At 44.1% G+C, this 57671-nt stretch carries 60 protein-coding genes and 5 tRNA genes (2 of these 65 running past the window's edge); 21 read left to right on the forward strand and 44 right to left on the reverse strand.

Annotation, left to right across the window (positions count from 1 at the left end; translation table 11 throughout):
* Positions 1–108, reverse strand: the start of a protein-coding gene (locus tag ACFP56_RS19170) for a hypothetical protein (RefSeq protein ID WP_379237605.1). The gene continues 420 nt to the left of window position 1, outside the view; the window shows 108 of its 528 coding nt (coding positions 1–108); its start codon is at positions 106–108; the stop codon falls past the left edge of the window.
* A 170-nt stretch (positions 109–278) separates the two neighbouring features.
* Positions 279–638, reverse strand: coding sequence for an iron-sulfur cluster insertion protein ErpA (gene erpA / locus ACFP56_RS19175; RefSeq protein ID WP_379237607.1), 360 nt, complete (start codon positions 636–638; stop codon positions 279–281).
* 265 nt (positions 639–903) lie between these two features.
* On the opposite strand from erpA, the gene ACFP56_RS19180 reads away from it, so the two are divergent.
* Positions 904–1968: an NAD(P)/FAD-dependent oxidoreductase gene (locus tag ACFP56_RS19180; protein ID WP_379237609.1), complete on the forward strand. Its 1065-nt coding sequence runs from the start codon at positions 904–906 to the stop codon at positions 1966–1968.
* 109 nt (positions 1969–2077) lie between these two features.
* Here ACFP56_RS19180 and ACFP56_RS19185 read toward each other — a convergent pair whose 3' ends face one another.
* Positions 2078–2350: a YuzB family protein gene (locus tag ACFP56_RS19185; protein ID WP_379237611.1), complete on the reverse strand. Its 273-nt coding sequence runs from the start codon at positions 2348–2350 to the stop codon at positions 2078–2080.
* Positions 2351–2440: 90 nt separating this feature from the next.
* Here ACFP56_RS19185 and ACFP56_RS19190 point away from each other — a divergent pair, with 90 nt between their 5' ends.
* Positions 2441–2686: a NifU family protein gene (locus tag ACFP56_RS19190; RefSeq protein WP_379237613.1), complete on the forward strand. Its 246-nt coding sequence runs from the start codon at positions 2441–2443 to the stop codon at positions 2684–2686.
* 52 nt (positions 2687–2738) lie between these two features.
* On the opposite strand, the gene ACFP56_RS19195 is transcribed toward ACFP56_RS19190, so the two are convergent.
* The 10 genes from ACFP56_RS19195 to ACFP56_RS19240 all read right to left on the reverse strand — a co-directional run bounded on the left by ACFP56_RS19195 (position 2739) and on the right by ACFP56_RS19240 (position 12609).
* Positions 2739–3515 (reverse strand): SDR family oxidoreductase, encoded by a 777-nt coding sequence (locus ACFP56_RS19195; protein WP_379237615.1) that lies wholly within the window; start codon positions 3513–3515, stop codon positions 2739–2741.
* A gap of 28 nt (positions 3516–3543) precedes the next feature.
* Positions 3544–4254, reverse strand: coding sequence for a Cthe_2314 family HEPN domain-containing protein (locus tag ACFP56_RS19200; protein ID WP_379237617.1), 711 nt, complete (start codon positions 4252–4254; stop codon positions 3544–3546).
* Between the two features lie 128 nt (positions 4255–4382).
* Entirely contained in the window at positions 4383–5303 is a 921-nt protein-coding gene (locus ACFP56_RS19205) for a COX15/CtaA family protein (protein ID WP_379237619.1), read from the reverse strand.
* Positions 5304–5408: 105 nt separating this feature from the next.
* Positions 5409–5747 carry a thioredoxin family protein gene (locus ACFP56_RS19210; protein WP_379237621.1) on the reverse strand — a complete coding sequence of 113 codons (339 nt, stop codon included), beginning with the start codon at positions 5745–5747 and terminating at the stop codon, positions 5409–5411.
* Positions 5748–5765: 18 nt separating this feature from the next.
* On the reverse strand, positions 5766–7442 hold the full coding sequence (locus tag ACFP56_RS19215; RefSeq protein ID WP_379237623.1) for a putative polysaccharide biosynthesis protein: 1677 nt from the start codon (positions 7440–7442) through the stop codon (positions 5766–5768).
* A gap of 24 nt (positions 7443–7466) precedes the next feature.
* Positions 7467–8180: a ThuA domain-containing protein gene (locus ACFP56_RS19220; protein ID WP_379237625.1), complete on the reverse strand. Its 714-nt coding sequence runs from the start codon at positions 8178–8180 to the stop codon at positions 7467–7469.
* Positions 8181–8197: 17 nt separating this feature from the next.
* Positions 8198–8677, reverse strand: coding sequence for a DUF456 domain-containing protein (locus ACFP56_RS19225; protein ID WP_379237627.1), 480 nt, complete (start codon positions 8675–8677; stop codon positions 8198–8200).
* A gap of 64 nt (positions 8678–8741) precedes the next feature.
* Positions 8742–9509, reverse strand: a complete 768-nt coding sequence (locus tag ACFP56_RS19230; protein ID WP_379237629.1) for a Cof-type HAD-IIB family hydrolase — start codon at positions 9507–9509, stop codon at positions 8742–8744.
* 462 nt (positions 9510–9971) lie between these two features.
* Positions 9972–12083 (reverse strand): peptidoglycan D,D-transpeptidase FtsI family protein, encoded by a 2112-nt coding sequence (locus tag ACFP56_RS19235; RefSeq protein WP_379237631.1) that lies wholly within the window; start codon positions 12081–12083, stop codon positions 9972–9974.
* Between the two features lie 31 nt (positions 12084–12114).
* Positions 12115–12609, reverse strand: a complete 495-nt coding sequence (locus ACFP56_RS19240) for a hypothetical protein (protein ID WP_379237633.1) — start codon at positions 12607–12609, stop codon at positions 12115–12117.
* 141 nt (positions 12610–12750) lie between these two features.
* On the opposite strand from ACFP56_RS19240, the gene ACFP56_RS19245 reads away from it, so the two are divergent.
* Together ACFP56_RS19245 and ACFP56_RS19250 are read left to right on the forward strand one after the other, a co-directional pair.
* On the forward strand, positions 12751–13938 hold the full coding sequence (locus ACFP56_RS19245; RefSeq protein WP_379237635.1) for an MFS transporter: 1188 nt from the start codon (positions 12751–12753) through the stop codon (positions 13936–13938).
* Positions 13939–14059: 121 nt separating this feature from the next.
* Complete coding sequence (locus ACFP56_RS19250; protein WP_379237637.1) at positions 14060–14428, forward strand: toprim domain-containing protein; 369 nt, start codon at positions 14060–14062, stop codon at positions 14426–14428.
* Here ACFP56_RS19250 and ACFP56_RS19255 read toward each other — a convergent pair.
* Together ACFP56_RS19255 and cyoE are read right to left on the reverse strand one after the other, a co-directional pair.
* Positions 14425–15054 (reverse strand): SCO family protein, encoded by a 630-nt coding sequence (locus ACFP56_RS19255; protein WP_379237639.1) that lies wholly within the window; start codon positions 15052–15054, stop codon positions 14425–14427. The genes ACFP56_RS19250 and ACFP56_RS19255 overlap by 4 nt on opposite strands.
* A gap of 22 nt (positions 15055–15076) precedes the next feature.
* Positions 15077–15934, reverse strand: coding sequence for a heme o synthase (gene cyoE, locus ACFP56_RS19260; RefSeq protein ID WP_379237641.1), 858 nt, complete (start codon positions 15932–15934; stop codon positions 15077–15079).
* Between the two features lie 230 nt (positions 15935–16164).
* Between cyoE and ACFP56_RS19265 the strand changes: the two genes are divergently transcribed.
* The 3 genes from ACFP56_RS19265 to ACFP56_RS19275 all read left to right on the forward strand — a co-directional run bounded on the left by ACFP56_RS19265 (position 16165) and on the right by ACFP56_RS19275 (position 18163).
* Positions 16165–16587, forward strand: coding sequence for a cell wall hydrolase (locus tag ACFP56_RS19265; protein WP_379237643.1), 423 nt, complete (start codon positions 16165–16167; stop codon positions 16585–16587).
* 23 nt (positions 16588–16610) lie between these two features.
* A complete protein-coding gene (gene gerQ, locus ACFP56_RS19270; RefSeq protein WP_379237645.1) occupies positions 16611–17027 on the forward strand; it encodes a spore coat protein GerQ in 417 nt (138 codons plus the stop codon).
* A 140-nt stretch (positions 17028–17167) separates the two neighbouring features.
* Positions 17168–18163, forward strand: a complete 996-nt coding sequence (locus ACFP56_RS19275) for a metal-dependent hydrolase (protein WP_379237647.1) — start codon at positions 17168–17170, stop codon at positions 18161–18163.
* 95 nt (positions 18164–18258) lie between these two features.
* Here the strand turns inward: ACFP56_RS19275 and ACFP56_RS19280 are convergent, their stop codons facing one another.
* On the reverse strand, positions 18259–18471 hold the full coding sequence (locus tag ACFP56_RS19280) for a small, acid-soluble spore protein, alpha/beta type (protein ID WP_379237649.1): 213 nt from the start codon (positions 18469–18471) through the stop codon (positions 18259–18261).
* Between the two features lie 120 nt (positions 18472–18591).
* Here ACFP56_RS19280 and ACFP56_RS19285 point away from each other — a divergent pair, with 120 nt between their 5' ends.
* A complete protein-coding gene (locus ACFP56_RS19285) occupies positions 18592–18801 on the forward strand; it encodes a hypothetical protein (protein ID WP_379237651.1) in 210 nt (69 codons plus the stop codon).
* Here ACFP56_RS19285 and ACFP56_RS19290 read toward each other — a convergent pair.
* Positions 18789–19196: an O-methyltransferase gene (locus tag ACFP56_RS19290; protein WP_379237653.1), complete on the reverse strand. Its 408-nt coding sequence runs from the start codon at positions 19194–19196 to the stop codon at positions 18789–18791. The genes ACFP56_RS19285 and ACFP56_RS19290 overlap by 13 nt on opposite strands.
* A gap of 241 nt (positions 19197–19437) precedes the next feature.
* Here ACFP56_RS19290 and ACFP56_RS19295 point away from each other — a divergent pair, with 241 nt between their 5' ends.
* A complete protein-coding gene (locus ACFP56_RS19295) occupies positions 19438–20709 on the forward strand; it encodes a methyl-accepting chemotaxis protein (RefSeq protein WP_379237655.1) in 1272 nt (423 codons plus the stop codon).
* Between the two features lie 82 nt (positions 20710–20791).
* On the opposite strand, the gene ACFP56_RS19300 is transcribed toward ACFP56_RS19295, so the two are convergent.
* The 5 genes from ACFP56_RS19300 to yicI all read right to left on the reverse strand — a co-directional run bounded on the left by ACFP56_RS19300 (position 20792) and on the right by yicI (position 27410).
* On the reverse strand, positions 20792–21628 hold the full coding sequence (locus tag ACFP56_RS19300; protein WP_379237657.1) for a CAP domain-containing protein: 837 nt from the start codon (positions 21626–21628) through the stop codon (positions 20792–20794).
* Positions 21629–21957: 329 nt separating this feature from the next.
* The gene (locus ACFP56_RS19305; RefSeq protein WP_379237659.1) at positions 21958–22983 is read right to left on the reverse strand and encodes a Gfo/Idh/MocA family protein; all 1026 of its coding nucleotides are present in this window, start codon (positions 22981–22983) and stop codon (positions 21958–21960) included.
* A gap of 22 nt (positions 22984–23005) precedes the next feature.
* Positions 23006–23785, reverse strand: coding sequence for a sugar phosphate isomerase/epimerase family protein (locus ACFP56_RS19310; protein ID WP_379237661.1), 780 nt, complete (start codon positions 23783–23785; stop codon positions 23006–23008).
* Between the two features lie 119 nt (positions 23786–23904).
* Positions 23905–24972 (reverse strand): AbrB family transcriptional regulator, encoded by a 1068-nt coding sequence (locus ACFP56_RS19315; protein ID WP_379237663.1) that lies wholly within the window; start codon positions 24970–24972, stop codon positions 23905–23907.
* A 116-nt stretch (positions 24973–25088) separates the two neighbouring features.
* Positions 25089–27410, reverse strand: a complete 2322-nt coding sequence (gene yicI, locus ACFP56_RS19320) for an alpha-xylosidase (protein WP_379237665.1) — start codon at positions 27408–27410, stop codon at positions 25089–25091.
* A 153-nt stretch (positions 27411–27563) separates the two neighbouring features.
* On the opposite strand from yicI, the gene ACFP56_RS19325 reads away from it, so the two are divergent.
* Positions 27564–28478, forward strand: a complete 915-nt coding sequence (locus tag ACFP56_RS19325) for a helix-turn-helix transcriptional regulator (RefSeq protein ID WP_379237667.1) — start codon at positions 27564–27566, stop codon at positions 28476–28478.
* A 150-nt stretch (positions 28479–28628) separates the two neighbouring features.
* Positions 28629–28856, forward strand: a complete 228-nt coding sequence (locus tag ACFP56_RS19330; RefSeq protein ID WP_379237669.1) for a 3-dehydroquinate dehydratase — start codon at positions 28629–28631, stop codon at positions 28854–28856.
* A 132-nt stretch (positions 28857–28988) separates the two neighbouring features.
* Here ACFP56_RS19330 and ACFP56_RS19335 read toward each other — a convergent pair whose 3' ends face one another.
* From ACFP56_RS19335 to ACFP56_RS19355, 5 genes are all read right to left on the reverse strand, one after another.
* Entirely contained in the window at positions 28989–30242 is a 1254-nt protein-coding gene (locus ACFP56_RS19335) for an MFS transporter (protein WP_379237671.1), read from the reverse strand.
* Positions 30243–30533: 291 nt separating this feature from the next.
* Positions 30534–31397: a protease modulator HflC gene (hflC, locus tag ACFP56_RS19340; protein WP_379237673.1), complete on the reverse strand. Its 864-nt coding sequence runs from the start codon at positions 31395–31397 to the stop codon at positions 30534–30536.
* Between the two features lie 14 nt (positions 31398–31411).
* Positions 31412–32470: an FtsH protease activity modulator HflK gene (gene hflK, locus ACFP56_RS19345; RefSeq protein WP_379237675.1), complete on the reverse strand. Its 1059-nt coding sequence runs from the start codon at positions 32468–32470 to the stop codon at positions 31412–31414.
* A gap of 141 nt (positions 32471–32611) precedes the next feature.
* Positions 32612–33094 carry a hypothetical protein gene (locus tag ACFP56_RS19350; RefSeq protein WP_379237677.1) on the reverse strand — a complete coding sequence of 161 codons (483 nt, stop codon included), beginning with the start codon at positions 33092–33094 and terminating at the stop codon, positions 32612–32614.
* A 76-nt stretch (positions 33095–33170) separates the two neighbouring features.
* Complete coding sequence (locus ACFP56_RS19355; protein ID WP_379237679.1) at positions 33171–34079, reverse strand: copper amine oxidase N-terminal domain-containing protein; 909 nt, start codon at positions 34077–34079, stop codon at positions 33171–33173.
* 126 nt (positions 34080–34205) lie between these two features.
* Here ACFP56_RS19355 and ACFP56_RS19360 point away from each other — a divergent pair, with 126 nt between their 5' ends.
* Together ACFP56_RS19360 and ACFP56_RS19365 are read left to right on the forward strand one after the other, a co-directional pair.
* Positions 34206–36227, forward strand: coding sequence for a DUF2339 domain-containing protein (locus tag ACFP56_RS19360; protein ID WP_379237681.1), 2022 nt, complete (start codon positions 34206–34208; stop codon positions 36225–36227).
* A 199-nt stretch (positions 36228–36426) separates the two neighbouring features.
* On the forward strand, positions 36427–37917 hold the full coding sequence (locus ACFP56_RS19365; RefSeq protein ID WP_379237683.1) for a GGDEF domain-containing protein: 1491 nt from the start codon (positions 36427–36429) through the stop codon (positions 37915–37917).
* A gap of 38 nt (positions 37918–37955) precedes the next feature.
* Here the strand turns inward: ACFP56_RS19365 and ACFP56_RS19370 are convergent, their stop codons facing one another.
* Positions 37956–38561, reverse strand: coding sequence for a TetR/AcrR family transcriptional regulator (locus tag ACFP56_RS19370; RefSeq protein WP_379237684.1), 606 nt, complete (start codon positions 38559–38561; stop codon positions 37956–37958).
* A gap of 193 nt (positions 38562–38754) precedes the next feature.
* Here ACFP56_RS19370 and ACFP56_RS19375 point away from each other — a divergent pair, with 193 nt between their 5' ends.
* Positions 38755–39315, forward strand: a complete 561-nt coding sequence (locus ACFP56_RS19375; RefSeq protein WP_379237686.1) for a hypothetical protein — start codon at positions 38755–38757, stop codon at positions 39313–39315.
* A 100-nt stretch (positions 39316–39415) separates the two neighbouring features.
* Here ACFP56_RS19375 and ACFP56_RS19380 read toward each other — a convergent pair whose 3' ends face one another.
* The 4 genes from ACFP56_RS19380 to ACFP56_RS19395 form a co-directional block, all read right to left on the reverse strand.
* Complete coding sequence (locus ACFP56_RS19380; protein WP_379237688.1) at positions 39416–40297, reverse strand: AraC family transcriptional regulator; 882 nt, start codon at positions 40295–40297, stop codon at positions 39416–39418.
* A 98-nt stretch (positions 40298–40395) separates the two neighbouring features.
* Complete coding sequence (locus ACFP56_RS19385) at positions 40396–40989, reverse strand: TetR/AcrR family transcriptional regulator (RefSeq protein ID WP_379237690.1); 594 nt, start codon at positions 40987–40989, stop codon at positions 40396–40398.
* Between the two features lie 28 nt (positions 40990–41017).
* Positions 41018–41803, reverse strand: coding sequence for a DNA alkylation repair protein (locus tag ACFP56_RS19390; RefSeq protein ID WP_379237692.1), 786 nt, complete (start codon positions 41801–41803; stop codon positions 41018–41020).
* 2 nt (positions 41804–41805) lie between these two features.
* Positions 41806–42243: a VOC family protein gene (locus ACFP56_RS19395; RefSeq protein ID WP_379237694.1), complete on the reverse strand. Its 438-nt coding sequence runs from the start codon at positions 42241–42243 to the stop codon at positions 41806–41808.
* A 218-nt stretch (positions 42244–42461) separates the two neighbouring features.
* Between ACFP56_RS19395 and ACFP56_RS19400 the strand changes: the two genes are divergently transcribed.
* Positions 42462–43211 (forward strand): stalk domain-containing protein, encoded by a 750-nt coding sequence (locus ACFP56_RS19400; protein WP_379237696.1) that lies wholly within the window; start codon positions 42462–42464, stop codon positions 43209–43211.
* 229 nt (positions 43212–43440) lie between these two features.
* Here ACFP56_RS19400 and ACFP56_RS19405 read toward each other — a convergent pair.
* The 6 genes from ACFP56_RS19405 to ACFP56_RS19430 form a co-directional block, all read right to left on the reverse strand.
* Positions 43441–43526, reverse strand: a tRNA-Leu gene (locus tag ACFP56_RS19405).
* A 44-nt stretch (positions 43527–43570) separates the two neighbouring features.
* Positions 43571–43646, reverse strand: a tRNA-Lys gene (locus ACFP56_RS19410).
* 43 nt (positions 43647–43689) lie between these two features.
* A tRNA-Glu gene (locus tag ACFP56_RS19415) sits at positions 43690–43764 on the reverse strand.
* 152 nt (positions 43765–43916) lie between these two features.
* A tRNA-Ser gene (locus ACFP56_RS19420) sits at positions 43917–44007 on the reverse strand.
* A gap of 4 nt (positions 44008–44011) precedes the next feature.
* A tRNA-Asn gene (locus ACFP56_RS19425) sits at positions 44012–44087 on the reverse strand.
* A gap of 43 nt (positions 44088–44130) precedes the next feature.
* A complete protein-coding gene (locus ACFP56_RS19430) occupies positions 44131–44601 on the reverse strand; it encodes a SprT family protein (protein ID WP_379237698.1) in 471 nt (156 codons plus the stop codon).
* Positions 44602–44697: 96 nt separating this feature from the next.
* Here ACFP56_RS19430 and ACFP56_RS19435 point away from each other — a divergent pair, with 96 nt between their 5' ends.
* Both ACFP56_RS19435 and cmpA read left to right on the forward strand, forming a co-directional pair.
* Positions 44698–45057 (forward strand): hydrolase/acyltransferase, encoded by a 360-nt coding sequence (locus ACFP56_RS19435; RefSeq protein WP_379237700.1) that lies wholly within the window; start codon positions 44698–44700, stop codon positions 45055–45057.
* 172 nt (positions 45058–45229) lie between these two features.
* Complete coding sequence (cmpA, locus tag ACFP56_RS19440) at positions 45230–45385, forward strand: cortex morphogenetic protein CmpA (protein WP_379237702.1); 156 nt, start codon at positions 45230–45232, stop codon at positions 45383–45385.
* A 65-nt stretch (positions 45386–45450) separates the two neighbouring features.
* Here cmpA and ACFP56_RS19445 read toward each other — a convergent pair whose 3' ends face one another.
* From ACFP56_RS19445 to ACFP56_RS19460, 4 genes are all read right to left on the reverse strand, one after another.
* Complete coding sequence (locus ACFP56_RS19445) at positions 45451–47607, reverse strand: Tex family protein (protein WP_379237792.1); 2157 nt, start codon at positions 47605–47607, stop codon at positions 45451–45453.
* 85 nt (positions 47608–47692) lie between these two features.
* A complete protein-coding gene (locus ACFP56_RS19450) occupies positions 47693–48343 on the reverse strand; it encodes an MBL fold metallo-hydrolase (protein ID WP_379237704.1) in 651 nt (216 codons plus the stop codon).
* Between the two features lies 1 nt (position 48344).
* Positions 48345–48911: a thioredoxin family protein gene (locus tag ACFP56_RS19455; protein WP_379237706.1), complete on the reverse strand. Its 567-nt coding sequence runs from the start codon at positions 48909–48911 to the stop codon at positions 48345–48347.
* A 46-nt stretch (positions 48912–48957) separates the two neighbouring features.
* Positions 48958–49569, reverse strand: a complete 612-nt coding sequence (locus tag ACFP56_RS19460) for a DedA family protein (RefSeq protein ID WP_379237708.1) — start codon at positions 49567–49569, stop codon at positions 48958–48960.
* 162 nt (positions 49570–49731) lie between these two features.
* On the opposite strand from ACFP56_RS19460, the gene ACFP56_RS19465 reads away from it, so the two are divergent.
* Complete coding sequence (locus ACFP56_RS19465) at positions 49732–50043, forward strand: dehydrogenase (RefSeq protein ID WP_379237710.1); 312 nt, start codon at positions 49732–49734, stop codon at positions 50041–50043.
* Between the two features lie 102 nt (positions 50044–50145).
* Here ACFP56_RS19465 and ACFP56_RS19470 read toward each other — a convergent pair whose 3' ends face one another.
* Positions 50146–50334, reverse strand: a complete 189-nt coding sequence (locus ACFP56_RS19470; protein WP_379237712.1) for a hypothetical protein — start codon at positions 50332–50334, stop codon at positions 50146–50148.
* Between the two features lie 248 nt (positions 50335–50582).
* Between ACFP56_RS19470 and ACFP56_RS19475 the strand changes: the two genes are divergently transcribed.
* Positions 50583–51620, forward strand: coding sequence for a peptidoglycan DD-metalloendopeptidase family protein (locus tag ACFP56_RS19475; protein WP_379237714.1), 1038 nt, complete (start codon positions 50583–50585; stop codon positions 51618–51620).
* On the forward strand, positions 51613–52041 hold the full coding sequence (locus ACFP56_RS19480) for a bactofilin family protein (protein WP_379237716.1): 429 nt from the start codon (positions 51613–51615) through the stop codon (positions 52039–52041). The genes ACFP56_RS19475 and ACFP56_RS19480 overlap by 8 nt, the downstream gene beginning before the upstream one ends.
* 76 nt (positions 52042–52117) lie before the next feature.
* On the opposite strand, the gene gltB is transcribed toward ACFP56_RS19480, so the two are convergent.
* Positions 52118–56719, reverse strand: a complete 4602-nt coding sequence (gene gltB / locus ACFP56_RS19485; RefSeq protein WP_379237718.1) for a glutamate synthase large subunit — start codon at positions 56717–56719, stop codon at positions 52118–52120.
* Between the two features lie 288 nt (positions 56720–57007).
* Here gltB and ACFP56_RS19490 point away from each other — a divergent pair, with 288 nt between their 5' ends.
* Positions 57008–57671: the beginning of a stalk domain-containing protein gene (locus tag ACFP56_RS19490; RefSeq protein WP_379237720.1), read on the forward strand. Its footprint extends 692 nt past the window's final position; 664 of the gene's 1356 nt are visible here — the first part of the coding sequence; its start codon is at positions 57008–57010; its stop codon lies beyond the right edge, outside the window.

A 57671-nucleotide genomic window follows, 5' to 3' on the forward strand; every position in this document is an offset into this window, starting at 1 on the left:
GACTGAAAACGGGTAAGGCATTTCAAGCTGCATATATCGATCAAGCACATATTCCATGTAGCGCTGCTCATACATAAAAGCAGATACTCTCATAATTTCTACCTGCATAGGACCTCCCGAAAGCAAATAAGTGTATGATTTTATCATACATGAGCCATAACATTTAGAATAGCTATTTTATGTAAATAACTTTTGTCATACAACAAAAAAAGCACACCACTATTATAAGTGATGTGCTTAATATGGAATGTTTCATACTTGGCCTGTTGTTGTATGCCTTAGCAAGGATCAGCAGCAGGGTTGCCCGCTTCAGTAGCAGTTCGGAAGCTGGAGCCGCAGCCACATGTAGCCGTTGCATTTGGATTTTCGATCGTGAAGCCGCCAGACATTGCGGATTCCTTGTAATCAATAATAAGACCACGAAGGTATTTAGCGCTGTCTTCATCAACTGCTACCTTTAATCCATGAACCTCAAGAATCGTGTCATTCTCGTACTGCTCATCATCGAAGCCCATTCCATATGAGAATCCACTGCAGCCGCCTTCTTTTACACCTACACGCAAAAACAGGTCCGGATTATTTTCTTCCGTAAGCATTTCGTTGATTTTCTCTACAGCCAGTTCAGTAATCGTAATCATTGTTTTCCCTCCAGTCTATTACAATCTCATTTGTCATGAGACTCAACTTACTTTTATATAGTTATAGTATACTCCACTGTCATAAGAAGCTCAATAGTGCAATATTCAGTTCCTGTCAGGCTGTTCTTGATTTTTGGCGTTCTAAGGAAATATGGAGCAATTTGGCAGCCTATCGCACGCCATTAATTATTTTACTTAGGCTTAGTCACTTATGGTACTATAGTAATGGAGTTTACAGCATGTGTTAACAAATGGAGATGACATTATGAAAAAAAAGCTGGTCGTTCTAGGCGGAGGCTATGGCGGATTAGCCATTATTCACGAGCTCTTGCATAAAGGGTTGCCTCATCATATTGAAATTACGCTTGTGGATCGCCAACCCTTTCAAGGCTTGAAAACTGAGTACTATGCATTAGCTGCTGGTACCTCAGCCGACACAGAACTAAGAGTAGCTTTTCCCCAAGCAGCAGAAGTTACACTTGCTTTAGGGGAGATTACTGCGCTTGATCGCACAAAAAAACTTGTGCATGTATCAGGGCATGATCCGATTCAATATGATTACCTGGTTATTGGTCTCGGCTGCACCGATCACTATCATGGCGTTGAAGGAGCTTCGCAATACAGCTACGGCATCCAGACGTTTCAAGCGGCGCGCAAGGCATATACCGCACTTAACAACATTTCTCCTTACGGAAAGGTTGCGATCGTGGGCGGTGGCTTAAGCGGCGTTGAAATGGCTTCTGAGCTTCGTGAAAGCAGACCCGATCTCAATATTTCCTTAATAAATCGCGGCCCCAAATTACTTGGAGGTTTTCCAGAAGGCATCCAAACGTATGTAGCAGAATGGCTGGAGGAGCACGATGTAAATTTGCTGCTTAATACCCAGCTTCAACGCATGGAGCAAAACATCCTGTATGTGGAAGGCTCTAATGCAATACTGGAAACCGATATTACGCTTTGGACAGCAGGAATTCAGCCTGTAGAACTTGTCCAGCAGCTTCATGCTGAAAAAGATAAAAGCGGCAGACTTAAGCTGAACAAGCATTATCAGCTGCTTGATGACCCTTCGATCTTTGTAGTCGGGGATTGCGCGGCATTGCCATTTGCGCCTAGCGCTCAGGTAGCCGGCATTCAAGGCGAGCAAATCGCGCATATTTTACTTGCAATCTGGAAAGATAAAACCATTCCTATCGAGCCAATTAAGCTTAGAGGTACATTAGGCGCACTGGGCAAGCATAATGGTTTTGGCGTTATGGGCTCAAGATCTATAAAGGGACGTGTGCCTCGCTTAATTAAAAGCGGCATACTATGGCGTTCCAAGCATTTTTGATGCTTATGGCATGCAGATTGTCTGTTCTGCAGCAACCAACATAGACAAAGAAAAAGCATACCATGTAGTATGCTTTTCTTTATCTATGGCCTGTAGCGGTCTGCATGCTTTACAGGTCATCGAGCAGACGATCAAGCGCTGCTTGGTTTTCTTGTTCCTCGATTAGGAATTTTTGGATTTTCTCGTCCAGCTCAGCAACAGAATCAGCTGCTACGATTGTACCGTTGACTAAGGCGAACGGTTTAAGGTAACATTCACCGCAATTACCAAGGCATCCATACTCGGTTGCTTCATAATCGTCATCAAGTTCGTATTTATCTAACAGCTCTTCTGTACCATGATGCATGTTGCTGGTACAAAATTCTATGGTTGGTTTTAGCATAATTGCACCTTAACTTTCAAGAAACTCACTGAGAGTTGTATTCATTTAGTTATCTTTGTACTATAATAGGATAGAAAGGAGATGAATGCAATGAGTGAACAAGTACAAGATACACAGTATGATGAAGTATTGGACGTCCTTGACAAGCTGCGTCCGTTTCTACAACGCGACGGCGGTGACGTGGAGCTAGTTGACGTTGAGGATGGCATTGTTAAGCTTCGTCTAATGGGTGCATGCGGAAGCTGCCCATCTTCTACCATTACGCTTAAAGCAGGTATTGAGCGTGCTCTTCTTGAGGAAGTTGACGGCATCGTAGAGGTTGTACAAGTATTCTAAGATAAACCATATCTGATGTGGTCAAAAGGCGATCTCGCATGGTGAGATCGCCTTATTTTTGCTTAATATTGGCACGGATCGGATCGAAGCCTCCCGTTACATCAATGATATTTCCCGTCAAGAAGCTTGATTTCTCTTCGCATAGAAAAGCAATAACACGGGCTACATCCTCGCCCGTACCTGGTCTTCCAGGCTGCTCCTCGTCTGCCTCATGCAATACATCCTCGATAGACTTCTCCTTATAGGAACCTTTAATATCTCCGGGGCCAATCATGTTAACGGTAATGCCATAAGGCGCTTCCTCGACTGCTAGAGACTTGGTAAAAGATACAAGCGCCGTTTTCGCAGCTGCATAGACGGCACGCTGTGGCCATGCTCTCGCTTCATTGGCATGCCCAAAACCAAAATGTACAATTCTTCCCCAGCCACGTTCCCGCATATATGGAAGCACATGATGATCGAGCAGCATAGCAGAAATAAGATTCCCTTGTATAAGCGAAGTGATCATCTCAGGCTCATACTGCTGAAACAGCTTTCGCTCCCGAATAAACGGCCCTGCATTATTAATCAGTATGTCAACGCCGCCATCCCAAGCTTGCACCTCTGCAGCCAGTTCGCTTATCCCTTCCGAAGACGACAAGTCTCCGTGAGCTAGCCTAACCTCTATGCCGTATTGCAACAGCTGCCTTTTCAATGCTTCCGCTTCCTGCTTGCTTGTATGATAATGCAGCATCAAATGACAGCCCTGCTCTGCTAATTCAATCGCTGTACGTTTTCCTAAACCTTTGGCGCTGCCTGTAATAAGCGCCTTCTTCCCCGTAAGCTTCACATCCATTCCCCTTCTCTATGAATGCTAATTAATTACGTTGCATGAGCCGCTCTGCATAACGAAATGTAAGAGTTATCGATTGCGTGGCCATATGTAATCCTGCAGTCAAGTCATTCATTTGTTGTTCTAAATTCTCCAGTCTGATTTCTTGACCATACATTCGAGTTTGCTGAACTAAATCATCATGCATCTCCGAATTCATATAGTGGATCTCAGTATTGCGGCGTTTGCGCAGACGATGAGTTGAGTCCTTGCAGCTTTCCTTCAACTCATTCAGCGGCGTTGTTAACTCGGTATGAACGGCTCTCTCCCGCATCGTTCTTAAAACCGTAAAGTAAGAAAAATGTGGTTTAATCTGCTCTGTATGCAGTTCTAGCAGCTCATTTAGAAAGGTTCCCAGCTTATCCAACAAGGAAAAAACTCGAATAAACCCATTTTTATCAAAATAAACGTATCTTGCATAATTCAGTCGTTGCAGGTCATCCATATCAGCGACTGCTGTCACACTACCAATTGTCTCCTTGAACCTTTTTGCCGCGTAGTGGCTGGTGTACAGCTCATAAAGCGACGCACGCAAGCCAAGGCTCCATATTTCGAATTTAGACCACCGTATATTCGCTTCCTCACTGTCATTTCTCCTCGAAGAAGCAGCGGCTGCATAACGCTGCAATAACTGGTCTACTTCTAGAAAACTGGAATCAGGTTTGTGTGAGTCGTCAGAAAACAAAAATTGCAGCAAAAGCTCACCTCATTTCAATAACGATGTTGTAGCTACCATCATACCATATTCTTTCCCTGCTTCGCATCTACCTGCCTTACACATTAAAAAAGCTGCGGCTCCTCTGGAAAGGAACAGCAGCTAAGTACTTATCGCTCGCGATAAATCCATGATCGAATGACGAGGTCAACAAGATAACCGAACAGCGCTACTATAATTAAATTGTGCAGCAAGCTGGTGAATAAGAACCAATTGTCGTTGCCAATTGTATTTACAAGCCAAGCCCCGCTAAATACTTGAGCAATGACAAGAATCATGATCCATAACGCTGTTGCCGTTAATGAGCTGTTGCCCGTTAGACGTTTAATATATAAATAAAGTGCGATTAATACAATACCTAATATAGCTGCAGCCACGCGGTGGATAAAAGCAATTCCTGTTGCTCCAGACATTTCTGGTATTACCTCACCATTGCACAGCGGCCAACCTAAGCAGCCTCCCGCGCTTTCAGTATGTCGAATAAAGGCTCCCAGGTATACGACGACATAGCAGTAGATCGAAGCAGCCAAAGCCCAAGGCATAATGGCTCTAGGATAGGCCTTTGTTTCCACAACTCCCCGCTTATCTCGATAACACCATATAACAAGGAGAAATGTAGCTGCAAAAGCAACGAGTGATATTCCAAAATGAATCGCCATAATAGGTGGTGATTGCGGCCACATTACGGCTGCGGCTCCCATTAATGCTTGAACAATTGTAAACAAGAGCGCGTACCATGCGTATTGCATTGGCTCGCGATAAGCATTGCCTTCGCGCTTAAATTTGCGAAAAATCGAAAAAAACACGATTGCGACGAGTATTCCCTCTATACCACTAACTAAACGATGGGAGTATTCGATCATCGATTCCACCGTATAGGCAGGAACGAATTTACCGTTACATAGCGGCCAATCATCTCCACATCCGCGACCTGAATCTGTATTCGTAACAAGTGCCCCAGCTAACAGAACGAGCAGCATGCCTATACAAGACAAATTCGCCAATATTCGAAAGCGTTTCGTAACCTTCATGTACTCACCTAATTCTTATTAATCTGTCTCATTCATTATATCGATGAGATTAGGTAAAAGCCATGTTCAAAATGTGAATATTGTAACAATATTATTACAGCTCATTTATAAATGCTCCGAAACGTCTACAGCACGGTTCACAAACTGTTCAATTTCTTCGCGCGATTTTCGAAGCTTGTTGACAAAACGAATCAGTTCCTTGCCGTTTTTGTACGCTATAAAGCTCGGTATACCTAGAATGTTCAGCTCAAGACAAAGATCTGGCAGCTCATCACGATCAATTTCGTAAAAGGTTACCTTGTCTTTATACTGTTCTTCTACCTCAGGCATAAACGGATTGATGTAGTGACAATCACCACACCATGTTGTTTTAAATACAACAATCGCCAGCTTTTCCTGATTGATTAGATCACGAAACTGTTGCTCTTCTGTAATTTTATTCATTTGCTGTTCCTCCTCTATTTATCCTGATTGACCGGCACGCAGTACGCGCATCACCTTTCTCATTGGACCGCGTAATTTCCCGGGCAATGCTTCGACATCCTGAGCCGTAATAATATTGAGCTTCAGCAATAATATGCCATAGATTGCACAGAGTATACTGCCAGATACAAGCACAGTGAGCAAATAAGACAGTTTTTCAGCGATGCCCTCGGTAATGTTTAGCATTACATACTCCGCCCCCCAACAAGCGGCGGCTGATACCACTACAGCACCGAGATAAGGAATCCATTTTTTGCCCATAACGTGAAGTGTGACATCACGTTTTATTAGGCGTAAATTAAGCAGCGTTACAATCAGGAAGCATATAGTCGAACCAATAATAAAGCCCGCTACGCCAAAATAGTAACCGCATAGCGTACTGAATACGATTTTTCCGATCAAACCAATAATCGTATTGACCATCGTTTGCTTTTGCTTGCCCATTCCATACAGAATCGAATTTGAAGTCATCATCGTAATTTGCAAAATTGTTCCCGCACAGAGCATCGCCACCGTCTCATAACCAGTTGGGCTTGCAAACAGCATTCCTGTTACGGAATAGGCTGAAGCCGTCAGAAACAAAGCAACCGGCACGCCAGTCAAACATACGATTTTCAGTACCATCGACGTTTGCTTGTTGACCTCTGCCTGATCCTTGCGTGCGAACGCTGCAGCTACAATTGGGATAATCGAGGAGCCCAGTGCAATTGCAAGAATCGGCGGTATGCCTGCCAACGATTGTGCCTTCGTGCCAAGTGCAGCGAAAGCTTCTGTTGCACGTTCATCGGTATATACTTGCTCAGTAATGCTAATAAAAAACGAGGTATCAAACATATAAACTAGATTGATAGTCATGGATGTTATTAATGCAGGAATCGACATTTTCAAAATTTCTGAATAGATCGCTCGAAACTTGAGCTTCATTGATGAATTCGTTGCATATGGCAAATTGGGTTGCAAAGCTGCACGTGCTTCTGCAGAGCTATGCACTGCAAGTCTTGCATCTTGCTTCTTCAGCTTGCGTGCATAATAAACCATTACTGCAAATGCTGCTATACTTCCAAACACACTGCCAAAGGTTACAGCTGCCGCGGAGACAGTATCGCTATAGCCTAGACTTAAGAAAAGAATACCTAGACCTAGGCCAATAATTACGCGAGCAAATTGCTCAACAATCTGTGATATTCCTCCTGCAGACATCATCTGCCGCCCTTGAAAGTATCCTCGCATCATAGCGATTATTGGGAAAAGGATCAATGCAGGAGCAATAGCTTGTACGGCTAACGTAATCGATTCCTTTTTCACAACATCCGTAGCATACATTGGGGCTAAGAAATACAATAAGCTCGAGAGTAATAGACCAGAAACAGCACCGAACACAAGCGAGGCTTTATAAATCCGTTTTGCCTCCTCATATCTGCCTGTTTCCATACGTTCTGACACCATTTTACTTATTGCGCTTGGAAAACCAGCAGTGGCGATAACGAGCAGCAGCAAATAAATGTTATTAGCTGCCAAAAAAGCATATTGCCCTTCCGCATCCAATATGTAATCAAGCGGAATTTTTTGAAACATGCCTAGCATTCTGGCTACAAGCGCAGCCAGTGCTAGGATTAATGTCCCTTTAAGCAGGGAGTCTTTTTTTAAAGTTGTCATTGTTCTAATCTACTTCCTTTACCTCTACAACTGCTCTAATGGTTGGTGGTTGCCACGTACCGGAGTAGCTGTTTTCGTTGGCTTCGCCCAGAAAATACTGTTGGAAATAACCTTTAGAATATGCTCATTATAGTAGGTCGGGAATGTTTCATGTCCAGGTCGGAAGTAGAAGATTTTGCCTTGACCGCGCGTAAAGGTACAGCCACTGCGGAATACTTCTCCTCCTGGGAACCAGCTGACGAAAATAAGCTCGTCTGGTGCTGGAATATCAAAGTGCTCGCCATACATCTCCTCATGATCGAGCGTAATATATTCTGGAAGTCCCTCTGCAATCTGATGTGCAGGATTAACAACCCAAATGCGCTCCTTCTCATTCGCTTCACGCCATTTCAAATCACAGCCAGTCCCCATCAACTTTTTGAAAATTTTCGAAAAATGAGCGGAATGCAATACAATTAAACCCATGCCCGCCATTACGCGTGCATGAACTCGCTCTACAATTTCATCCTCAACTTGATCATGGCCCATATGGCCCCACCAAATCAATACATCAGTATTATTCAGCACTTCCTCTGTAAGCCCGTGCTCGGGCTCGTCCAATGTAGCAGTGCGAATGTTGAACTGTTCATTCGCCAAGCCTTGTTTCAATGCGTTGTGAATCCCGTCTGGGTATACGCGCGTTACTTCCTCATGCTGTTTTTCATGCAAAAATTCATTCCAAATGGTTACGTTAATCATGTCTGTATCCTCCTAAGTTACCAAATCCAAATTATAAAAATCACAATCATAATAAGCTGTAATATGATTTTGACTACTACACTGCTAAGCAGCCCAATAAGCGATCCCCAGCCCACGAGCAACGATTGCTTCAGCTTTGTACCAACTAGAAGCTCCCCGATAACCGCACCGAGAAATGGTCCCAGCACTAGCCCGAATGCAGGGATTGCAAAGGGCCCGATGATAATGCCTATTGTTGATCCGATTACGGAGGCTTTAGAGCCTCCGTATTTTTTTACGCCCCAGGCGCCAACCACATAATCGGCAACGACAAGAACGATCAGAATAAACGTCTGGATGATCCAAAACAAGGCATTGAAGTCACTAAAGCTAAAAAACCAGCCATAGACAAAAAATGCTGCATATATGGCAAATACACCTGGCAGCACAGGATAGATCGTTCCAATCATTCCAATTACAAATAGAAGGATTATGATCACAATACCTACTACATCCATGAGCTTCCCCCTCGCACCTTGTGCTAAGACTCAATACTTGCACACTTCTACTGATCAGTCTTGACTAAAGATTCGTTTCAACACCATTAAAGATATAGCGGCGTATTACCTCAGCGACACCATGCTCATTGTTCGAGTACGTTACAGCGTCAGCAGCAGCCTTCACTTCATCCTGGGCGTTGTGCATAGCAACACCAAGTCCCGCTGCCTGAATCGCTTTAATATCGTTCAAGCTGTCGCCTACGGCTATCACTTCCTTCATGCTTATTTCAAGATAACTGCATAGCTTTTCCAGTGCAGTTGCTTTGGATACGCCTAAAGGATTGATCTCCAAATTATATATCGAAGAATTTGAAATTTCCAGCGCATTCCACGAATCAATTTGCCTGCGAATATCTTGAATGATGTCAATATCTTCATCATAGTATCCGAATTTCAGCCATTCGTGTTCCGCATATTGGCCTTTCAGCTCGTTCCAGCTATCCTTGTTATAGATACGTTCCGTTGTGTATGCCCAAAACCATGTTTCTGGATATTGACTTACGAGCAGATGCAGTTTTTCTACCCATTTGGCATCCAACGTTTTTCTTTCAAGAAGCTGATAAGGCTTAGTCCAAACCTCTCCTCCATTCACTGTGATCATGGGAGAGTGCAGCCCTATTTCGTTAGCGTAGTCTACAGCATTCATAAAGCCTCTACCAGTCGAAAAAATGACCGTTACGCCATGCTCAATTGCTTTCCGTATCCAGCGCAAGTTAACATCGCTAATATGTAGTTCATCATTCAACAACGTACCATCCATATCCAAGGCAAGAAGCTTAAAGTTTGTCATTATATCCCCTCCATGCTATATATCCATCTTACCATACCTATACAACAAAAAGCTTCATCTTGGATAAGAAGATGAAGCCTTCTAATCTAATGCATTAGCATGCACCTTCGATGGTATCACTATTCCCGCCGTAATACAGATCATCCTTTCAGCTGTCCTCCTATGGCTATCATGCTGAGGAATGCCAATATTTTTATAACAAGCATGAATCGCCGAACGGCACCATTCATAGGAATCGATTGCAATTCTACTTTTTTCATACAGTCACCTCCTGCAATGATGTACTATATCCTATGCAGCCGCTTAAAGTTGCGTTACTGCAACTTTTTTGCCTATGAGGTTGCCTATAATCTTTAGCTACGCGTATACATTTTGCTTCTTCTGCAGCGTTATTGCATAAAAAGGACTGATTGCTGCAAACCGCTAGCAATCAGTCCTAAATGAGCGCGCAATGAATGAAAACTACTCATTAGCTTCCGCGTCTTCGATTGTATCCGTTCCTTCTTGTTGACCGTCCATCGTTGCAGCATCAGAACCGGCTCTGCTTTTACCAAAGAGCTGCTGATACAGCGCATCATTAGGCTTCTCACCCAAGCCAAATACCGCATCATACGCATCAAAAATTTGGCGTGCAATCGGTGCCGCTCCATAGCCCCCAAAGCCTCCGTCAGGAACAACGACTGCTACTGCAAGCTTAGGATTATCAGCAGGAGCATAAGCGATAAATACCGCATTTTCTGCTCTGCGACCTGCAACATCCTGCTCGGATGTACCTGTTTTACGGTTAAAGCTGTGCTGGAAGCCCTCAAAGCCCTGCACGCCTACTTTAGACATACCTGTTTCAATTTCTTTCCAGTACTCGTCTGGAATATCCACCTCATTCAACACAACTGGTTCATACGATTGAAGCAGCTCGCCAGTTGAAGAACGGATTTCGTTTACAAACTGCGGCTTCATTCGCTTTCCACGGTTAGCCAGCATCGCTGTGTACTGTGCAAGCTGTAGCGTTGTATAACGTCCCTGCTGACCGAACGAAGCATAGACTAACGCAGACTGTGGACTGCCGCTTTCCGCCTCTGCAAAATAATCGATAACGCCATTGCTCTCGCCTATCAATCCACTTTCTGTTGAGGCGCCAAGTCCAAATTGCTTCATGTAATCATCCCATATCTGGATGCTTGACTTCCCGTTTACAGCTCCTCTTTTGTAGAGACGGTCACCAATCATTGCAGACATAAATGGATTCGATGACTTTTGTATTGCAAGCGCACCGTCTATATTGCCATACGATTTATTACCTGAGTTACGAATATACGTTTCATGTCCAGCCTTACCGAAGCCAAAGCGTCCAGTATCATTATAGTAGGTATTAGTACCGAATAGTCCTTCATTAAGTCCAATCAGCACTGTTAATGGCTTAATCGTAGATCCAAGCGGCAAGATCGATGAAGGATGCTTTCTTCTTTCTTCATCTGAATATGGTCCATAGACTGGTCGAATGGTACCGTTATTCAGCACATGCTCAAAGTTATCATAGTCGGCTGTACTAATGCTGCCTCCAGCCCAAATGTTGGGGTCATAGTCAGGCATGCTGGCCATCGCCATTACCTTGCCTGTATCTACCTCCATCGCAACGGCAAATCCCGTCACCGCATAAGGTGCACGTTCATAATGGTAGTTCGAATTACGAATTTTTTCCAAATGCTTCATAATGGATTCCTCGGTATGGAGCTGCACATCTTTATCAATCGTAAGATAGAGATCCGCACCCTTTTCAGGATTCGTAATTGTAATTTCGCCCGTAATCGCACCCGAACTATTGACTGGATAAGATTTGATCCCATTCGTTCCGCGCAGGATGTCCTGATACATGAACTCAATGCCATCAAAGCCAACCTCTTCCTCCTCCAAATACTTATAGAGTGAATTGGTCTCTTCCATCTTTTGCGCGTAAAATTCATACGAATTGCGCGCGCCGCGGTATTTTTTCAAGTATCCAACAAGCTGTACTGCAACGGTGTCTTCGGAATAATGACGAACGCTCTCTTCCAAAATATTAACACCTGCAAATTCCGACTGATTCTCCATAATGTAAGCCAGCTCTTCGTTGGTTAGGCCAGTTTTGATACGACGTGGAGTAGAAATATAATTCCGTCTAAACTCAAGATCCATTTGACGAATAATATCTTCTTTCGTCATGGCATTATTTTCATCGCCGTACGTCTCAAACACTTCTGCAAGCTTTTCAGCCATCTCATGAGCCTGATCAGTCGAGCTTTTACCGCCGCGAACCGTTGGTTGAATGCTGTAATACAACGATTGGGTGGATGTAGAATAGGCAATTGGATTGCCATTCACATCATAGATATTTCCGCGAATCGGAGCAATGGGGTCTTCACGCTCCGATTTTTTACTGCCCGCGGCACTAAGCTGGGGTCCTTCAACAAATTGCAGTACCGCCAGGCGTACAATGAGCACACTAAATACAGCAAATAATATAAAGAAAAAAATATTTAAGCGAAATGAAAACTGCTTTCTGCGAACAATTTCCCTTTGCTTAGGATCATCCTGCATCTTTGCTCCCCCTTTCAACTATCCGATCCGACTACTTATTGTTTTGTGCCTGTGCAATAAAGGAGTCAATCACATCATTGCTCTTCACTTTAAATGCTGGGGCGCCTTTAACCGAAATCGAAACCTCGTCACTGCCTTGCTGCCCTGTTACCGTAAGCGTCTCTGTCTTAATCGTAAAGCTTCCACCCTCGCCAGCTGTATACGAAGCACTGCCTGCTTCCGCTACCATGGCGTTAATCGCATCCTGCTTCACATTGTCTGCTACTTTAGTTCCAATTTCCTTAAGCTCTTCAATGCCCGATGTCACCAGACCTGCGCTAATGTTTTTTACATCCTCAAGGCTATAGCCGCTGTACATAATAAGCGCCAGCACGACAAGTAAAATAATCCCCCATTTGGCTACCGTCTTCACGACATTCACTACGATCAGCACAATAATCAAGCCAATTACTAGCACATACCATCTTTCCTGAATAAATGTTAGCCACGTTTCCCATTCGTAATTTGAAAAGTCTAAAAAATCCATTCTTTTTCCCCCTGTCCTGTTCAATCGCTTGAAATATTATAGCTTACCTGTCGCGGTGAAACAATTAAGAAGAATAATAGACATAAGTTGTCCTTCAGATGCGTACAAGTAGTAGTACCATGCTTGAAGGAGGCACAGCCTGTGAAAACCGCATTATGGCTTTATCTATTTCTATTCATCGCCTTTTTTGACTTGCATGCCCAATATCCGATTTTAACTCCCTTTGCCATATCACTAGGCGCTGCGCCATCGTTTATCGGATTAATGATGGGCTTGTATTCCGTCACCCATTTACCTGGCAATCTAATGGCTAGCGTATATGTCGATCGTTTCGGAAGTCGACCGTTTATTGTCATCAGTCTATTACTCGCAGGTACAATTCTATTATTTCAAGCTTACGTGACAAATCCTTGGCAGTTGCTCCTATTGCGCTCTATTGCCGGATTTGTACTGGCCTTTCTATCACCTGCATGTCTATCATTATTAGCGAGATTAAGCACAGATATAAGTCAGCAAGGCAAATTAATGGCTGGCAATGGACTTGTGCATACGCTAGCTTCAGTCGTTTCACCTGCAGCTGGAGCATTTCTAGTTGCTAAGCTTGGATTTACAGCCGCGTTTTACATATTAGGCTGGATTTTAATCGCTACTGCGGTACTTGCTTTGTTTTTTATTAAGGAGAAAAAAATCGCAGCGAATAACGAAGGTGAAAGCCTGGCCCAGCAAGAAACTCAGGCACCTTTACATTCTAACATAGAACAAGGCAGCAATACCTTAAAAACAAACCGGCTTCCGTGGAATATTTTCTTTATTCCAGTAGGTCTTAGCTGTGCTCAAGGTATTATTACGTTTGAACTGCCGCTTATGGTTCAAAATAATGGATCAATCATGACAACTGGACTGCTGTTTACAATTATCAGCATTGGCTCGCTCATTACACTCTGCATGCTGTTTATCAATCGCTACAATCCGAGCTATCGTACGATATTTGGAACATTGGCACTGGCGCTCTTGTACTTTTTGCTGGCAACGGATGCACCTTTGCCGTTCATGCTGCTGCTTCTGCTTATCGGAATGTGCAAAGGTCTAGTGTTCCCGGCATTATCGCATTGGCTCATTCAAATTAGCGAGGGCAAGCGCTATGGTCGAACCTTCTCGATTCTGGCTATCGCTTCTTCAATCGGAGCGTTTCTTGGACCGTTCCTGGCTGGACACCTGCGGGATTATATATCCCCATACTTTATCGCGTTTGTCATATTAGCTTTAGCTCTGGCCTTCAACACATTGCCTGAAAAACGAGCACCTAAGCTGTCATCGCGTTTTTTCTAAGTAAAAAGCAAAACGCAAAAAGAAGCATTCTCATTTAGAACTGCGCGAGCTGCAGTTCTATTTTTATTTGTAGGGGAACCGTGATACACTATCAGTGAATATTTCTTTGGAGGATTCGGACATGAGGGTATCCATCATCGTAGAAGGAAAGCATGATCGCAGCAAACTGCAGCAGGTATTAACGGATGACGTTCATATCGTCTGTACCTTCGGCACACCAGGAACAAAGCAGCTTCAGTCTATCGCACATGAGCTTCGTCATGATGAGGTGTTTGTTTTCACAGACAATGACTCGTCTGGCCGAAGAATTCGAGGTATGCTCAGGGAGCTGTTTCCTGACGCGGTTCATATTTATACAAAGCGAGGCTATAACGGCGTAGAGGGGACACCACTTGACTACTTGGCTCTGCAATTAGAAAAGGCAGGGCTAGAGGAATTTGTTATCTTTCCTGTAGACCCTGCCTCAACCTGGCAAAAGGATGAATTTTAATATAGCTTACTTATACGATTATAGATGTCCTCTTTTGTAATGTCGGGGTCACCCGCTTCAATGTTCGGAGAGCCGTTGATCCATTCACGGATATTGCCATCTGCATCTACAATAGAAATGACATTGTTATGATAGAAGGTTTCGTTCTTTTCATCATAAATGACTGCAACACCGAAGTTGCGCGCCAGCTCAATCATTTCTTCTTTGTTTTCACCGCGCAAGAAGCTCCAACCTTCCATCTCTGCGCCAGTTCTTTCAGCGAAATCCTTAATCACTTCAGGGGTATCGGTTTCTGGATCAAATGTAATCGAGATCAGCTCAACCTCTGTACCCAGCTCACCCTTTTCACGAAGCATATCCTGTACTTGTGCAAGTAAAAACGTCGTTGGTGGGCATACATCAGGGCAGCTCGCGAAATAGAAATAAACTATTCTTGCCTTGCCATTCGTAGATTCCAAGCTAACAGCATTGCCGTCAACATCTGTTAAAGCAAAGCTTGGCGCAGGTTGACTCATCGTAAATGGAGCATCATCTTTAAGCACATACATATAAAGCAAATAACAGCCCATTAATAAAATCAAGCATACTAACGCAATCTGAAAAGCATATTTCTTTAGAAACGCCACTTCTCTTATTCCCCTTTCAGAGCTACAGCTTCGTAGTATTAATTATCATTACTATAAAAACAATCATCAAATAATTTACAGAGATGAGGAAGTTTGTTTTCGCCCATTTCTCATCATCCTTCGTCATTAAGCCTGAAATCGTATGGATAAGCCATGCCACAGTAAGTACAGTCGAAATGATTAAGTAAACAATCCCTGCATAATCATACACATACAGCAAAATAACTGTTGCAAGAAGAAGGACAAGGTACGGAATCATTTGTATTTTAGTACGCTTGATTCCCTTAACAACTGGAAGCAATGGAAATCCAGCTGTACGATATTCCTCCACTCTTCGAATCGCAAGCGACCAGAAGTGTGCAGGCTGCCATAAAAATAAAAAAGCGAACAACAAAAACGCACCCATATCGAATTCGCCAGTTACTGCGCAATAGCCTATTACAGGAGGCATTGCTCCAGATATACCGCCTACCGAGGTGCTCCAAGTCGAAGTGCGTTTTAACCACATGGTATAAATGACAATGTACGCAAACCATCCGATAACGCCCAGCACGCCGCATAATACGTTCACAAGCGTAAATAAAACCGTTAATCCTACAATCCCTAAAATGATACCGTACAGCAGCACATGCTTCGGCTTCATTCTGCCTGATGGCAGCGTCCGATTGCGCGTACGCTCCATTTTTTCGTCAAGCTCTCGATCATAGAAATTGTTGATGACCGTTGCAGAGGCCATCGTTAATGTACAGCCGATAAGCATCCACAGCAATGTTATCCAGTCAAATGACCACTTAGAAGCGATCCAATAACCGCCAAATGCGGCAAATACGTTCAGTCGTAACAAGTTTGGCTTCGTTAAGCTTATTAAATCTTTAAACACTTGCTGATCCTCCCGCTATACGCAAAACGCTTTTTTTTGCGTTTATCCATCTTGATGAATCGTAACTAATCATACCGAAAAATAAAGCTTGTGACAATGTTCACTTTTTCATGTTCATGAATTCGTCATTCAAATGTGACAAAATCGTTGTCACATTTATCCTTTTCGTACCATACTATACCGTATAGTTTCATGCCCATATTATGGCAAAGGAGCTGAACATCAAGCTTATGGCAGTAATAAAAACGAATTCTGAACATACCAGGATGCTTGCCAGGCTAATGAGAGCTGAAGCTGAAGGGGAAGGCGAACTCGGCATGCTAATGGTTGGCAATGTAGGTGTCAATCGAGTCAGAGGAGACTGCCTTGATTTCAGAAATATCCGCTCCATTCCTGACATGGTATACCAAAGCCCAGGTGGATTCGAAGCAACACAAAAGAGCTACTTTTATCAGAGGGCTCGTGAAAGCGAAATTCGCCTGGCAGAGCGTTCGATACGAGGTGAGCGAACTCATCCTGCATCGTATGCGTTATGGTTTTTCAGACCAAGCGGCAGCTGCCCTGCTACCTGGTATAACCAGGCCAACAGTGGCAGATTCAAAGCTCATTGCTTCTTCCAGCCAACCTGGGAAGACTGCAGATCCATTTTTTAATGAAGAAAGGAAGTTAAGCTGAAATGAGTTACTATGATCAATCTTATTATTACCCTCAGACTTATGCGCCATTCTATCGTGATGTTATGATGATGCCTCCTCAAGTACCAAGCGGTGCGGTCGTTACGCCACAAGGAGGTACAGTCGTAACGCAACAGCAACCGATGGAGGAATCCTACATCGAAAATATTTTGCGTCTGAATCGAGGAAAAGTTGGAACGTTTTACATGACATACGAAAACAACTCACAATGGAATGCTAAAGTATTCAAAGGGGTTATTGAAGCCGCAGGTCGTGATCACATCATTATTAGCGACCCGATGACAAACCAGCGTGTACTACTGCTTATGCTTAATCTTGACTACGTAACCTTCGATGAGCCAATCAGCTATGAATATCCATTCCACGGTCAAATTGTAACGCCTGCATCTCCTGCCTAAACCACTGCCGCTATGATTTCTTTTCATGAACATGAAGAGAAATCATAGCTTTTTTATGAGCGCAGTTCTTTCGTATAATGATTACAGGACTAGGTGCTTGGTCAATAATGTAAGTGTCATCATGTATTAGGAGGTATATTATGGATTCAGCTTCACATTTTGTTGTTGGAGTGGGATTGGCGGGGCTAGCTCAGTTAGATCCTGTTGTACACTCTAATCCTGCATTATCTACAGTTGTTATAATCGGTACGATCATTGGCTCGCAAGCGCCAGACTTCGATACAATTACAAGACTTAAAAACAATGAAACGTATATTCGCCAGCATCGCGGCATCTCGCACTCACTACCTGCGATAGGAATGTGGACGATTATACTTTCAACAATACTGTACGTATTTGTTGCTGAGCCTTCTCACTATATGCATTTGCTAGGCTGGATTTTCCTCGCTGTCAGTCTTCATGTGTTTATGGATTTGTTCAATACATATGGTACGCAGGCATTGCGACCATTTTCGAAAAAATGGATCTCATGGAACATCATTCACATTTTCGATCCATTTATTTTCACAACGCATGTTGTTGCAGGATTGTTGTGGATTACGGGACTGGTGGAGCCAATCGTTATCTTTCCGACGCTCTACATCTGTTTGCTGATCTATTATGTTATCCGTATCGTCTATCATCGCTGGATTGATCGACGAATTTCTCGGCAAATGTCCATTCCGGATGAGGATACATTGACGGTGATGCCAACAGTTCGCTTCTCAAACTGGCACTTAATGCTGAAGCGAGCGGATGGTAGTTATGAGCTTGGAAGCTATAATGGAGGAAACGTATCGTGGCATGAAACGGTCTCATCAGACCAGCATCCTTTAATCGAAACCTCGCGCGCTCATCCTTCTGTTGCGGCATTGCTTGATTTATCAAGACATACTGTAGTTAATGTAACGGAGCATTATTGGGGAACGGAAGTACGCTGGTTCGATGTGCGTTACCGCTATCGCAAGCAGTATCCATTTGTCGCCATCGTATTTTACGATCATGATCATAAGCCTATTGCTTCCTATGTTGGTTGGCTGAATGATCAAAAGCTTTATAAACGGCTATATCAACAAGCAAAGCTGTCTCCTTCATAAAGCGGAGGCAGCATTGATTATAGCTGAAATATCGTTATAATGAATAAGAGCTCAAGGTTTCCCTTGAGCTCTCATTTAATAATGTGGAATAATTATTAACGCTGACCGCCAGAAAGTTGTTGCTCAGCGATTTGCACAAGCTTCTTAGTGATATATCCACCAATTGAACCTGCTTCACGAGTAGTTAGGTTACCGTTGTAGCCTTCTGGAGCTAGTTGAACACCCAACTGTTGAGCAGCTTCCATTTTCATTTGGTTCAAAGCTTGAGTCGCTTGTGGTACGATTAATTGATTGCTTCTGTTTGCCATGATGTAAGTCTCCTTTCGACCTCTTCACATAATTTCATTTGCAAGCTTGCAAACATATTATGTGCACGAAAACAATTACTATTCGTTTTCTAACAAATTTTTTTTGAGGAGTATTTTTGAATGCCGAAATATTTATCATTGTTTTTTGCAACGATTGGGATTTTCTTTTTAAGTGCAATGGCGATTTCGATATCACATAGCTTAACTTGGGTTGTAATTTGGGGGACATTATCACTAGTCTCGATAGGTGTGGGGTTTATTGTTCGTAAACGATACAATAGAGGCAGCAATAGAGAGGAAACGTTGGAGTCCAAGACTCAGGAGGAGTAATCCATAACATTTTTTCGATTGTTAAACGTGGACATGCTGCTGTTCCAATTCGACATATTGTAGTTGGATTCATACAGCACACTTGCGGACCAGCCCTTGCGGTTAGGCTTTACGGAGAAGTCATACAAAATTTCGCCGTGCGTCCAACTACGCTTCAGTTTCAGAGCCTCGATTGCCAAGCCGCGAAAGCTCACTACCTGATCCCTAGTCAAACCAACCTGCTCTGCCTGAACTTCATTATCCTTCAACGTTATGGGATGGTGCTTTACGCCAAATTTGCCTATTACATTGTTTCGCACTTGGAGCAGGACTGTTCCCGCACATGCGCCAGTAAGTTCATTTTCCAGTTGTCTGAATACAAATTCTACCTGCCTTGCTAATGACATTTCTTTCATCATAAAACTCCTTTCTTCGCGTGATTTACTCTTTATGTTCCAAATATAACGATTATCCCACATTTTTTCACCGCATTTTACACGGTATTATACGAAAAGATTACTGGGTATCACGCAAAACTGCCGTATCCTCCGCATCATATCTAAAATTTTCAATATGAACAATTACCTATTTCTATCATAGACCGAACTATAAAGTGGTGTTATAATATGGTTATATTTGAAAAAGGAGCGCTTACATATGGAGAAAATAACGCAATGGTTTCAAGCTTTATCCGTAAAAAACAAATTAATGTTCCTCACGTACACGAATTTATCCATTTTGACAATTTTTGCGCTAGTGTTTTCATTGATTGTAGGTGAATACACAACTCCGATCCTGATTTTGGCTGTTGTCGCATATGGTATTGCGTTTCCTATTATCATCGTTGTAGAAAACGCAATTACAGCATCCTTTCATGAAATTCAAAGCGCTGCTAACCGAATTTCAAAAGGTGATTTTACGCAAACGATTGATACAGATGCAACGAATGCCGGCGAGCTTGGACATACGTTCAACAGCATGGTTCAAAAGCTGCGCGACCTTCTATCTGAAACAATGAACATAACGAAGCATGTGGCCGAAACAAGCCGCAGCATCTTTGACAAAAATAACAGCATTAAACAAACGATGGAGCAAGTTGCAGTATCTGCGACAGAATTGGCAACAGGAGCTAATGCGATTTCCGAGGATGTAGCAGGCATGAGTGAATCCATCAATGAAATTGAGCTTAAAGTGTCTAATTATGCAAGCGCTACAAAGGAAATGAATGTGCGTTCTGAGCAAACGATTGAACTGGTGAATCGGGGCAGAATTGCTTTAGAAAACCAAAGTGAAGGCATGACTCGCAATATTGAAGCTACCGAGCAGGTTGCCATTACGATTAAAGATCTTGCAGAAAAAGCGAAAGGCATTAGTGCAATGACTAAAGCGATTTCTGAAATAGCGGAACAGACCAATCTACTGTCACTTAATGCATCAATCGAAGCGGCAAGAGCAGGCGAGCATGGACGGGGCTTTGCTGTAGTAGCCCAAGAGGTTCGCAAACTTGCTGAAGAATCAACTGCTTCTACGAAGGAAGTATTCAACCTTGTGAAAAGCATCGATAAAGGGATTCAGGATACTTTGCAAAATATGAAGGTCAATGAAGAGGTTGTAAGCATGCAGGCTGAGCATATTCGCCAAACCGAAGAAATTTTCAGCCAAATTGTTGAAAGCATTCAGTTCATTGGCGAGCAAATTTATCAGTTCTCCAAGGAAAGCGATAATATGCTTGATAGCGCGAAGCATATTTCCTCTGCTATTCAAAATATTTCAGCCATTACCGAGCAATCAGCTGCTGGTACAGAACAGGTATCTGCTTCAATGAATGAGCAAATCCCATCTGTTCAGGCTGTCGTTGAAGAAACGGAGAAAATGCTTAATATGGCAACGCAGCTACAGCGCACCATTCAAGTATTCAAGCTGAAGTAACAACCAACCTAAAAAACCTGCTCATTGAGCAGGTTTTTTAGGTTTAAATACTATTAATTATTGCAAAAGAACTAATTATCTATTAGCCGATAAATAGCTGTGCCCATTTACCGTTTACAAAGCCTACACCAAGCTTCGTATAACTACCATTCAATATATTAGCGCGGTGACCGGGACTGTTCATCCAATCTCTCATTACCTGCTCTGCGGAGGTTTGACCATAGGCAATGTTTTCACCTGCAGCACGGTAAGACACACCGAATGTTTGAAGCATATCGAACGGTGAGCCATAAGTTGGAGAAGTATGGCTAAAGTAGTTGTTGTCTGCCATGTCGCGTGCTTTCTCTGTAGCTACCTCATTTAGCTTAGTATCAAGCACTAGCGCTGAAAAACCTGCGGCAGCTCTTTCCTTGTTCACTAGATCAAGAACTTGCTGTTGGACGTTTGACGCTTCCACAGGAGCTTGTGTTGGCTTCGCTGTCGGTGCTGGTGTTGGATTCACCGTTGGCGCTGGCGTTGGCTTCGCTGTCGGCGCTGGCGTTGGCTTCGCTGTCGGCGCTGGCGTTGGCTTCGTTGTCGGTGCTGCTGTTGGAGCCGCTGTCGGCGCTGGCGTTGGCTTCACCGTTGGTACTGGCGTCGGCTTCGTTGTCGGCGCTGGTGTTGGTGCAGCTTGCTCTAGGGAAAGCTGTCCCTTTGTAAAATACAGCTTCCAAGGTCCGAATTGTACCGTTCCATTGGAATCTTGAATATAAAATCCAAGCTTTTCTGAAATTTTTTGAATAATGAGCGTTTGTTGAGGCAAGCTATATGTGGCCTTCTCATTGGACTGAGCATTCGCTACACTAACTAGACCCGATGTTGCAATAATAGTTGTTGCTGCAAGAACAGCAACACTGCGTTTAAATGTTTGCTTTGGCATAATTTGACCTCCTAAATAAGTAAACTATCGCTTCTTCTTCAGAAGCTGAAAAAAGTTGCCAAGCTTTCTTCTATTTCATCGTAGCAAAGCCCTATTCACTGAAACAGCAATCAAAATCTTCCAATATTTCTTTGTATGCGCTTTCATTATTGGGAATGCTCATTTATTAAAATCCATTCATGATGGAATATTTCGTATGAGCTGTCTAATCTTGATTGAACAATCGTACTATTAAGTTCAACATACATACCATAATAAAAAAAGGTTAGACGAAATTCGTCCAACCTTTTTTCGGGACTTTGAGGACAGTCCCATGCTTTTTTTATAACTTAGCCATTAACTTTAATAACTTTTCCTGTGTCTTGAGACTCGAATGCATCAAGAATAACTTTTAAGGATGCACGGCCTTCTTCACCCGTTACAGCAGGCTCAGTGTCGTTCACAATGGCTTCAACAAATTTATCGATAACGAAGCTGGAAAGCTGCTTTTCATTCGTTGAAATTTCGCCTGTTTGATATTTATTAATCGTTCCATCACGCAGCTCTACGATAACTTGATCGACAGGATCTGTACCGATACGCATTACGCCATTTTCACACCACAACATTGTGCTGTTGTCTTCGCCTTTATAGTACGTCCAGCTAGCAACCAAAGTACCGATTGCGCCTGATTTCATGCGCAAAATGCATGAAGCATTATCATCGCTTTCCGTGTCTTTCTTATCAAGCGTGCCTACGAATGCAGCAACTTCAGATACTTCATCGTCCAGCATCCAGCGGATAAGATCGGATTTGTGAACGCCTAGATCTCCCATAGCGCCCATAATCGCTTCTTCCTTGCGGAAGAACCAGCTGTCAGCACCATCAATACTCCATGCATCAGGACCTGGATGACCGAAGGAAGTACGGAATGTAAGAACTTTTCCAAGTACGCCCGTTTGCAAAATTTCTTTTGCTTTTTGATGTGGAGGCATAAAGCGTTGGTTATGTCCAACCATCAGCTTCACATTGTTTGCTTTCGCAGCTTCGATCATCGCTGCCGCTTCTTCATCCGTAACTGCCATTGGCTTTTCAACTAGTACATGCGCACCAGCTTTTGCTGCCTCGATTGATTGCTCAGCATGCAGGTAGTTCGGTGTACATACGCTTACCGCGTCAGGCTTCACTGCTGCAAGCATTTCCTTATAGTCTGCAAAAGCCTGCCCACCTAATTCATTGGCGTAATGCTGCGCTCTTTCAATGATCGGATCAACAAATGCTACAAGCTCTACATTTGGATTTTCAACATATTCAGGGATATGACGATATTTTGCGATAGATCCACAACCAATTACTGCAACTCTAATTTTAGACATTCAACTCTCTCCTTTGGTTTTCTTAAAAGTTATTCAAATAGTGCTTTTTAAGCCAATTCATGCTTGTTTCAACAGACTCTAGCGGTGGATTTGTACAGGAATCCTGTTCCACGATAATCCAGTCAACCTGCGAATCCGATGCAGCTTGAATAATTTGCTCAAGCGGCAAGGAACCTTCTCCAAGCTCAACCGTATCAATGGACTTGTTAGGGTCGCGGCTTTCCTTCAAGAAATCTTTAAGATGGAGCAGAGGCAAGCGTCCAGCATATTTTTGAATGTAAGAAACGGAATCGATTCCTGAGAATTGTACCCAGCCAATATCCATCTCTACTTTCAAGTCCTCTGCAGGAACGCGCTCGAACAATGCTTCGAATACCGCTTGACCGTCAATTTTCGTGCTGAACTCAAAATCATGATTGTGGTACAGCAGCTCAATTCCTTGTGCAGTGCAAGCTTTACCGATTTCGGCCAAGTCCACGAAATGCTGCTGCCACGCCTCTACACTGCGCAGCTCCTCTGGAAGCCAAGGACAAATCGCATATTTGGAGCCGATTGTTTTGAGGTAATCAATCTCTGCCTGCAAGTTATCCTTTAGGCTGCTAAGCTGAATATGACAGCCAATCGCTTTTAGACCAAGCTCATCCAACAGCTCCTTCATGCGGTTTGCCGGAATATCGCCATAATGGAAAAATTCTACACCTTCATAGCCTAATCCTGCTACATGGCGCAGCGTTCCTTCGAAATCCTCAGCTAACTGATCGCGAAGCGTATAAAGCTGTACTCCAATGTTCATTCTTCTCATTGTACACGCGCTCCTTCTATATCATTTATGTTTAATTTTGCTTTAACGTATACAAGTATAGCGCATACATTTCAGAAAAAACATTAATTGAATTAGCATAAACTTATGCGATTTTGGCATCATGACACTTTTGAAGCTCGCAACTTTACTCTTCTGGCTGCCCATTGCAGCAATGGGAACACAATAAAGTATATAAACAGCAGACGGAACAGCTGAAAAAGCGTTACGAACGCTGCATCGACCTTCAATGCTGCAGCTATCAAGCTCATTTGATCCATGCCTCCAGCAGCTGTGCTTAAGAAGCTTGTCATCATATCGATATGCAGCACATTGCTTAATATGATGGCGCAACCATAGCTGAACGCAAGCAATATTATCGAGCTGACCAAGCCCATTACAACGACCTTCCACGGAAGCTTGATCATATCTGGCTTAAGCAGAAGTCCGATATAAGCACCTATCGCAAGCTGAGCCATATGCAGCAGTGTATCTGGAACGGCAGGCGGTATAATGCCTATCGCATTGATGCACACACCGACAAGCACAGGCGCTAAAAAATAAGGAACCGGCAGCTTTAATCGTTTTCCAAGCGGAACGGCTGCAAAAGCAAGCAATATGTACGCTGCAAGCTGCCACAGTGGCGCAGCCTCCTTCTCCACAACGGTAGGAACGAGCTGCCCGCTAACGATAAAAGGGACAATGCTTACAATCGTCAGCACCCTAATCATTTGAATATAGGTAACGGCTCCGATCTCTATCTCCCTATGCTCTTCTGCAAACGTGATCGACTGGGATAACCCGCCAGGAATGTTTGCAGTCAAGGCTGTTATAAAGGACAGTCCTGTCACCTTTTGTGTAACGACGGCAAGCAGCACGCAAAACAGCACAAGAACAATGTTCAATACGAGCATGTAAAACAAATAATGTCCAAGATTCGTAAAAGCAGCACGTGTGAAGGCTTCTCCTATTGCAGCTCCGAGCAGCACAAGTCCGCTATTGCGCAGCCAGCTTGGCCATCCCCAGCTTGTACGTATCGTTAGCTGTGAAATCATCACCGCAAAAATCGGACCAAGCAGCCAAGGCATTGGAAAATGACATAGATGAAATAATAATACGCCAATCAAGGCAGATACGAGCACTTTTAACGCTGATCGCACAATAATTGCACTTCCTTTTTGTAGGTTCACGCAAGACGCTTCTTTCAGTATAGCAGTGTTATGCCACCTTTTTCCATGACATGAGCAAAAAGAGCTTCAAGACTGGCATAGATATTGCCATCCTGAAGCTCTAACCTATAACTGAATTATGCTAATTGAATCGTAAAGCTAACATCGCCTACTGCGCCAAGTGAGATTACACCTGCGTCAACCTGTGCATCAACACCTGATACAGACGCTGCTGTCGCTTCGCCCTTAACGGCAATAGATAGCGGCTTGCTGGCACCTTTCAGCGTAACTGCAATAGCATGGCCACTGCGGGACGCTTCAACAGTTAATGCTGCTTTGCCGTTTACATCTCGAACGATGGAGCTTACGTTTACGCCTTCTTGCAGATTATGAAGCTGCAGCTGTACGCCATCTGCAAAATCATAATCAGGACGATTATCTACGGCGCCTACAGCCAAAATACTGTTTTCACGAACAAACAATGGCAGGCTCATAAAGTCGTGCGTTTCTGTTCTCCATACTCCGCCTTGCACCGTTTCACCTGTGAACAGATTGTTCCATTTGCCTGCTGGCAAGTAGTAGGTTACTTCCCCTTCTTCTGTAAATACAGGAGCTACAAGGATGGAGTCACCAAGCATGTACTGACGATCAAGCTGTTCGACTGCCGGATCACCATGGAATTCAAGCACCATAGAACGCATCGCTGGGATGCCTTGCTCATGAGCTTGAACAGCCGTGTTGTACAAGTATGGCATTAACGAGCATTTTAGCTTCGTAAATGTGCGTGTAACATCAACGGCCTCTTGATCGTAGTCCCAAGGCACACGATAGGATTTCGATCCATGCAAGCGGCTATGACTGGACAATAAGCCGAACTGAAGCCAACGCTTGAACACGTGGCTCGGCGCCGTGTTTTCGAAGCCGCCGATATCATGACTCCAGAATCCGAAGCCCGACATGCCTAGTGACAAGCCGCCACGCAAACTCTCCGCCATTGATTCATAGTCCGCATAGCAATCTCCGCCCCAGTGAACCGGGAACTGCTGACCGCCAGCTGTTGCTGAACGAGCAAATACGGCAGCTTCGTTTTTACCAAGTTTCTCTTCCAATACTTCAAACACGCATTTGTTATATAGCTGTGTATAATAGTTGTGCATTTTTTGCGGGTCAGAGCCATCGAAGTATACAACATCGGTAGGTATACGCTCACCGAAATCTGTTTTGAAGCTGTCTACTCCCATATCTACCAATTCGCGAAGATACGATGCGTACCACTCGCATGCAGCTGGATTCGTAAAGTCTACCAGCGCCATGCCTGGCTGCCACAGATCCCATTGCCATACGTCGCCGTTAGGTTTTTTCACAAGATAGCCATTGGCTGCCCCTTCTTCAAACAGACGAGAGCGCTGTGCAATGTAAGGATTAATCCATACACAAATTTTCAAGCCGCGCTCTTTCAAACGCGCTAACATGCCTTCCGGATCAGGGAAGACCGATTCATCCCATTTGAAATCCGTCCAATGAAACTCCTTCATCCAGAAGCAGTCAAAGTGGAATACATGAAGCGGAAGATCGCGCTCAACCATGCCATCTACGAAAGAGTTAACCGTTTGCTCATCGTAATTAGTAGTAAAGGATGTGCTAAGCCATAGACCAAATGTCCACGCTGGCGGCAGCGCAGGACGACCTGTTAGCTGCGTATAACGATCAAGCACACCTTTCATATCTGGCCCATCAATGATGAAGTATTCAAGTGATTCGCCTTGCACGCTGAATTGAACCTTTTTCACTTTTTCAGATCCAACTTCAAGCGATACGAGCTCAGGCTGATTAATGAATACACCGTAGCCTTTATTCGTGATATAGAACGGAATATTTTTATACGCTTGCTCAGAGCTTGTTCCGCCATCCTGATTCCAGATGTCTACGGTTTGTCCGTTTTTAACAAACGGTGTAAAGCGCTCACCAAGACCATATACCCATTCGCCTACGCCAAGATCAAGCTCCTCACGCACGTATGCCTTTTGCTTGCCTTCTGTAATGTAAGCCATTGATTTTTGCTGGCTGCCTGTTAGACGCTTGCCGTTGCGCAGGAAATCTACCTTCCATTCCGGACCTTTAGCAATACGAACACTCAAGTTGCCGCTAGTCAGCATAGCATACTGGTCATTCTCTTCAATAACAGCATGGCTCTCAGCTGATTTGGTCAGCTCGAAATGAGGACCAACATTACGTACTCCTGCATGGTGAATGATTTTCACGCCAATTACGCCAGGGAGCGGTGAATGAAATTGAATGGTAAGCAGCATCGTATCAAGCATGTTGGCACGCGTTACAATTGGACGCGGTGCAGCGTATGCTGTCAACACGCCGTCTTTCTCGTAAAAATCATGTGCTTGAACTGCTCCTTGAACCGTAAATTGCTCATGGATTAACCAGTTTCCATTTTGAAATTTCATTGGTTCGGCACAACCTTTCTATTGTTAAATTTTGAAGTTTTGGACAGTAATATATGTGTTATACTTGCATTATAGTGATATTTTTTTATTAAATCTAACAGAATAATGCTGGTTTATAGCACGATTTTGACGTTTAGAAGGCAGGTGTCACGATTGGATCTCACAATTAAATCAACCCTTAAAGAAAATCGCAGGCACGGCAACGATTCCTTTCCGCTTGCATCCTACTGGATTGATCAAAATATCGCAGGCGCACCAATATTGGAATGCCACTGGCATGATGAGGTTGAGTTCTTTTATGTTGCAGCTGGCGAGGTGCTATTCCAGCTGGACACGGATTATTTTCCTGTGCGAGCAGGTGAAGCTGTATTTATCCATAGCGGAGAAATCCATGCAGGACACTCCTTTAACGATTCTACCTGTATGTATGGTGCTATCGTATTTGATGCGCAGCTGCTGGCTAGTCCAACCTTTGATCATATTCAGGCGAATTATATTGCTCCCTTACTCGATCGTACGCGAAGCTTTCCTGTCCATATTACTGGTGCTTCACGCTGGGAAAAGCAGCTGCTGTTTCAGCTGAGAGAGCTATTGTCGATCTGTGATCAATGCGATCCCGGGTATGAGCTGGCTGCCAAGCAACAGCTGCTCTCCATGCTTCACACGATCGTTCCCCAGGGACGTCACGTGAATCGCAGCAAACGAGAGCTGACCGATGCAACGAAAACACTTCGCTTGAAAAAAGCGATCAGCTATATTCAGGAGCATTATCAGCAGCCGATTAAAATCGCAGAAATCGCTGGGCAAATTCCAATGAGCGAGGGTCAGTTTTGCCGATTCTTCAAGAGCATGACGCGACAGACGCCGATCGAATATGTAAACTCCTATCGTATCAGGCGCGCTGCAGAGCTGCTGCTTGATCCCGGCAGCAAAGTTTCTTCGGTCGCGATCGATGTTGGCTTCGATCATATGAGCTATTTCGTGAAGGTATTCAGACAGCAAATGAATTGTACACCCACTGAATATCGAAAGCGGATGCTGCATGCGAGTGCAGAAACAGTGCGATAATGAGAATTATGATACGCAAATGAGGAAACTTTCATGAAAAATCGGACAATTTTATCTAATTCAGTCTAATTTTAACCATTTTTTTAAGGTAATCTTAAGGTTCGCTCTTTACACTATACGTAAACTATCGTAGTGTTGGAGGTTGGTAACATGACAACTACACTCGTATTCCGTAATCAAAGTATTCCAGTTTATATGAGTGAACAAAACAAAAAAGCGATGCGCAAGCTGGAGGCGATTCTGAATCGCAAATGGGAAACAGGCAAGCAAGCATTAAAGCAGTGCCTGGCAACCTTAATCAGCATTGAAATTGTCGGCTCTGAGGCAACGCTGCATGCTCTAACCGAGCATCATTCTTTAACCATTTCGTTATATTAAACAGACATGGTACAAGCTTGTGCTTGCGTCTGCTCAAGCTCGTATCCCAACATAAGAAAAAGCCAAGCACAGCCTCCATGGCTGAGCTTGGCTTTTTCGATTGTTATAGCTAACTTTATATCTGAAAAGACATTACTGTAATGATTTTGCTGCCTTTGGCTTATTTCGATTTCCCCACATAAACAGAAGCGTGCCTGCCCATGCAAACATGGAAGCTACGATAAGAATAGCGTTAATATCAAGTGCATCCGTCAGCGATGTGCCGAGTATTGGACCAATAGTTCCTCTTATGCCGAACGCCATCAAATGAAGGCTGAATACAACTGCTTCACGACCAGGCGCGATTTTGAAAATAAACGCCATAATCCCGATATCCCATATCGCTTCCCCAATACCTTGAATCGCATTCCCGAACAAAATAGCAGGGAAAGTCCCCCATAGACTGTACAGCATAGGAACAACTGCATAAGCGGCTATTCCTATTAGAAGCGTATACTTGATGTCGAGCCGATCAATCATTATTCCACCTAGCCAAAACGTTAGCAGCAGCGCAATATAGTAAGCCACACGCGTATACCCAATCTCCGTTAAGCTAAGTATGTCAACCTGAATAATTTGATAGAGTGGAACCGAAATCATGTTGCCAAAGCCCGAAAACGTCGTAGCAAGCAAAAAAATAGCTAGCAAGCGATTGCTTTTAATAAGCTGTAATTGCTCAAGCAGCTTTTGCTTGCTTCCCACCCTCGCAACTTCTTGCAAAGCGCGTGCCTGAATGCTGCCTTGCTTGGAAACTTTAATTGAATTAAAAATACTAACCGAAATAAAGCCTGCAATCGCCGCAGCAATTAGTGGGCCACGCGGACCGAGCATATCAGCCCAGCTGCCGACCATAAATGCCAGTGGAATCATCAAAATCCCCATTCCAACACGGACATATCCCATTAAGCGTCCACGAATATCTGAAGGATAAATTCGGGATACGAGTGCTGCATAAGCAGGTGCTTGGATGCCCATCAGCAGCTGAAACAATACGGCTGTTACAACAAACACATTAGGATCGGGAAAGATTGCCGGAAATAATAGCAGCAAGCGTCCAACCATATTCGGATAAATCGTAAAAGGTTTCGGGTTGGTGCTTTTCTCAATCCATGAAGCCCAAATCGGCGAAAAAATCAAGCCGATTGCTGGAGCTGCAGATAAGATCCCTACCTGTAGATTGGATGCGCCAGCCTGTGCCGCAAAGGTAACATAGTATTGATTCATTACAACGTTAAACAAGCTGAAAAACAACGTAGCTACAAAATCAACTCTTACATTCCACCACACTCGCGGCTGCATATGCATACCCAATGCGTAATGATGATGGGGTTTATTTCCTTGTGCCATGTTCAGTTACCTTCTCTTTCAGTATTCACATCGTACTGTCCGAGAAGTAACATACTATATCCCAAGCGTTTTGTATAGTGCATATTTATGTTATTTTATTTAATCAGTAATTGCTGATAACTATTGATTGCTCTACCGTATACGCTAGTTTATAGACTCGAAAGATTCGTTAATGTTAGCGCTATTAAACCTATTGTAAATACGAGTATTGTTCATGAGTCTTTATAAAAAACAGCCCTCTATCAACAACGTTGTAGAGAGCTGTGCTGTAACGTATTCAATTTGGTAAAATTACTGTCCAAGTAAAACTCTCGCATATGGAGAATCGATTGGCAGCATAATAACAGGTTCATTGCTAAGCGTTACGACATAGCTTTCAAGCGTACGATATAAGTTGTAAAATTCCGGATCCTTGCCATACGCCTCATTGTAAATTTTAGCAGCCTCCTGCTCGCCTTCCGCTACGATTTTCTTCGCGTCAGCTTCCGCTTGTGCAATCAGCTCCAGCGCAGTACGATCTGCTTTAGAAGTAATTTTGTGAGATTCCTCGTCACCTTCAGACAAGTAACGAGCGGCAATTGATTCACGGTCGGAAATCATACGATTATAGACGCTTTCCTTGTTGCTATCTGGCAAGTCCGTTCGTTTAATACGGACATCAACAATTTCAATCCCATAATTGTCACGCTGCAGGGCTATCGCAACATCATTCGTAATTTCATCGTTGAGATCGCCTCGTGCTGTTTCTTCACTGATGATCTCATCGTAGTTGACCTCTGATAGCTTGCGTCGAACGGCATTATAGACTGCCTCATCGATACGGCGTGTACCTGCTGATACTGTATGACTCGTTTTATGAAACTCTTCGGGATTGCTGATTCTCCAGACTGTGAAATTGTCAACCCAAATCACTTTTTTGTCCTTCGTCATAATTTGAGTTGGTGCATTTTCATAGGTCATCTGGTACTTTGGAAGCTCAGATATATTATCAATAAACGGTACCTTCAAGTATAGGCCTGGTTCACTCTTGGCATCAATTGCTTCGCCAAAACGCAATATAATTTTATATTCGCCTTCTTTAACAATGAACAACGAGCTTGCTGCTAAAATAACAAGAATGATTGCCGCTGCAATAGTGATATACCACTTTTTCATAGCTAATTCCTCCCTTACTGCGTAGACGTCTGTGAGTTATTTGTACTGCTTGAAGAACTTGAAGAATTCGTGTTCGTTCTTGATGTAGATGTGTTAGAACGATTGTTCATCAGTTCATTCAATGGCAAATAGCTTACAGTGTCGCTGTTAGAGTTCGTAATGAAGATCTGTGCATTAGGAAGAATTTTTTCTAATGTTTCCAGAATGAGACGACTTTCCGTTATGTCTTTGTTGTTTACGTATTCTTCATAGATCGCGTTGAATTTGGCTACATCCCCTTGTGCATTAAGAATACGAGATGCCTTTTCCCCTTCAGCCTGTTCAATAAGTGCTTGAGCCTCGCCTCGCGCCTTAGGTATGCGATCATTTTCATACTTCATCGCGTTGTTGATTTTGGTGTTCTTTTGCTCGCGTGCATTGGTTACCGCACGGAATGCCTCTGATACCTCACCGTCTGGCGGCTCAATATCCTGGAATTTCAAATCAATAATTTGAATGCCCGTATCGTACTTATCCATAAGTTCAACTAACATAATGCGGGCTTGCTCTTGAATTTCTGTTTTTCCATCTGTAATCACGTAGTCCAGCTTCTGTGACCCGATAACAGAACGAATCGATGCGATGGATGCATTTCTAAGAAAGGTTTCAGGATGCTCAATATTGGTGAGATAGTTTTTAATGTTGTTAATTTTCCAAGTAATAACCGCGTCCGCAGCGACAATATTCTCATCACCTGTTATCATCATCGCTTCTTCTTCAACGACTTGATCACCGCTAGCCGTTTCACGATAGCCGACCGTCAAATTTTGTGTTAGCTCTGCTGGTACAATTCTTACTTGTTGGATCGGATGTGGCAGCTTAAAGTGAAGCCCCGACCCCTCTTCATGCGTAATCTTACCAAACGTATACACTGCTGCTCTTTCCCGCTCCTCCACCGTATAAAACGATGTCGACCCGATGTATAGAAGTGCTACTACTATAATCGCAAGCGTTGTAAATTTGCGAACCGACTTCATGTTTACCTCTGGTTTTTTTGGTGGTTCTGGATTTGGATTAATTGTTTCAAAGCTCATGTACGGCTCTCCTCTCGGTTGTATTTGATAAGTAATACGCTACCGTCATAATTTGGTCACAGTTTTTTCAGATTTATTTAAGGTTAGCGTTGTTTAAAGCATCGAGAAGGTTGCTGCATCACACAATAGCTAGGGTTAGAACTAGGGGCGAAGGGGATTCTGGTTGAGTTTCATCGTTACGTAATTGCAAATGAATTCTGTCCCGTCATTAATGCAATAGGACTCAATGACAATCGGCTGCTCTTTCGCACGCGCCGATTGAATGGTCAACTCCAGACTTCCTTTTCCCTGTTCAATGATATCGGATAAACGCTGTACCGAAGCTTCTCTAGTTTCTTCTGGAAAAATTTTCGAGATATCCTGTAACGAGGTTTCGTATGGCTTGATTTCCGAAAGCCCGGTCAATGTATAGAACTGTTGATTTGCACCTATCACATGCAAATCAGCGGATAGAAGCACAACACTTTCCGTTTGGGGTTGATGTTTGCTCTTTGCATGTCTAATGCTGCGCAAATGGTGTATATGCAGTGGAAGATCCCGAGCAATAAACCATAACAATATGATTATTCCTGCAGCTACAGCCAAATACCACCAATTTTGCGTAAGGTTCCATTGTTCAAACATACTACGCTCTCCTTCGATTTCAATAATTAAAAAGTGTAGCACGTTCATCTGAAAAATATTTGAACATTCTGCCCGATTATTTTGTATTGAACAGCGTTACATATAGATCAATTCCGCCTGCCTCATCGCTGAAAGCAGCAAGCTCTATCTCGGTATAGCCGAGCTGCCATGTGGCTGTCAGTTCCGCTTCTCCAGCTGCAATGCTCTCGGCAAATCTTTCAACTTCTTCATGATAGTCGGCTGCATCATAGAAATACAGCTCATCACGATACGGCAATCCAAAATGAGCCTCCAAATGATTATAAAGGGTTCCGATTGCTACTAACGCTTCATCATTAGTCCTGTCTTTCATGTCTACCATATAGTCGATGCTATACAGCTTGTTTTCACTAAAATGAAAAATTGGATAGGTCGAGTAGCCTGCCAGAGCAACTGCGTTATATGCTAAAGTAAAGGCATTTTTCTCCAACAGCTCCCCTTTTTCACTGGCAAGCACTGCATCAAGTGAGTCGTCCCAACGATGTTCTCTCATCCATTGCGAAAGCTCTGTCTTTTCAGGTGCAGAGGTAATCGTGACCGTGCGCTGCTTGCCATCCCATACGACTTTCGCCCCAGTAGCTTCGCTAATAAAACGCAGCGGCACAAGCGTTCTTCCGTTCCTTACTTTTGCGGGGACTGCCATCTTCACTTCCCTGCCGTTTATCCAAGCTGTTTTATTATCAATTGCTACGTACATCAATACGTAATCGTTATAGCCTGTAATCATTTTTTGCTGTTGGTTCCACGTATATTTCATTCCTAGTGCTTTAAACACTGTTGTGTACTGAACGAGTGTGGTATTATTTGTCATTATCGGCTCTACATCAAAAACCAACTGTTTACCGTCTACAAACACTTTAATAGGAGCATTGGAAGAAGCAGCAGAAGCCATTCCTGGTGTTGCGAATAATGCAAGCATAAGTACCAGTGTCAGCCATTTTTTCATGATTCACATTCTTCCCTTCTATTTTTTTGTCTTGATGGCATATCAATCTGTAACGCAGTTCCTTTATTAAAATGTTCATTATATGAATCAATTAAGGAGGAGATTCCAATCGATTGGAATAAAAAAGTGTCGGAGCTTGAACAACGGCTAGCTGCCGTGGAGCTGGAGCTGCATCAGCTAAAGTCACGTTCCGCCGCCTTGCAACAACATCCTGAAAAACCATCTCCTATGCACAGCCAGCAGCAGCCTGTACCTCCTGCAGCCTACAGGCAGGAGCACAATCAGGCGAAGCAGCCCGCTCCAGACATACCGGGTTTCAATCAAGGCACACAGCCTGCTCCAGGCATGCCGGGATTCAATCAAGGCACACAGCCTGCTTCAGGCATGCAGAGTGTTAATCAACCGCAACAGCCTGGATCAAGAGGTCAAGGCTACAATCAGATGCCGCAGCCTAACCCGGGGATGCATCCCCCCGCGTCACGACCTGCTCCAGGGGTGCAAGGATTCAATCAACCGCAGCAGCAGCCAGGTCCGGGGAGGCAGCATTACCATCACACACAGCAGCAAGCTGCTTTTAACGCAGAAAGCTATCAAGCTTCGCCTTGGAATGCTGCACAGCAGCCTGAAAAGCGAAGTATGGAAAGTGTACTCGTTAAGTATGTGCTGCCTATCGTATTTATTATCGTGCTTCTTATCGGGATTTTGATGCTGTTTATTGCAGGCATTGCTTTTGGTCTTATAACAGAGCCTGTGCGCTGCTTGCTAGGACTAATTCTTGCAGCAGGTATGTATACCGTCGGATTGATTCAGCAGCGAAACAAGCGTCGACCGATACTCGGCAAGTCTTTACTTGGTGGAGCCCACGGCGTACTGCTGATTACGATATCGGTTGCTCATTTGTCCTATGAGATCATTGGGGTAGTATCAGCGGCTCTGTTCTATCTATTATCCTGCGGGCTTGTTATTTTCTCTGCCATACGCTGGCGTTCACAATTACTTGTTTGCATTGCCATCGTCTCAGCGTATATATGCGTATTTTTAATTGATACCAACCAAGTCCATGCCGTACCGCTATTGCTCATTCAGCTTCTAATCTCGGTAAGCATGATTATACTTAGTACTAAATTGCGCTATCGCATAGCAAACGGTCTTGCATATTTCCTGCTCCATTTCTCGTTAATGGCTACAAGCAGCATCTATGACCAAGCGAATAATAGCTTTTTAATTGCAGCTCTTCTAACCCAGCATCTCGTTGTTTTTGTTCAATATATGAGAAGCAAACAGATTTTACCTGAATATCACGTCATGCAAGCGGTTGGAGTTTTGGCCATTATGAGCTGGATGAGTTATATTTACAGCAGTCAAAGTGTTGTGTTTTCTGCTGTTTCACTTTTAATAGCTGTTTCTTATGCCGTATCGATTCTTTACTATGAGCGTCAAGAGTTGGCAGAGAATCACCCAGGCAAGCCGCATCAACTAAGAATTGAAATAAGCGTATTGATTTCAGCCTTTTCACTGCTCTGCTTCTTCATAAATTTGCTAGGCAGATCATATTTGGAGCTTATGCTTTACGTAATTGGAGTGGTGTTAATTCTTTATGGCTTAAGAGATAGACATTATTTGCTGCGCTGGATTGGAGCGGCCTTCAGCTTCATTGGGGTTGTAGGAGTGATGTTTAGCCCTCTTAAGGCAATCTTTTCTTATGAGGTACTGTGCTGGGTTGTTATATTGGCAAGCTTCCTGCTCATTTATCATGAATGTAAACGCTGCTTCGAAGAAGAGAAGCTTTCATCTGAATTTCTGTCAACAGTCCTTTGGATTGAAGCAGCTCTTGCCTTTTGGTTTGTTACTATTATGGCCAACTTGCTTGGAAAAGAGCTGGGCTCACCAGACTCCGCTCCATATTTCGTTTCTTTTGCTTGGCTATTCTATGCGATTGCGGCTATTGTTATTGGGACGATGCGACAACTTTCCAAGGCACGTTTGACAGGAATTATTCTGTTACTGGTCATTGCGGTAAAAGTGGTATTTATTGATATTACCTTCCTCAACATTTTGATCAAATCACTGCTATTTACCGTGTTAGGCGGAGTTGGTATAGGAGTTTCGTATTTCCTATACAACAAAACCGATAATCAAAATAAATAAGTGTTATAAAACAGAGAGAAGCAAACCCTTCATTTAGACTTAGCAGAAGGGATTTGCTTCTCTTTTTCTATGTTCCTATCGAGCTATTTTAATATAGAAATCGCGATTTTCGACAAATTAATTAAATTCTCATTCAAATACTAGGCGAATTTACCTATAATAGATAAAAGCATCAATGAACTCTAACGAGGTGAACCCATTGGAAAACAGCTATAAGCTCAAGCTCTCTGCAACAATGATTGTTTTTACATTAGTCATTTCGATTGTATTAACAATCTCCAATTATGTTCACCTGAGGGACGAAGCGTTAAATCATGAATTAGACATACTTAATGAAAAAGCTAACTTGCTTATTTATGCACTAGAAACGAGTGAAAAGGCCAACATTGTTATTAATGACAATCTTGAAGCTCGGATGCGAAATACGACCAATTCACTAATGAAACTCTATGAATCTACTCATTCCTTTGATGAATGGGATTTTGCTAAGTTAAGCTCGCAATATAGGTTGGATATCTTTATCATCAATAATCAAAATAAAATTATATACAGTAATGTAGATCATGATATTGGTCTGGACTTCAATCAATGCTGCGGCAAACTTGTCAAGACGTTAGAAGAACGACGGGCATCTGGGAAGTTTTATGCAGACGGTCTTGATGTCGAGCAGGCTACGGGCGCTATTAAAAAATACAGCTATATGAGTACAGCGGATAAAGACTATATCATCCAGCTTGGCTTTACGTGGACGAATGAAACGATATTTGAGCAATTCAACTTTTTATATACGGCTGAAAATATTAGACGTTCTCATCCTTCTATTTTAGATATTAATGTTCTCAATATAGGAGGCTTATCCTTAGGCAAATCAGAAGAGGAGTATTTCATACGAGGAGAACAGCGTGCCGCTTTCGAGCGTACATTATCAACTCATGAGTCTACCATGCTCGATAGCACATGGAACGGCGAGGAAGCCATTTATTTGTATGTGCACTACCTCTCTCCCTATGATACGGGGACAACCCAAAGCAAGGTGCTTGAGATTGTATACAGCAAAGAAGAGCTTATTGAATCTTTAACAGAACAGAAAAAGATTTTTATTTTGCGCATATTAAGTGTTCTTGTCGTGACAGTCATCCTTGCTATATTTATTTCCAGATGGATCGCAAAACCTATTTACCTGGCCTTTCACGATAGTTTGACCAATCTGGGCAATCGAGCTTATTTTGAAAAATTTGCAGGTAAGAATCTGAAGGCTAACCCGATCGCGTTCACCTTGTTGATGATTGATATGGATAATTTCAAGAAGGTCAACGACACGTTCGGTCACGATCATGGGGACAAGCTGCTTAAGAAAACAGCAGATATTATGAGAAATGCGGTTACAGAAGATGAAACGATATTCCGTATGGGCGGGGATGAATTTATTATTGTCTCACTGCATAGTAACAGAGCGCGAGCAGAACAAATCGCCAAGCAGCTTATCGATAGCTTCAATGAGCAAATTTCTTCGGAATACTCGCCAGATATTATACTGTCTCTAAGCATAGGCATCGCAATTGCTCCTATTGATGGAATCGATGTTGACACTTTAACCAATAAAGCTGACATCGCCTTATATGATTCGAAAAAAAGCGGAAAAAATCAATATGCTCTATACGATCAGGAACACCTTCGAGGAAATGGATGATTGATCCATGAACCTCGAAGGTGTTTTCTTCGTAACTACTATTGCACTTGTCTATCTCCTGCAAGTCCATAAAAGAACAACTGAAGCATGTGATCAAGCTCCTGTTGGGTTGTTGTTAATTCCGGAGTGGACTCACGCCAATAACGACTAAGCTCGCGTTGAAACAGCATAAAGTAACGCATGATAACAACGTCCGATTGGGACTTGCTTATATACCCTTCCTTCCGCCCAAGCGCAACATATTTTTTGAAAAAATCGGTTAGTTTTTGCTCCGCATAATCATCCATTGATTTCAGCATGTCATCTTGCTCCTGAGATGACAGTTGCGGGAGCTCATTCGTTAGCTTCTTAAGATTTTCAGCCTCTAACAGCATAATTTGCTTCGTCTTCTCAACAAAGGTCAGCTCAGCATTCAATATACTTTCATAGTGCTGCAGCTGCTTATCCATCCAGTAAAACAAACTATCAGCATATAGCTGCTCCTTCGTTCCAAAATAATTGTATATCGTAGCAGGTGAAACCTTCGCTTGCTGGGCTATTTCGTTCACACTAATTTTTTGAAAGCCATACTTGAAAAACAGCTCTATTGCAGCAGTATAGATTTGTGCTAGCTTCTTTTGCTTACGTCGTTCGAAACCGTCCATGTGACTCACCTCTTCTGTAGCATACTTAAAGTTTTGGAGTATATCAAGTTTTTCAGTATAAAACATTGAAATTGAGCGTATCTATTTTTATAATAGTTTTATACTAATCATATCTAATCACTACAAAACTTTGAAGTAGCATCTTGTGTTTATTGAGAATTTGGATGGAAACGAAATGATGGGAGTGAAAACAATGAAACAGCATCAAGTTCCTTCTTATTTGCACGAACTATTTGGTGAAAAGCAATCTAGCGGCGTCATGATTATGATTTTTCTATTTGGCGGTGTATTGACGGCATTGTTGTATGTGGTTTTCCCAGAGATGACATCTGCTTTGCCAGTGTGGCGAAGTGTTTTGGCATTGCTACTCATCTTTGATGTTTTTTGCGGCTGTATTGCAAACTTTACTGCATCAACGAGCAACTTTTATGCAACGAGAAAGCGTACGAGGCTCATCTTTATTTCTGTTCATATTCATGTAATTTTGATTGCACTGCTGTTGTCCAATGATATCGTGCATGCGCTGATCGTATGGGCGTATACAATCGCCTCCGCGTTTATCGTTAATGCCCTAATTGGTCGGCAATCACAGTTAGTCACTGCTGGCTTGCTCTTATCGATCGGTCTTGGCTGCATGCCAATGCTTCCTGACATCCCTCCCTATATGCTGATTATTAGCTCATTGTTCATGCTTAAGGTGATGTTCAGCTTCGCAGTTGATCACTACAATCAAGCAAGGCAGCAATTACGATAGTCTATCACGTTCTCAAAGAAAAAATGAAGCGTTGAGGGCCTAAGCTGCTCAGCGCTTCATTTTTTAGTAAAAAAAACCTCAATTAAACTGCCGTTGATTCTCAATATCCATTCTTCTGGATTTTAGCCACTGGAAGCCATAATTCTACATCAACCTCAGTGTAGATTTGTTTTGCACCAACCTCAATTTCCGGTCCAACTTGAAAAGTCGGTCCCTCGATCTGCTCATAGCCTGAGGATGGAAACCACTCACCATAGATGCGATGCCATTTCTCTTTTGACCAAGGTATTTTAATTTGAAAAACTGCCCAGGTTTGTCCGGGGATCGTTAGAGCGCTTAAATGACTCGGACAAGGCTTCGTTGTGGCAACAGACATGTAATAATCATAATCACGGCTCTGACGTACACCTTCGCCGACATCCACATGCAACATGCCAAAGGGCTCTGCATCATTTAGCGATTTCAACTCGTTATACGTCTCCTTTGTTGTCTTTAACCAAACCTCTTCCACACCTGGGTGCTCGCCCATCTCGATTGCCGTCACCTTGTTTTTTATACCGACAACTTGAAAAGCATCCTTTTGTACGATTCTAAATTTCATCGGCTCGCTACCTCCTATTGATAATCGAAAGGTCATTGGAGGATAAGCTTTTAACGATCCGCTGCACGTTCTCATTTCTGTTGGTGTTATGCCGTGCATCGCTTGAAATGCTCGAGTAAACGCATCGGGTGACTGATAACCGTATTTTAATGAAATGTCTATCACTTTGGCTGTTCGATCCTGTAGTTCCAACGCTGCCAGAGTAAGACGTCTGCGCCGGATATAATCCTGCAGCGAAATTCCTGACAGGAATGAAAACACTCTCTTGAAGTGATAGACTGAGCAGCAGGCACGCCTTGCAACTTCAAGCTCGTCGATCTCAGTGTCTAAATGTTGTTCAATGTAATCCAATGCCTCATTTAAATGCTGCAGCACATTCATCCAATAACCTCCCTTCACCTATAGGTTAGCAGCAAACTTTGCCTCATTCCCTGCAGAACCGATTCAACTTCTGCAGGATACCATCGCTCCACCAAGCATTATGATGAGATGCGCCTGAAGCCTTCGAGAAAAACGCTTAGCGCGTTCATCGCTTCATCCAGTGCACTTTCGTTCAGCGCTTCCTTGGCTAGCCAAAGCGCCATTTCATTTAGGCCACCAGATATAAAGTAGGTCGTTACCTCGAGTGGCGCTTGACGCAAGCAGCCCTGCTCCTGCATCGTTTGCAGCTGAGCGCGCAAAAGCCGCATCGAGTGCCGTTGGTCCATTGCTCTCCACTCTTCCCAGCCTAAAATCGCTGGCCCATCTACTAGCATAATCCGTTGGTTGCGCTCCTCGACTGCTGCCATAATAAATGCGCGACAGCCCAAAAGAAGCTGCTGCCATAAATCTTCGCTAGTCGAAGCAGCTTGCTCCACTTTGTCGGCAACCTCCTTCTGCACAACCTCTAGTACGCTGCGAAACAATTCCTTCTTATTTCGAAAATGATGATACAGCGCACCTCGGGTTAGATTCGCTTCTTGCACGAGCGATTCTAATGCCGTATCCGCATAACCATACTCTGTAAAATGAGTTCTTGCGATATCAACCAGCTGACGAATCGTTTCGGTTGTCTCTTCCTTACCTCTTCTCATAACCGATATGCTTCTCCATTCATATTTTCTACCTGTTTACTCTATCTAATAAATTTGTAGCAGCTGAATCATTCGTTTTGACCAGCGTTCTTAAGGCACGCCGAATGGTGCTCGCATCATGTAACCTGCCTGATTCCAGCTGTTTAACCATCCACTCTATTGTGACGTCTTTGAAATCCTTCGTCAAATCGTTCAAATGATTTGCGACAGACTTCCGTACATAGGCTGATTGATCATTTAATAGCAGCTCTAGCAAAGCAAGATTGACCAACGGATCGCCATATATGGCATTGATCCGCTTGGCCCAAGGCAAGCGCGGACGCGTACCTTCGCTGACCAACCGACGTACATGAGCATTCTCATCACTGGCCCAAGCATGTAATTTTTCAACCGTTTCTGCAGGATAGCGAAGCAGATAAGGACGAATCGCATATTCAGAGGTATGACGCTTGGTGATTTCATATAATGCTGCCATAGATAGATCAAAATGCTCCAGCCCATAACACTCCACGAAATAGGCGATCGGCATTAGGAAATATCCCTCAGTAAACATGCCCTCCTCCTTCTCAATCTCCGGACCTATGATGCTTAGCAGGATGTGCAGTTGCTCGGGATACTCCAAATTAATCGCCTGACGTAATTGCTCAGCGATAAGCTGTACACGCTCCTTTAGCTCCAGCGGCTCTACCTTCTCTTCAACTGCTTGTACAAAGCTTTGCGTCGGAAATTCAGGATAGACTGGCGCAATTAGATGAGCCAGTCGCGTTGCCAATTCCCCTGCAAAATAATGCTTTAATGGCGTGTACGTCCCCATTCTCAGCTCTCCTGCTTCCAAATTTCCTCTGCATACTGACTGCTGTACTCTTGTGATGGCGGAATGACGGTGATCACATCAATGAGTACGCCGTTAGGGTCGGAAACGATAAAATGCCGCTGTCCAAAGTCTTCACTGCGAATATCGAGCTGCAATGGAAGCTTACTTTGGCGCACTAGCCGCTCATACTCAGCATCGACATCATCCACCTCGAAATTAAGAATAAGCCCCTGCACGTTCATGTTGTAGCCGTTTGGAATTGTAGTGTGCGCAGCGTCGAGGACGGCCAGCTCAAACGATTGTTCCATATGGATTAGCTTAAGACTGACGTACCATTCTGCTTCAAATACTTTTTCAAAACCGAAATGCTCCACATAAAATGCAGCTGTCTCTGCAACTTGCTCCGTTAAAATAACAGGATAAAAACTGGATGGTTTCATTGTAAAACCCCTTTCGTTATGATGCTCTCACTTTAACATACATACAGTATGTATGTAAATAGCATTCGATAACATTAACGCATCATCTTAGAGCTTTGAATACGTAATTTTCAGGAAATAACTTACAGTTATATCCTAATCTATGTTATAGTTTCTATTGATCATATTACTCGTTATAGTAATTCGTATCATACATAAACGAATGGAGTGGATATAACTTGAAGTTTAAGAAAACCATAATCGTTACGTTGTTTCTATTTTTGCTTTCTACATCCATATTAGGTGCATCAGACAATATTGTTTCCTATCTTTTCAAAGGCAAGCTAGTCATTAATAATGAAATAGTTGATTTGAAGAAAGAGATTTTTAATATTAATGGTAGTGTATATGTGCCTCTAAGAGCTTTAGCGGAAGAGACGCACGGTTTTATTAGTTATGATCATAACGATCAAACGATCTATGTGGAGCAAACGAACACCTCAACCAAAAAATCAACTATAAATGAACAAGATAAAAATGATGTATTTACTCTTGCTGCATTCTCTAGCAAACAAACTTATTCATATGGCGAACCTGTAGAAATTTGGGCGAGACTTAGCAATCATTCTGAACAGACCTTAAATCTTTCGCATGGGTTTGCTTTAATTGAGTATACGATCACGGATGAAGAAGGCTTTTCTAGTAAAGATAACTTTGGCCTTGCATTGTACTTAAGCTCGTTTGAGCCAGGAGATGAGCTACATTCTAATTTAAGTCAGAGAAGCTTATTTACCTATAATCTGAATAAATACGGACTCAATGATAATAAGGATATCCATGCTTACTTAAATGAAACGCTGCGACCTTCGGTCCTCCCTAGAGGCAACTATGAAGTTAAGATTCGTGCAGAATATTGGATTGGTGACGGTGACAATGCTAATAAACAGGCAGAGTCGCTTGAAGTATCGCTTCCATTAATCATTGAGTAGATAACTAAATCCACTAAATCTACCTAGTAAAAGAAGAAGCCGTCAACTGCGGCTTCTTCTTTTTTTGTGTGCGAGTATCCGCTACTCCTGCTGAGTCTGCAAGCATCCGATCCCACTTTGTCTCCACATTAGATTTTCAGACCATGCTCGGTATTTGTTCTAATCCGTTGTAGTAAATAGCAAAACAAAAAAAGCCCTTGCTATGCAAGGACTTAAACGTTTATATGTATGGTGCGGTAGAGAGGACTCGAACCTCCACGGGTATACACCCACCACCCCCTCAAGATGGCGCGTCTGCCATTCCGCCACTACCGCATATGGGAACAATTATCATCCAGCTGACTTACTAAGAAGAAAACTGGTGAGCCATGAAGGACTCGAACCTTCGACACCCTGATTAAAAGTCAGGTGCTCTACCAACTGAGCTAATGGCTCTCATGAACATGGTTACTCATGTGAGCAGCTCTCATAAGAATAGTGGTGACCCGTAGGGGATTCGAACCCCTGTTACCTCCGTGAAAGGGAGGTGTCTTAACCCCTTGACCAACGGGCCGCATATACTAACTTCAAAAGAGACAAGATGTATCTTAACACATCCAACTTCACATTACAACAACTTTTTTTCTAGTTTCCCTTCGCGAAACGAGCAAATAAAAAAGACCGTTAAGTTCGGTCCATTATCAGCATCTTTCCTTGGAAAAACGATGGCGGAGAAGGTGGGATTCGAACCCACGCACCACTTACGCAGTCTAACCCCTTAGCAGAGGGTCCCCTTGAGCCACTTGGGTACTTCTCCATACTGGCTCCCCGAACAGGACTCGAACCTGTGACAACTCGATTAACAGTCGAGTGCTCTACCAACTGAGCTATCAGGGAACAACAAAAGATAAAGCGGACAATTAATAATCTACCATGGTCGTTACCTTTTGTCAAGTTGTTTTATTAATAATTTTCCTCTGCACTTTCCACAGCGATATTTGCTTGTATCCATTCGTCTTTTTCGGTAATATTGCTGGTTGCAATCTGTGCATTGCAGCACATATCGATAAGGTGCCTGCTTGCTTGCGCCCCGCTCTGGCAAGGTGTTGCAATAGCGTGAACCACCCACATAAGCTAGCAGCTGCTTAAAATCTTGATCGCGATGGCGATATCCTCGATTCAACAAATGCAAATGATAGTGGCACAGCTCATGCTTAATAATTTTTTCGGTTTCTTCCTTGCCGAACGCCTGAAGCTGATGCGGACTGATTTCAATATTGTGCGAGGTCGTGAAGTACCTTCCTCCAGTTGCCTTAAGCCTGCTATTGAACGTAGCCTTATGAAGAAACGGTTTATTGAAATACTGCAGCGATACCTTTTCCACCCACTGCTGGAGCTCTTCATTCTCCATCCTTATTCACCTCCAAACTACTTGAATTGTAATCGAACTATAGGCTAAACTGTCAAGTAGAACTGCTTTTATTCGAGGGGAGAGTTTCATAACATTATGCCAACGATGCGTTACGTGCTATTGCAGCAACAATCACAGCTAACATTTGTTGAAATGCCTGCTTCACACGCTTATCAGCTTAGCGCGCTAAATTTGCGCCTTCGCAAGGAAATTGATAAATTAACGGCTGATGAAGTACCGTCTCTGCCGCTAGCTGTCGCAGAATGCGATGCAGTAGAGCTTCATTCCGATACGGTGAGCATTGTGTCCGGGCTTGATTATATCAACAAGCTGGAGGCCGAATTTGCTGCTGTTAAGGAAAAGTCATATCCACTTATTTCATTGCTTACTGAAATTCGCGCGCTTCAGGCTCAGCTAGAGCAGTGGTACGAGGAATTCGAGGAAGAGCAGCTGTAAACAAGCGTTATACAAGGGCTATGCAGTCATACCAGCTGTACATAAGGAGCTGTCCCATCTTAGGATAAGAGGACAGCTCTTTTTCTGTGCATTCACCCAGACAGGCACAGCAAGCGCCTAGAGGACATATGTTATACAACACAATGCTGCGCACGCATAAGGAGGTATAACGATGCCCTATTGGCTTAAAAACCAATTAATGAAGGCTTTTCAACGTGGAGATATACGTAAAATTCGTCTGCTTAACGATTGCTGGTTTTTTTATCGTTCGCAAGCTATTCATATGAAGCCGGATTCCAACAACAATCAATCTATGGAGCTTCATTAGAGGAGACACGAAAAAAAGGAAGCCATCTCGGTTCAATGGCTTCCTTTCTAATTTCACCATTATGCTTACTGAGGCTTTTTCATCGTTAAAGCAACACGATTTCGTTTCAAGTCTACATCGAGCACCCATACGGTAACGGTGTCGCCTACCGAAACGACATCCATCGGATGCTTAACGAATCGATTGCTAAGCTGCGAGATATGAACAAGCCCATCGTTTTTCAGTCCAATATCTACAAACGCTCCAAAATCGATCACATTTCGAACGGTACCTTTCAGCTCCATTCCCTTCGTCAAATCCTCGATCTGCAGCACATCTGTATGAAAGATTGGCGGCGGCAGCTCCTCGCGTGGATCGCGGCCTGGTCGAAGCAGGCTATCAACGATGTCCTTCAACGTAGGAACACCAACATGCAGCTTGGAAGCCAGCTCCTCAAGCTGCAGCGTCTTAAGCGCCTGATTAAGCGCTTCTGTCCCTACCGCGGCCTCTGTCATCCCTAGTTCCTTTAGAAGCGCTTGTACGACATGGTAGGACTCTGGATGAATCGGTGTATTGTCCAGCACCTGCTCACCGCCTGCAATGCGTAAAAAGCCAACACACTGCTCGTACGACTTGGCCCCAAGACGCGGTACCTTCTGCAGCTGAGTCCGTTTTGTAAATCGCCCATTTTCCTCGCGGAAACGAACGATGTTTTTCGCTAATGTACCGTTAATGCCCGCTACATAGGACAGCAAAGACGAAGAAGCAGTATTCACATCTACACCTACATGGTTTACCGCTGATTCCACAACAGCTCCAAGCGATTCCTCTAGCCTTTTCTGGGTAACATCATGCTGATATTGACCAACACCAATCGCCTTAGGCTCTATTTTCACAAGCTCAGCTAGTGGATCCTGTAGGCGTCTTGCTATCGAAACCGCGCTGCGCTCCGCTACATCAAGCTTCGGAAATTCCTCGGCAGCAAGCGGTGAAGCAGAATATACCGACGCACCGGCTTCATTGACAATGATGTACTTCAATTCCTTAGCACGCGAGTGGCGCTTAATTAGATCCGCAATAAATTGCTCCGTTTCCCTTGAAGCCGTTCCGTTCCCGATGACAATCAGCTCAATCTTATACTTGTCGATCAGGGAGACAATCAGCTTTTCAGCCTCCGCTGTTTTATGGTGCGGTGCAGTCGGATAGCATACGCCTACCTCCAGCATTTTCCCGATATCATCGACAACAGCAAGCTTGCAGCCTGTACGGAACGCCGGGTCAACACCAAGCACGATTTTACCGCGTACAGGAGGCTGGAGCAGCAGATTGCGCAGGTTAGCCGAGAAGATTGTTATGGCATGCTCCTCCGCCTTATCTGTCAATTCACCGCGCACCTCACGCTCGATAGAAGGCGCAATCAGGCGCTTGTAGGCGTCCTGTATAACCTCCTCAAGCAGCTGTACTACCTCTGACTTGGCATAGCCTTTAATTAAGCCTTTGTAAATATACTGCTCAATTCTAGCAACATCTACCTCAAGGCCAACCTTGAGCACTTCTTCACGCTCGCCACGGTTAATTGCCAAAATGCGATGCGGCGGCAGCTTCGCGATCGGTTCCTGATAGCTATAATACATTTCGTACACACTTTCAGCTTCCGCGTCCTTGGCAGTCGTGCGTAGAATGCCTTGACTGAACGTAAAGGTACGTACCCAGGTACGGATTTTCGCATCGTCTGCCAGCTGCTCAGCGATAATATCTTTGGCGCCAGCAAGGGCATCTTCAGCTGATGCAACTCCCTTTTCCTCACTCACATAGCGCGCTGCCTCGTTAAGCAGATCACTCCCCTTCTGCTCGAGCAGCCACTCCGCAAGCGGCTCAAGGCCTTTCTCCTTCGCAACACTTGCTCTTGTTTTACGCTTTTGACGATAAGGTCGATACAGGTCCTCAACCTCTTGCAGCTTCACAGAGGCTTGAATGGCAGCTGCCAGCTCCTCGGTCAGCTTGCCCTGCTCCTCGATTAACCTCAGCACCTCTTCCTTGCGTGCTTCCAGATTGCGCAAATACTGTAGCTTGTCCTCAATCGCGCGAAGCTGAACCTCATCCAGCTCTCCTGTCATTTCCTTACGATATCTCGCGATAAATGGTATCGTATTGCCTTCATCGAGCAGTTCTACAGCTGCTTTTACTTTTTTCTCAGGCAGCTCCAGCTGTTTTGCGATTTCCTTTGTCATATGCAGTGACATCTCTATATCCCCATCCTTTTCTCCATCTATCGCGTCAGGCAACAGAAGCATCCCTAAGCTTTATCAGGAATGCTTCCGACAACGTCTATGCTAATCGTACAAAAGGATTGTTGGCTTTTTCGAAACCGATCGTTGTCCGCGGCCCGTGGCCTGGGTATACAATGACTTCATCCGCCAGCTTGTACAATTTGTTTTGAATTGAATCGAACAAGTCTGCCTCACGGCCTCCAGGAAGGTCTGTACGACCAATAGAGGCACGAAACAGGACATCGCCAGAGAAAATATGATTGTCGCAGACAAAGCTTACGCTGCCCGGAGAATGCCCCGGAGTATGCAGCACCTGAAAGGTGTGACCAATCAGCTTAAGCTCCATCCCTTCAGCCAGTTCGTACTCAGCTGGATCTGTCGCAAGCGGAGGCGTAACATCCTGCCAGCGCATCGAGCCGTTCTTTCGCGAATCAGTCAGCCAATCCGCCTCAAGATCATGGATGTATACCGGACAATTCGCTTCCTTGCGTACCTGGTCAACCCCACCCATATGATCAAAATGAGCATGGGTCAACAGAATCGCCTCAACCTCGACATCCTTCAGCTTCTCCAGCATACGCTGGGGATTCATACCCGGGTCAATCACAATCCCTTTACGTTTGCCTGTCGATTCATCCTGAACGGTCAGGACGTAGCAATTTGTTTGCAAAGGTCCTAAAGCATAGCTTTCGATAGAAAATGTGCTCATCCTATACGCTCTCCAATATCTCGCGCAGCTCTGCTACGACATCGTTCTGATAGTCCGTTCCTTCACCGTACTGGCGCATAATTTCCGCACGTACAGCTGCCATGCGCTCTGTATAATCAGGCGCATTTGGATCAGGATTCGTTGCTTTAAAAGCTGCCATTACCGCTTGCACATGCTTCGGTCTAGGGCCCCATTGTCCAAGCACAGCGCCGCCAGTATCCGCAATAATGACAACAGGGATTGAACGTCCGCCGAACGTAAGGAATTGATCCATTGTATCAAGATGCTCCTCCATAATGAGTACATCTATCGGCACGCCGCTGTTTTCAAGCGCGTTAAACACAACTGGAATGTTGCGCACGGCATCTCCGCACCAATCTGCCATTAGAATCAGGCAGCGAAGGTCATCACGATTGTTAAGCGATTCAAAAAACTCCTTGTCATCCTCCGATGGCCATTGAAACTGTTCCTTATAAGAGACAAATTGCTCCTGATTTTTCGTCATGCCAGCGATAAATTGCTCTGGCGTAAGCCCTTTTCCAAACTTGTTTGCTACATTTTTACTCATCCTATGTATCCCTCTTCCTTCATAATGAACTACGTATATTCGCTTGTTACTTCGATTTGCGGAAACGACGCAAATACAGCACGAAAAAGATAACAATTCCAATCGCAATAATGGCATAAGCAATGTTGGAGTAAACATCCATAAATGCGACGATATCCTCCCAGCGATCACCAAGCGTTGTACCTAGCAGCACAAGCACGGTATTCCAGATCAATGTTCCAAGCGTCGTGTAAAACAAAAACGGTGTCAACTTCATGCCAGACATGCCTGCAGGGACAGAAATCAAGCTCCGTATCAAAGGAATCATGCGACAGAAAAATACTGCCTTATTGCCATGCTTGTCAAACCATGCATCAGCTCGGCGAATATCTTCCTTCTTAACGCGAAGCACCTTTCCCCAGCGGTCAATAATTTTCTCCAGACGTTCAACATCCAAAAAGCGACCAATAACATACAATACGATAGCTCCAATCAATGAACCAAGTGTCGCGATCACAATAACGCCAACAGGAGTCAGATCCGTTCTGGTTGTCATAAAACCACCAAAGGTAAGAATGACTTCCGAAGGTATAGGCGGGAAAATATTTTCAATTGCAATAAGCAGCAGTATCCCGAAATACCCGAACTTCTCCATAAATTCAATTATCCAGCTTTCCATCTTAGGCCCCCATCATTTGTTTTACTACACGATATTCTACCATATGTACAGACATGCTTCCAATCCAGTAAAAGTTTCGGACTTGCCTGCGTTTTTTTCAGTTGGTGACCAGCCTACCTCCATCTGCATATACATATGTAAGTAGAAAGGAGCTGAGCTCGAATGAAGCATCAAGGCGTAAATCATCAGCCTGAGCTGCCTACTGCGCGCAGCATTCGCAGAACCTGCAATTCTGAGCTTTACCGTACGATTAAACGCATGAAGATATGGATTCCCGAGCATAAAGTAAAGGCTGCGGAAAAACTGTACTTTCAGAAGGTTGCTGCCAATCTGCTATGGATTCACGAGCATCGCAGCAATCGAAAAAAACAAGTGGAGTGGTGGGAAGCCAACGTATGCGATGAACTGGCGGAAATTTTGGGGGTTGACCGTCGCCGATTTGCCGAGGCGTTTAAGCAAGCCTATGGCTGCTAAACAGCCTCCTTTGCTTGCGCCTATGCTTCATTTCATGAAAGAAGGGTTGAATGCATGTCACATTCAGACATCCATTCAACCCTTCATTTACTTGATGGGGAATTATTCCGCTACGCCGTCGGATACGCCCGTCGTATCAACCGTTGTTTCCTCTATCAAGCCGTTGTGCTCAGTGACATAACCGCCGCCAAGCCCTTCATTGATCATGCGGTCAATATCCATTTCATACTGACTGCGGCCTTCAAAATAAAGATCAGGGGCTTCTGGATTCTTCTTCGATCGATTGCTCATCGACGATCCCTCCTTTTTTTTCGATAGACACCTAGAGTGGCATAGCGCTTTCCCAGGTCATCATCAATAGCGTACCCTGCTTTTTCTCCATCATTCACAGCACTGCGCCGATGCTTACAGCAAAGCCGCAAAGCTGATTCTTTTAGACAACTTTTTCAAAATAGATGCATGTTTTATAGCTTTTCAGAATACATAGTGATAGAACGTTCTAAACGAAAGAGATGCTTGATTACGAAAGGAGTATGTGCGTGAAGCAGAAACAGCGCTCTAATTGGTCGTTGTTATTGATGCGTGGACCTGATCAGTCCGTGAAGCAATTTAACGTAACAAGGCGATCTGTAATTGCTGCACCTGTAGCGTTGATGGCGATATTCAGCAGCGTCGTTGTCGGGCTGCAGCTTAAGGCTCATTCGGAACTTCATCGAATTCAGCAGGAACATAAAGCCTTGCAGCTTCAATACTCCACTATGATTCATGAGCATAGTGAAGAACTCGTTACGAAGGAGGCTACAATTAGCAATCTAGCTGCTCAATTGTCAGCTTTACAGCAGGAGCAAAAATCTGTCTCCAGCAAACTGCAAGAGCTCATGGAGCTTGAAGCTCAGCTGCAGCAATTTATCCAAACCTACGGGGAAGATGTTCCGCTGCACTTGAATAGAGAAACAACCGGACGCTCTGAGCAGTCGAATTCCTATCGACAGGCTGAAGGCTCTGCTGCGCAGCAGCGTCAATATGAAGGCATCGCCATGATGGCCTATCAAAGTAACGCGCCTTTATCACAGATGACCCGTTCCTTAGAAAGCCTAATGACATCAATGGAAGCTTCACTTGATCACGCACATTATGTAAAAGAGCAAATTGACAGCTACCCAAATCATTGGCCTGCAGAGGAACAGTACATTACGTCTGGCTTCGGCTATCGTTCGGACCCCTTTACAGGGCAGATCAGATTTCATGCAGGCATAGACATCGCGGGCAGTAAAGGCGACAGCATTTTTAGTGCAGCTGACGGTGCGATTATAGAGGCAGGCTTTGAGTCTGAGTACGGAAACTATGTGATCGTCGAGCATCTGCACAATCTTCGCAGCGTGTATATGCATCTTGAAACGATAACGGTAAAAGTCGGAGATGAAGTCGCTAAGGGCGAAAAGCTTGGCACAATGGGCAGCAGTGGACGAAGCACAGGCACTCATTTGCATTTTCAAATTATGCAGCATGACCATGCGGTATCACCACTCCCATTTCTTCGAAATGAAAAGATTGTGAAGGAGGATCAACATGTTTAAAGAATCTAAGCGTTTAATTGCGACAGATACGTTAATCGGTCAGGGAACAGTTGTGGAGGGAAGCATTTTAACCGAGGCTAATTTACGGATTGAAGGTGAATTTCACGGAGAAATCACAACTAAGGGTGAGATTATTGTCGGGGAATTCGGCGTCGCAAAAGCAGACATGAACTGTGTAACGCTAACGATTGCTGGTCAGGTGCATGGCGATGTAAACGTAAATGGCCGCCTTATCATCACCCCATCCGGACAGCTAAATGGTACTGCGGTTGTACAGTCCATCATTGTTCAGGAGGGCGGCAGCTTTAATGGTGAGTGCAAAATGAGCTCTGCGGTCAAGTCTGAGCTGACTGCATTGTCCAAAACTCAAGACGATAAGCAGGATAAGCAGGAAAAAGCGAAAGCTCGCCAGGCTGGTTAAATGCTATAAAAAAGGAGTTAGAACGCGACGCGCTCTAACTCCTTTTTTTATTATGAGATTCGATAATCATTGCTGCTTACTTTGCAGTTAGCAGCAACTCTTTTTTACTCGATTCAAATGCAACAAGCAGTGCATCTGTGCCTGCATGACCTGCTTGCTCAGCAGACTTGATATGCTGAAGCATTTTTTTGTAGTCCTTCGGAATGACTTTCACGAAGTTTTTAAGCTCGCCATCGAATTGCGCCAGTATACGAGCTGCTACTGAGCTGTCCGTATAATGTACATGCTTTTGCAGCATGGAACGAAGCTCTTCGATATCTTCTTTCTCCTCAAGATGCTCCAGCAAAATCATTTCGAGATTGCTGCGACCAAGCAGCTTGTTTTCTGGATCGTATACATAAGCTACACCGCCAGACATACCTGCACCGAAGTTGCGGCCTGTTTCGCCTAGAATAACAACGCGTCCGCCAGTCATATACTCACAACCATGGTCGCCGACACCTTCTACGACTACATTAACACCAGAGTTTCTTACTGCAAAGCGCTCGCCAGCAATGCCTCGAATATACGCTTCACCGCCAGTGGCGCCATACAATACCGTATTGCCTGTAACGACATTTTCCTCTGGTACGAAGGTTGCTTTTGGCGAAGGTGCAACGATCAGCTTACCGCCAGACAACCCTTTACCGAAGTAGTCATTCGTATCTCCTTCTACAGAAAGCGTAATGCCTTTAGGAACAAATGCGCCAAACGATTGACCTGCTGTTCCTACAAAATGATACCAGATGGTATCTTCAGGCAGACCTTCTGCACCATAGCGTTTCGTTACCTCATGGCCAAGCGTCGTACCGACAACACGGTCAGTATTCAGAATCGGATACGTGCCGCGCACTTGCTCTTTGCGCTCCAATGCTGCTTGCGCATTTGGAATAAGCTCGCGAGCATCAAGCGACAGCTCAAGGCCATGGTTTTGCTGCTTAGAATTATAACGTGTAGAACCTTCAGCAGGCTCATGGTTATGCAATACCGCTGATAGGTCAACACCTTTCGCTTTCAAATGAGCTTCCAGCTCTCTCGTTTGCAGGCGATCAACGCGACCAACCATCTCTTCAACAGTACGGAAGCCAAGCTCAGCCATAATTTCACGAAGCTCCTCGGCGATAAACGTCAAGTAGTTCACGATATGCTGAGGGTCGCCTGTAAAGTTTTTGCGCAGCTCAGGGTTTTGAGTCGCTACCCCTACAGGACAAGTATCCAATTGACATACGCGCATCATGACGCAGCCAAGTACGATCAATGGTGCAGTTGAGAAGCCAAACTCCTCTGCGCCAAGCAGTGCTGCAATTGCAACGTCACGGCCTGTCATAAGCTTGCCGTCTGTTTCCAGTACAACACGGTCACGCAGGTTGTTCAGCATCAACGTTTGGTGCGTTTCGGCTAGACCGAGCTCCCAAGGCAAGCCCGCATGTCGAATAGACCCGATAGGCGATGCGCCTGTACCGCCGTCATAACCACTAATGGTGATCAGATCAGCACGTCCTTTCGCTACCCCTGCAGCGATCGTTCCGACACCTGCGCCAGATACAAGCTTAACGCTAATGCGTGCGCTAGGATTCGCATTTTTCAAGTCGTGGATCAGCTCTGCCAAGTCCTCGATTGAATAAATATCATGATGCGGAGGAGGAGAGATCAAGCCTACACCCGGCGTTGAACCGCGAACCTCTGCTACCCATGGATATACCTTCTGACCTGGAAGCTGACCGCCTTCACCTGGCTTAGCCCCTTGCGCCATCTTGATTTGAATTTCATCCGCATTTGTCAAATAATGACTTGTTACACCGAAGCGTCCAGATGCTACCTGCTTGATTGAGCTGCGGCGAAGATCGCCGTTCGCATCAGGCACGAAGCGAGCTGGATTCTCGCCGCCTTCGCCAGTGTTGGACTTGCCGCCTAGACGGTTCATCGCGATAGCCAAGCTTTCATGTGCTTCCTGACTGATCGAACCGAAGGACATTGCGCCTGTTTTGAAGCGTTTCACAATCGATTGAACGGACTCTACTTCTTCAAGTGGAATAGACGTTGCGTCCTTTTTGAACTCAAGCAATGAACGAAGCATCAGGTGCTTTTTGTTCTCGCCTTGAATCATCGTAGAGAATTTTTTGTACTGCTTGTAATCATTCGCACGAGTTGATTGCTGAAGCGTATGAATCGTTTGCGGCGTTAACAGATGATCCTCGCCATCACGTCTCCATTGATATTCACCGCCTGAATCCAGCTCACGCTCAGCACCCTCTTGTGTTGAGAAGCCGCGATCATGCGCATTTTGCGCATCCTTCGCGATTTGCTCAAGGCCGATGCCGCCAATACGGGAAGGCGTCCACGTAAAGTACGCTTCAATCAAGCTTTCCTGCAAGCCGACAGCCTCGAAAATTTGTGCGCCACGATAGGATTGAATAGTAGAGATACCCATTTTGGATAGTACTTTTACAACGCCTTTCGTTGCAGCTTTAATATAGTTTTTAACAGCTTTTTCATAGCTGATGCCTTTTAGCATACCTTTTTCGATATTGTGCTCGAACGTTTCGAACACAAGATACGGATTAATGACATTCACACCATAGCCTAGCAGCAGTGCAAAATGATGCACCTCTCTTGGCTCACCAGATTCAAGCAGGATCGAAACCTTTGTACGGTTGCCGTTGCGGATCAAGTGATGGTGAAGCGATGAAACAGCTAGCAATGCTGGAATCGCTGTGTTCTCCGCATCAACGCCACGATCAGACAAAATGATCAGGTTATGACCCTTTGCAATGACACGGTCTGCTGCAGCGAACATTTCATCCAATGCGTTTTTAAGTCCATCAGCACCTCTTCCAGACGGGAAGAACATTGGTATTGTAATCGCCTTGAAGCCTTCACGACGAATATGACGAAGCTTCGCAAATTCCTCATTAGATAGGAAAGGCGTATCCAACTTCACATGACGGCAGCTTTCTGGCTCTGGGTTCAACAGGTTGCGCTCTGGACCAATTGTTGTCACGGTTGACGTAACCAATTCTTCGCGAATCGCATCAATCGGTGGATTCGTTACCTGTGCGAACAGCTGTTTAAAGTAGTTGAACAGCAGCTGTGGACGCTCAGACAATACCGCAAGCGGTGCATCGTAGCCCATCGAGCTTAATGGCTCTTGACCGCCAAGCGCCATCGGCTCAATAATGCGATTGATTTCCTCATACGTATAACCGAACGCTTGCTGGCGCTGCTGCAGACTTTCTTGACGGACCTCTGGCAGCTGTGGCGCATCCGGCAAATCCGTAAGATCAACCAAATGCTCATCCAACCAATCGCGATATGGATGCTCGGAAGCAATCATCGCTTTGATCTCTTCATCCGGCACGATGCGGCCTTTTTCTGTATCAACAAGCAGCATTCTGCCTGGACGAAGACGGTCTTTATATAGAACCTCTTCCGGCTCTACTGGAACAGCGCCAGCTTCAGAGCCGAGAATGATATGATCATCCTTCGTGACATAATATCGTGCAGGACGCAAGCCGTTGCGGTCCAGCATGGCACCGATTTGTACACCATCGGTAAAGCCCATTGCGGCAGGGCCATCCCACGGCTCCATCATCGTGCTGTGATATTCATAGAACGCTTTGCGCTCATCATCCATGCTTTCATGGTTTGACCATGGCTCAGGAACCATCATCATGGCAACATGCGGCAATGAGCGTCCAGCCAACGTTAAAAATTCAAATGTATTGTCAAACATCGCAGTATCAGAACCGTCTGGTGCGATAATTGGCTTGATTTTCTCAAGGTCATCACCAAACAGCTCGCTAGCAAACAAGGTTTGTCTAGCATGCATCCAGTTCACGTTGCCGCGAAGCGTATTGATCTCGCCATTGTGAATCATGTAGTGGAACGGATGCGCACGCTCCCAGCTTGGGAACGTATTCGTACTAAAGCGGGAATGCACGAGTGCCATGGCAGATACAACCTCAGGGTTGTTCAACTCGACGTAGAAAGAACGGACCTGCTCTGTTGTCAGCATTCCTTTATAAACGATTTTGCGAGACGACATGCTAGAGAAATAGAACATATCCCCGCCTTTTTGCTGGCCATAGCGAATCGCCAGCTCTGCACGCTTGCGAATCACATACAACTTGCGTTCAAATGCCATCGTATCTGCAAGAGCAGCATTGCGGCGAATAAACACTTGCTCTACAAATGGTTTAACCGAAAGTGCAGATTGACCAAGCAGCTCATCATTAGTAGGAACTTCGCGAAAGCCAATCAGCTCCTGCCCTTCTTCTACGATAATTCGTTCTAGAACAGCCTCGATCTCCTTGCGCGCATTCAAGTCTTGCGGCATGAACATCATCCCGACTGCATAATGCTCCTGCTGTGGCAGTTCAATGCCTTGCTTGCTCAATTCGCTCGCAAAAAACTGATGAGGAATTTGAATAAGTATCCCAGCGCCATCTCCTGTATTCGGCTCACTGCCCTGTCCGCCACGATGCTCCATATTTTCGAGCAATTTCAATGCCCGACTAATCACATCATGCGACTTTACACCCTTAATGCTTGCAATAAAACCCATACCGCAAGCGTCTTTTTCAAACTGCGGGTCATATAGTCCTTGTCTAGGCGGTAAACTAACTGATTGGTTCTTCATCGTATATTTCCCCTCTATCATAAAATTTCCATAACTCTCTTCTGCTTTGAAACAACTTATAATAGAATAGGTACAAGAGATTCCACATGTTACCTCTCATCCCATATTGTTCACCTTGTCTAAATAAAAGGCGCGTTTTTTATGATCGCTTCACAGACGCAGCCCATGCTGAAATCGCATCGATTCATTATTACATTGATTTTAGCACTTTTTGAACAATAAATATAGAGGGGAAATCACAAAAAACCTTGATATTTAAGGAAATTATGTAGAAGGGATTTGCATTTTATGTACACTAATTTGGAGTTTAAGAAGCATCAATCAAGTGTTATTTTACGATTAGCAATCGTGTCAGCTCTTATTTTTTCTATATTTTCGCCGCTTTCCAGCGCAGCTAGCCAACCAATGCTCAGTAGCGGAAAAGTACAAACCGAAAAAAAATATTTTAATGTAGTAATTTTAGGAGATTCGCTTGCTTTCGGCTATGAGCACGGTTTTACTGAGCAATCCAGGCCCAATGGAGTAGGCGAGAACATTTATGAACAGGCCCTATTTCAAGGCTACCGTGCTGCTTATGCCAATTATGGCGTGCTTGGCTTGCGCTCCGAAGGACTAAAGCTTTGGCTCGAAGCAGCAGCGCAAAAGCAGGAAATTAAACCCGCTGCCGTACAAGCTGGATTAAAAGATCCACGAGTGGATACGATAATTGGGAATACTGCACAGCTATATCAAGACATTGAGCAAGCCAACCTTATTATACTAGCAATAGGGGGCAATGACTTTCTCCAAATATTGTCTCAGCTTGATTTGACGAAGTCCTGGAACAGCTGGACAGCAACGGAGCAGCAGCAATTGCAGACTCAACTGGAAGCAACTACCGAGCATTATATTGAACAGCTATCTTCTATTCTTTCTATATTAAACGAGTTAAACCGCGATGCCATTATTGCGA

It is taken from the genome of Paenibacillus septentrionalis, assembly GCF_042659865.1.
GTDB classification, from domain to species: Bacteria; Bacillota; Bacilli; order Paenibacillales; family Paenibacillaceae; genus Pristimantibacillus; species Pristimantibacillus septentrionalis.

Bases quoted from the DNA above. Each gene is read 5' to 3' on its own strand.
- ACFP56_RS19225 (WP_379237627.1), bottom strand. From the start codon at position 8,677: ATGGATGTAGTAGGTATTGTGATCATAATCCTTCTATTTGTAATTGGA.
- ACFP56_RS19445 (WP_379237792.1), bottom strand. From the start codon at position 47,607: ATGTCACTGCATATGACAAAGGAAATCGCAAAACAGCTGGAGCTGCCT.
- ACFP56_RS19180 (WP_379237609.1), top strand. From the start codon at position 904: ATGAAAAAAAAGCTGGTCGTTCTAGGCGGAGGCTATGGCGGATTAGCC.
- ACFP56_RS19385 (WP_379237690.1), bottom strand. From the start codon at position 40,989: ATGAGAAGAGGTAAGGAAGAGACAACCGAAACGATTCGTCAGCTGGTT.
- ACFP56_RS19250 (WP_379237637.1), top strand. From the start codon at position 14,060: ATGAGGGTATCCATCATCGTAGAAGGAAAGCATGATCGCAGCAAACTG.
- ACFP56_RS19370 (WP_379237684.1), bottom strand. From the start codon at position 38,561: ATGGACGGTTTCGAACGACGTAAGCAAAAGAAGCTAGCACAAATCTAT.
- ACFP56_RS19275 (WP_379237647.1), top strand. From the start codon at position 17,168: ATGGATTCAGCTTCACATTTTGTTGTTGGAGTGGGATTGGCGGGGCTA.
- yicI (WP_379237665.1), bottom strand. From the start codon at position 27,410: ATGAAATTTCAAAATGGAAACTGGTTAATCCATGAGCAATTTACGGTT.
- ACFP56_RS19390 (WP_379237692.1), bottom strand. From the start codon at position 41,803: ATGGGGACGTACACGCCATTAAAGCATTATTTTGCAGGGGAATTGGCA.
- ACFP56_RS19280 (WP_379237649.1), bottom strand. From the start codon at position 18,471: ATGGCAAACAGAAGCAATCAATTAATCGTACCACAAGCGACTCAAGCT.
- ACFP56_RS19300 (WP_379237657.1), bottom strand. From the start codon at position 21,628: ATGCCAAAGCAAACATTTAAACGCAGTGTTGCTGTTCTTGCAGCAACA.
- ACFP56_RS19455 (WP_379237706.1), bottom strand. From the start codon at position 48,911: ATGAGTAAAAATGTAGCAAACAAGTTTGGAAAAGGGCTTACGCCAGAG.
- ACFP56_RS19350 (WP_379237677.1), bottom strand. From the start codon at position 33,094: ATGTTTGAACAATGGAACCTTACGCAAAATTGGTGGTATTTGGCTGTA.
- ACFP56_RS19230 (WP_379237629.1), bottom strand. From the start codon at position 9,509: ATGACAAACTTTAAGCTTCTTGCCTTGGATATGGATGGTACGTTGTTG.
- ACFP56_RS19435 (WP_379237700.1), top strand. From the start codon at position 44,698: ATGCCAACGATGCGTTACGTGCTATTGCAGCAACAATCACAGCTAACA.
- ACFP56_RS19295 (WP_379237655.1), top strand. From the start codon at position 19,438: ATGGAGAAAATAACGCAATGGTTTCAAGCTTTATCCGTAAAAAACAAA.
- ACFP56_RS19185 (WP_379237611.1), bottom strand. From the start codon at position 2,350: ATGCTAAAACCAACCATAGAATTTTGTACCAGCAACATGCATCATGGT.
- ACFP56_RS19220 (WP_379237625.1), bottom strand. From the start codon at position 8,180: ATGATTAACGTAACCATTTGGAATGAATTTTTGCATGAAAAACAGCAT.
- ACFP56_RS19240 (WP_379237633.1), bottom strand. From the start codon at position 12,609: ATGGATTTTTTAGACTTTTCAAATTACGAATGGGAAACGTGGCTAACA.
- ACFP56_RS19375 (WP_379237686.1), top strand. From the start codon at position 38,755: ATGAAACAGCATCAAGTTCCTTCTTATTTGCACGAACTATTTGGTGAA.
- hflK (WP_379237675.1), bottom strand. From the start codon at position 32,470: ATGAGCTTTGAAACAATTAATCCAAATCCAGAACCACCAAAAAAACCA.
- ACFP56_RS19450 (WP_379237704.1), bottom strand. From the start codon at position 48,343: ATGAGCACATTTTCTATCGAAAGCTATGCTTTAGGACCTTTGCAAACA.
- ACFP56_RS19235 (WP_379237631.1), bottom strand. From the start codon at position 12,083: ATGCAGGATGATCCTAAGCAAAGGGAAATTGTTCGCAGAAAGCAGTTT.
- gltB (WP_379237718.1), bottom strand. From the start codon at position 56,719: ATGAAGAACCAATCAGTTAGTTTACCGCCTAGACAAGGACTATATGAC.
- ACFP56_RS19285 (WP_379237651.1), top strand. From the start codon at position 18,592: ATGCCGAAATATTTATCATTGTTTTTTGCAACGATTGGGATTTTCTTT.
- ACFP56_RS19355 (WP_379237679.1), bottom strand. From the start codon at position 34,079: ATGAAAAAATGGCTGACACTGGTACTTATGCTTGCATTATTCGCAACA.
- ACFP56_RS19290 (WP_379237653.1), bottom strand. From the start codon at position 19,196: ATGAAAGAAATGTCATTAGCAAGGCAGGTAGAATTTGTATTCAGACAA.
- ACFP56_RS19480 (WP_379237716.1), top strand. From the start codon at position 51,613: ATGTTTAAAGAATCTAAGCGTTTAATTGCGACAGATACGTTAATCGGT.
- ACFP56_RS19310 (WP_379237661.1), bottom strand. From the start codon at position 23,785: ATGAGAAGAATGAACATTGGAGTACAGCTTTATACGCTTCGCGATCAG.
- gerQ (WP_379237645.1), top strand. From the start codon at position 16,611: ATGAGTTACTATGATCAATCTTATTATTACCCTCAGACTTATGCGCCA.
- ACFP56_RS19305 (WP_379237659.1), bottom strand. From the start codon at position 22,983: ATGTCTAAAATTAGAGTTGCAGTAATTGGTTGTGGATCTATCGCAAAA.
- hflC (WP_379237673.1), bottom strand. From the start codon at position 31,397: ATGAAAAAGTGGTATATCACTATTGCAGCGGCAATCATTCTTGTTATT.
- ACFP56_RS19215 (WP_379237623.1), bottom strand. From the start codon at position 7,442: ATGACAACTTTAAAAAAAGACTCCCTGCTTAAAGGGACATTAATCCTA.
- ACFP56_RS19395 (WP_379237694.1), bottom strand. From the start codon at position 42,243: ATGAAACCATCCAGTTTTTATCCTGTTATTTTAACGGAGCAAGTTGCA.
- ACFP56_RS19190 (WP_379237613.1), top strand. From the start codon at position 2,441: ATGAGTGAACAAGTACAAGATACACAGTATGATGAAGTATTGGACGTC.
- ACFP56_RS19330 (WP_379237669.1), top strand. From the start codon at position 28,629: ATGACAACTACACTCGTATTCCGTAATCAAAGTATTCCAGTTTATATG.
- ACFP56_RS19205 (WP_379237619.1), bottom strand. From the start codon at position 5,303: ATGAAGGTTACGAAACGCTTTCGAATATTGGCGAATTTGTCTTGTATA.
- ACFP56_RS19380 (WP_379237688.1), bottom strand. From the start codon at position 40,297: ATGAATGTGCTGCAGCATTTAAATGAGGCATTGGATTACATTGAACAA.
- ACFP56_RS19460 (WP_379237708.1), bottom strand. From the start codon at position 49,569: ATGGAAAGCTGGATAATTGAATTTATGGAGAAGTTCGGGTATTTCGGG.
- ACFP56_RS19430 (WP_379237698.1), bottom strand. From the start codon at position 44,601: ATGGAGAATGAAGAGCTCCAGCAGTGGGTGGAAAAGGTATCGCTGCAG.
- ACFP56_RS19210 (WP_379237621.1), bottom strand. From the start codon at position 5,747: ATGAATAAAATTACAGAAGAGCAACAGTTTCGTGATCTAATCAATCAG.
- ACFP56_RS19335 (WP_379237671.1), bottom strand. From the start codon at position 30,242: ATGGCACAAGGAAATAAACCCCATCATCATTACGCATTGGGTATGCAT.
- ACFP56_RS19470 (WP_379237712.1), bottom strand. From the start codon at position 50,334: ATGAGCAATCGATCGAAGAAGAATCCAGAAGCCCCTGATCTTTATTTT.
- ACFP56_RS19465 (WP_379237710.1), top strand. From the start codon at position 49,732: ATGAAGCATCAAGGCGTAAATCATCAGCCTGAGCTGCCTACTGCGCGC.
- cmpA (WP_379237702.1), top strand. From the start codon at position 45,230: ATGCCCTATTGGCTTAAAAACCAATTAATGAAGGCTTTTCAACGTGGA.
- erpA (WP_379237607.1), bottom strand. From the start codon at position 638: ATGATTACGATTACTGAACTGGCTGTAGAGAAAATCAACGAAATGCTT.
- ACFP56_RS19265 (WP_379237643.1), top strand. From the start codon at position 16,165: ATGGCAGTAATAAAAACGAATTCTGAACATACCAGGATGCTTGCCAGG.